52 protein-coding genes (2 of these 52 only partly in view) are annotated in these 57501 nt (G+C 60.8%); 28 read left to right on the forward strand and 24 right to left on the reverse strand.

Going from position 1 to position 57501, the window contains the following annotated elements:
• The 5 genes from shc to ISN74_RS17680 form a co-directional block, all read left to right on the forward strand.
• A protein-coding gene (gene shc / locus ISN74_RS17660; protein WP_188800464.1) for a squalene--hopene cyclase crosses the window boundary here: on the forward strand, positions 1–1067 show its 3' portion. 922 nt of this gene lie to the left of the window's left edge; 1067 of the gene's 1989 nt are visible here — the last part of the coding sequence; its start codon lies off the left edge, out of view; it ends in the stop codon at positions 1065–1067.
• Between the two features lie 8 nt (positions 1068–1075).
• A complete protein-coding gene (locus ISN74_RS17665) occupies positions 1076–1801 on the forward strand; it encodes a phosphorylase family protein (protein ID WP_188800465.1) in 726 nt (241 codons plus the stop codon).
• Between the two features lie 56 nt (positions 1802–1857).
• Complete coding sequence (locus ISN74_RS17670) at positions 1858–2229, forward strand: copper resistance CopC family protein (RefSeq protein WP_188800466.1); 372 nt, start codon at positions 1858–1860, stop codon at positions 2227–2229.
• Between the two features lie 116 nt (positions 2230–2345).
• Complete coding sequence (locus tag ISN74_RS17675; protein WP_188800467.1) at positions 2346–4001, forward strand: copper resistance D family protein; 1656 nt, start codon at positions 2346–2348, stop codon at positions 3999–4001.
• 150 nt (positions 4002–4151) lie between these two features.
• Positions 4152–5054 carry a polyprenyl synthetase family protein gene (locus ISN74_RS17680; protein WP_188800468.1) on the forward strand — a complete coding sequence of 301 codons (903 nt, stop codon included), beginning with the start codon at positions 4152–4154 and terminating at the stop codon, positions 5052–5054.
• A gap of 147 nt (positions 5055–5201) precedes the next feature.
• Here ISN74_RS17680 and ISN74_RS17685 read toward each other — a convergent pair whose 3' ends face one another.
• Genes ISN74_RS17685 through ISN74_RS17695 form a run of 3 tightly spaced genes read right to left on the reverse strand, consistent with a single transcriptional unit; the run spans position 5202 to position 6975 of the window.
• Entirely contained in the window at positions 5202–5552 is a 351-nt protein-coding gene (locus tag ISN74_RS17685) for a hypothetical protein (protein WP_188800469.1), read from the reverse strand.
• A gap of 35 nt (positions 5553–5587) precedes the next feature.
• Positions 5588–6262, reverse strand: a complete 675-nt coding sequence (bioD, locus tag ISN74_RS17690; protein ID WP_188800470.1) for a dethiobiotin synthase — start codon at positions 6260–6262, stop codon at positions 5588–5590.
• On the reverse strand, positions 6262–6975 hold the full coding sequence (locus ISN74_RS17695) for a TMEM175 family protein (RefSeq protein WP_188800471.1): 714 nt from the start codon (positions 6973–6975) through the stop codon (positions 6262–6264). Before ISN74_RS17695 ends, bioD begins: the two co-directional genes overlap by 1 nt.
• A 79-nt stretch (positions 6976–7054) precedes the next feature.
• On the opposite strand from ISN74_RS17695, the gene ISN74_RS17700 reads away from it, so the two are divergent.
• Entirely contained in the window at positions 7055–7552 is a 498-nt protein-coding gene (locus ISN74_RS17700; RefSeq protein ID WP_188800472.1) for a GAF domain-containing protein, read from the forward strand.
• A gap of 14 nt (positions 7553–7566) precedes the next feature.
• On the opposite strand, the gene yihA is transcribed toward ISN74_RS17700, so the two are convergent.
• Complete coding sequence (gene yihA / locus ISN74_RS17705; RefSeq protein WP_188800473.1) at positions 7567–8223, reverse strand: ribosome biogenesis GTP-binding protein YihA/YsxC; 657 nt, start codon at positions 8221–8223, stop codon at positions 7567–7569.
• Positions 8224–8340: 117 nt separating this feature from the next.
• On the opposite strand from yihA, the gene ISN74_RS17710 reads away from it, so the two are divergent.
• From ISN74_RS17710 to ISN74_RS17730, 5 genes are all read left to right on the forward strand, one after another.
• Positions 8341–9165, forward strand: coding sequence for a c-type cytochrome (locus ISN74_RS17710; RefSeq protein WP_188800474.1), 825 nt, complete (start codon positions 8341–8343; stop codon positions 9163–9165).
• A 117-nt stretch (positions 9166–9282) separates the two neighbouring features.
• Positions 9283–10182, forward strand: coding sequence for a thiol:disulfide interchange protein DsbA/DsbL (locus ISN74_RS17715; RefSeq protein WP_188800475.1), 900 nt, complete (start codon positions 9283–9285; stop codon positions 10180–10182).
• A gap of 85 nt (positions 10183–10267) precedes the next feature.
• On the forward strand, positions 10268–10930 hold the full coding sequence (locus tag ISN74_RS17720) for a thiol:disulfide interchange protein DsbA/DsbL (RefSeq protein WP_188800476.1): 663 nt from the start codon (positions 10268–10270) through the stop codon (positions 10928–10930).
• Positions 10931–10996: 66 nt separating this feature from the next.
• A complete protein-coding gene (locus ISN74_RS17725) occupies positions 10997–11776 on the forward strand; it encodes an endonuclease/exonuclease/phosphatase family protein (RefSeq protein ID WP_188800477.1) in 780 nt (259 codons plus the stop codon).
• Entirely contained in the window at positions 11773–12198 is a 426-nt protein-coding gene (locus ISN74_RS17730) for a hypothetical protein (protein WP_188800478.1), read from the forward strand. Before ISN74_RS17725 ends, ISN74_RS17730 begins: the two co-directional genes overlap by 4 nt.
• Here ISN74_RS17730 and ISN74_RS17735 read toward each other — a convergent pair.
• Entirely contained in the window at positions 12109–13707 is a 1599-nt protein-coding gene (locus ISN74_RS17735) for a glycoside hydrolase family 17 protein (RefSeq protein ID WP_188800479.1), read from the reverse strand. The two genes, ISN74_RS17730 and ISN74_RS17735, sit on opposite strands and share 90 nt — an antisense overlap.
• 166 nt (positions 13708–13873) lie before the next feature.
• On the opposite strand from ISN74_RS17735, the gene ISN74_RS17740 reads away from it, so the two are divergent.
• From ISN74_RS17740 to ISN74_RS17760, 5 genes are all read left to right on the forward strand, one after another.
• Positions 13874–15973, forward strand: coding sequence for a transglycosylase SLT domain-containing protein (locus ISN74_RS17740; protein WP_188800480.1), 2100 nt, complete (start codon positions 13874–13876; stop codon positions 15971–15973).
• Between the two features lie 17 nt (positions 15974–15990).
• Positions 15991–16935 carry a complex I NDUFA9 subunit family protein gene (locus ISN74_RS17745; RefSeq protein ID WP_188800481.1) on the forward strand — a complete coding sequence of 315 codons (945 nt, stop codon included), beginning with the start codon at positions 15991–15993 and terminating at the stop codon, positions 16933–16935.
• A gap of 46 nt (positions 16936–16981) precedes the next feature.
• Positions 16982–18211 (forward strand): multifunctional CCA addition/repair protein, encoded by a 1230-nt coding sequence (locus ISN74_RS17750; protein WP_188800752.1) that lies wholly within the window; start codon positions 16982–16984, stop codon positions 18209–18211.
• A 55-nt stretch (positions 18212–18266) separates the two neighbouring features.
• A complete protein-coding gene (locus tag ISN74_RS17755) occupies positions 18267–20450 on the forward strand; it encodes an LTA synthase family protein (protein WP_188800482.1) in 2184 nt (727 codons plus the stop codon).
• Between the two features lie 229 nt (positions 20451–20679).
• Positions 20680–22941, forward strand: a complete 2262-nt coding sequence (locus ISN74_RS17760; RefSeq protein ID WP_203546643.1) for a YfhO family protein — start codon at positions 20680–20682, stop codon at positions 22939–22941.
• An 8-nt stretch (positions 22942–22949) separates the two neighbouring features.
• Here the strand turns inward: ISN74_RS17760 and ISN74_RS17765 are convergent, their stop codons facing one another.
• The 5 genes from ISN74_RS17765 to ISN74_RS17785 are packed head-to-tail and all read right to left on the reverse strand — an operon-like array spanning position 22950 to position 26299.
• The gene (locus ISN74_RS17765) at positions 22950–24152 is read right to left on the reverse strand and encodes a class I SAM-dependent methyltransferase (RefSeq protein ID WP_188800484.1); all 1203 of its coding nucleotides are present in this window, start codon (positions 24150–24152) and stop codon (positions 22950–22952) included.
• Positions 24153–24156: 4 nt separating this feature from the next.
• Positions 24157–24912: a twin-arginine translocase subunit TatC gene (tatC, locus tag ISN74_RS17770; protein ID WP_188800485.1), complete on the reverse strand. Its 756-nt coding sequence runs from the start codon at positions 24910–24912 to the stop codon at positions 24157–24159.
• A complete protein-coding gene (tatB, locus tag ISN74_RS17775) occupies positions 24899–25273 on the reverse strand; it encodes a Sec-independent protein translocase protein TatB (protein ID WP_188800486.1) in 375 nt (124 codons plus the stop codon). Before tatB ends, tatC begins: the two co-directional genes overlap by 14 nt.
• A gap of 18 nt (positions 25274–25291) precedes the next feature.
• Complete coding sequence (gene tatA / locus ISN74_RS17780) at positions 25292–25546, reverse strand: Sec-independent protein translocase subunit TatA (RefSeq protein ID WP_188800487.1); 255 nt, start codon at positions 25544–25546, stop codon at positions 25292–25294.
• A 60-nt stretch (positions 25547–25606) separates the two neighbouring features.
• The gene (locus tag ISN74_RS17785) at positions 25607–26299 is read right to left on the reverse strand and encodes a lipid-binding SYLF domain-containing protein (protein WP_188800488.1); all 693 of its coding nucleotides are present in this window, start codon (positions 26297–26299) and stop codon (positions 25607–25609) included.
• A 115-nt stretch (positions 26300–26414) separates the two neighbouring features.
• Between ISN74_RS17785 and hemH the strand changes: the two genes are divergently transcribed.
• Positions 26415–27455, forward strand: a complete 1041-nt coding sequence (gene hemH, locus ISN74_RS17790; RefSeq protein WP_188800753.1) for a ferrochelatase — start codon at positions 26415–26417, stop codon at positions 27453–27455.
• A 34-nt stretch (positions 27456–27489) separates the two neighbouring features.
• Positions 27490–28338: an alpha/beta fold hydrolase gene (locus tag ISN74_RS17795; protein WP_188800489.1), complete on the forward strand. Its 849-nt coding sequence runs from the start codon at positions 27490–27492 to the stop codon at positions 28336–28338.
• 210 nt (positions 28339–28548) lie between these two features.
• Here the strand turns inward: ISN74_RS17795 and ISN74_RS17800 are convergent, their stop codons facing one another.
• Genes ISN74_RS17800 through ISN74_RS17820 form a run of 5 tightly spaced genes read right to left on the reverse strand, consistent with a single transcriptional unit; the run spans position 28549 to position 32853 of the window.
• The gene (locus ISN74_RS17800) at positions 28549–29724 is read right to left on the reverse strand and encodes an ABC transporter permease (RefSeq protein ID WP_188800490.1); all 1176 of its coding nucleotides are present in this window, start codon (positions 29722–29724) and stop codon (positions 28549–28551) included.
• The gene (locus ISN74_RS17805; protein WP_188800491.1) at positions 29721–30455 is read right to left on the reverse strand and encodes an ABC transporter ATP-binding protein; all 735 of its coding nucleotides are present in this window, start codon (positions 30453–30455) and stop codon (positions 29721–29723) included. Before ISN74_RS17805 ends, ISN74_RS17800 begins: the two co-directional genes overlap by 4 nt.
• On the reverse strand, positions 30452–32005 hold the full coding sequence (locus tag ISN74_RS17810; RefSeq protein WP_188800492.1) for an alpha/beta fold hydrolase: 1554 nt from the start codon (positions 32003–32005) through the stop codon (positions 30452–30454). Before ISN74_RS17810 ends, ISN74_RS17805 begins: the two co-directional genes overlap by 4 nt.
• Positions 32006–32007: 2 nt before the next feature.
• On the reverse strand, positions 32008–32205 hold the full coding sequence (locus ISN74_RS17815; protein WP_188800493.1) for a helix-turn-helix transcriptional regulator: 198 nt from the start codon (positions 32203–32205) through the stop codon (positions 32008–32010).
• A 45-nt stretch (positions 32206–32250) separates the two neighbouring features.
• The gene (locus tag ISN74_RS17820) at positions 32251–32853 is read right to left on the reverse strand and encodes a hypothetical protein (protein WP_188800494.1); all 603 of its coding nucleotides are present in this window, start codon (positions 32851–32853) and stop codon (positions 32251–32253) included.
• Between the two features lie 525 nt (positions 32854–33378).
• Here ISN74_RS17820 and ISN74_RS17825 point away from each other — a divergent pair.
• From ISN74_RS17825 to ISN74_RS17845, 5 genes are all read left to right on the forward strand, one after another.
• Positions 33379–33918 carry a fimbrial protein gene (locus tag ISN74_RS17825; protein ID WP_188800495.1) on the forward strand — a complete coding sequence of 180 codons (540 nt, stop codon included), beginning with the start codon at positions 33379–33381 and terminating at the stop codon, positions 33916–33918.
• Between the two features lie 90 nt (positions 33919–34008).
• Positions 34009–34752 carry a fimbrial biogenesis chaperone gene (locus ISN74_RS17830; protein WP_188800496.1) on the forward strand — a complete coding sequence of 248 codons (744 nt, stop codon included), beginning with the start codon at positions 34009–34011 and terminating at the stop codon, positions 34750–34752.
• On the forward strand, positions 34749–37538 hold the full coding sequence (locus tag ISN74_RS17835; protein WP_188800497.1) for a fimbria/pilus outer membrane usher protein: 2790 nt from the start codon (positions 34749–34751) through the stop codon (positions 37536–37538). The genes ISN74_RS17830 and ISN74_RS17835 overlap by 4 nt, the downstream gene beginning before the upstream one ends.
• Positions 37539–37629: 91 nt before the next feature.
• Positions 37630–38637: a fimbrial protein gene (locus ISN74_RS17840; RefSeq protein WP_188800498.1), complete on the forward strand. Its 1008-nt coding sequence runs from the start codon at positions 37630–37632 to the stop codon at positions 38635–38637.
• Between the two features lie 103 nt (positions 38638–38740).
• Positions 38741–39019 (forward strand): hypothetical protein, encoded by a 279-nt coding sequence (locus ISN74_RS17845; protein WP_188800499.1) that lies wholly within the window; start codon positions 38741–38743, stop codon positions 39017–39019.
• Between the two features lie 101 nt (positions 39020–39120).
• Here the strand turns inward: ISN74_RS17845 and ISN74_RS17850 are convergent, their stop codons facing one another.
• Positions 39121–39474: a hypothetical protein gene (locus ISN74_RS17850; RefSeq protein ID WP_188800500.1), complete on the reverse strand. Its 354-nt coding sequence runs from the start codon at positions 39472–39474 to the stop codon at positions 39121–39123.
• A gap of 588 nt (positions 39475–40062) precedes the next feature.
• Positions 40063–40809 (reverse strand): FAD-binding oxidoreductase, encoded by a 747-nt coding sequence (locus ISN74_RS17855; protein WP_188800501.1) that lies wholly within the window; start codon positions 40807–40809, stop codon positions 40063–40065.
• Positions 40810–40975: 166 nt separating this feature from the next.
• Here ISN74_RS17855 and ISN74_RS17860 point away from each other — a divergent pair, with 166 nt between their 5' ends.
• The 3 genes from ISN74_RS17860 to rluF are packed head-to-tail and all read left to right on the forward strand — an operon-like array spanning position 40976 to position 43476.
• The gene (locus ISN74_RS17860; RefSeq protein ID WP_188800502.1) at positions 40976–41968 is read left to right on the forward strand and encodes an ABC transporter ATP-binding protein; all 993 of its coding nucleotides are present in this window, start codon (positions 40976–40978) and stop codon (positions 41966–41968) included.
• Positions 41965–42744: an ABC transporter permease gene (locus ISN74_RS17865; protein WP_188800503.1), complete on the forward strand. Its 780-nt coding sequence runs from the start codon at positions 41965–41967 to the stop codon at positions 42742–42744. The genes ISN74_RS17860 and ISN74_RS17865 overlap by 4 nt, the downstream gene beginning before the upstream one ends.
• Positions 42745–42756: 12 nt before the next feature.
• Positions 42757–43476, forward strand: a complete 720-nt coding sequence (gene rluF / locus ISN74_RS17870) for a 23S rRNA pseudouridine(2604) synthase RluF (protein WP_188800504.1) — start codon at positions 42757–42759, stop codon at positions 43474–43476.
• Positions 43477–43577: 101 nt separating this feature from the next.
• Here rluF and ISN74_RS17875 read toward each other — a convergent pair whose 3' ends face one another.
• Positions 43578–45119: an MDR family MFS transporter gene (locus ISN74_RS17875; RefSeq protein WP_188800505.1), complete on the reverse strand. Its 1542-nt coding sequence runs from the start codon at positions 45117–45119 to the stop codon at positions 43578–43580.
• Between the two features lie 82 nt (positions 45120–45201).
• Between ISN74_RS17875 and ISN74_RS17880 the strand changes: the two genes are divergently transcribed.
• Positions 45202–45900, forward strand: a complete 699-nt coding sequence (locus ISN74_RS17880) for a TetR/AcrR family transcriptional regulator (protein ID WP_188800506.1) — start codon at positions 45202–45204, stop codon at positions 45898–45900.
• A 75-nt stretch (positions 45901–45975) separates the two neighbouring features.
• Here the strand turns inward: ISN74_RS17880 and ISN74_RS21250 are convergent, their stop codons facing one another.
• From ISN74_RS21250 to ISN74_RS17895, 3 genes are all read right to left on the reverse strand, one after another.
• Entirely contained in the window at positions 45976–48489 is a 2514-nt protein-coding gene (locus ISN74_RS21250) for a PKD domain-containing protein (protein ID WP_188800507.1), read from the reverse strand.
• 723 nt (positions 48490–49212) lie between these two features.
• A complete protein-coding gene (locus ISN74_RS17890; RefSeq protein WP_188800508.1) occupies positions 49213–49911 on the reverse strand; it encodes an ArsR/SmtB family transcription factor in 699 nt (232 codons plus the stop codon).
• Between the two features lie 319 nt (positions 49912–50230).
• A complete protein-coding gene (locus ISN74_RS17895) occupies positions 50231–51166 on the reverse strand; it encodes a LysR family transcriptional regulator (RefSeq protein ID WP_229679352.1) in 936 nt (311 codons plus the stop codon).
• Positions 51167–51263: 97 nt separating this feature from the next.
• Between ISN74_RS17895 and ISN74_RS17900 the strand changes: the two genes are divergently transcribed.
• Complete coding sequence (locus tag ISN74_RS17900) at positions 51264–52247, forward strand: NAD-dependent epimerase/dehydratase family protein (RefSeq protein WP_188800510.1); 984 nt, start codon at positions 51264–51266, stop codon at positions 52245–52247.
• Between the two features lie 21 nt (positions 52248–52268).
• On the opposite strand, the gene hrpB is transcribed toward ISN74_RS17900, so the two are convergent.
• From hrpB to ISN74_RS17915, 3 genes are all read right to left on the reverse strand, one after another.
• Positions 52269–54773: an ATP-dependent helicase HrpB gene (hrpB, locus tag ISN74_RS17905; protein ID WP_188800511.1), complete on the reverse strand. Its 2505-nt coding sequence runs from the start codon at positions 54771–54773 to the stop codon at positions 52269–52271.
• 109 nt (positions 54774–54882) lie between these two features.
• Entirely contained in the window at positions 54883–57339 is a 2457-nt protein-coding gene (gene gspD / locus ISN74_RS17910) for a type II secretion system secretin GspD (protein WP_229679354.1), read from the reverse strand.
• A 3-nt stretch (positions 57340–57342) separates the two neighbouring features.
• Positions 57343–57501, reverse strand: partial view of a general secretion pathway protein GspN gene (locus ISN74_RS17915; protein WP_188800512.1) — the final stretch only. It continues 558 nt past the right edge of the window; only the last 159 of its 717 coding nucleotides appear in the window; the start codon falls outside the window, past its right edge — the gene reads right to left on this strand; the stop codon is at positions 57343–57345.

A 57501-nucleotide genomic window follows, 5' to 3' on the forward strand; every position in this document is an offset into this window, starting at 1 on the left:
CGATCCAGAAACTGGTGGTACATCGCGCTGACGGCTCGGCGTATTGCCAGCCCTGTGTGTCGCCGATCTGGGATACCGTCTGGAGCGCATTGACCTTGATGCACACCAGCGAGGATGCCGGCACGCAGGACGCCATCGCCAAAGCCTCCGACTGGCTGACTTCCAAGCAAGAACTTGAAGTGAAGGGTGACTGGATCGCTCAGGCGCCGGATCTGGCCCCAGGTGGCTGGGCCTTCCAGTACAACAATGCCTATTATCCCGATATCGATGACACAGCCGTGGTCGCGGCCCTGTTGCATATCCAGGATCGCCGCCGCGGTGAATCCGGGCGCCATCGCGTCAACATTAATCGTGCTGTCGACTGGATGATCGGCCTGCAGTCGAAGAACGGCGGTTTCGCCGCGTTCGACGCCAACAACACGCATTACCACCTCAACGCAATACCGTTTGCCGATCATGGCGCACTGCTCGATCCGCCCACCGAGGACGTGTCCGGCCGCGTGGTCGCCTGCCTTGGCGTGCTCGCACGGCCACAGGATCAGGAAAGCCTGCGCCGCGCTGTCGATTATCTGCGTTCGACCCAGCTGGAAGATGGTAGCTGGTGGGGCCGCTGGGGCAGCAACTACATCTATGGCACGTGGAGCGTACTCGCTGGCCTTGCGCTGGCCGGGGAAGATCCGCGCCAGCCGTATATCCGCAAGGCGATCGAATGGCTGCGCTCGCGCCAGCACGCCGACGGCGGCTGGGGCGAAACCAACAACAGCTATATCGATGCAGCACTGCGTGGTACCAACCATGGCATAAGCACGCCGCAGACCACGGCGTGGGCGCTTCTCGCGCAGCTTGCCTTTGGCGACGTGCATTCGGATTCAGTCAAGCGCGGCATCGCCTTCCTGGTCGCGGATCAGCAAGCGAGCGGCGCGCTCGAAGGGCTGTGGTATCACCCGTCGCACAACGCCCCCGGTTTCCCGCGCGTGTACTACCTCAAGTACCACGGCTATACCGCGTACTTCCCGTTGTGGGCGCTCAGCCGTTATCGACAACTGCTGCAGTCGGCCGCCGCTTGAGCAAGCCCATGGCTATCCGCTCAGTCGGCGTCGTCGTGGCGCTGGCGTCGGAAGCCAAGGCGCTGACACCGCGGAGCACGCAACCCGATAGCATCACGCCACTCGCGGATGGCTCCGCGCTGTGCCTCAGCGGCATGGGACCGGCTGCCGCGCGCCGCGCCGCGCACGCCCTGGCCGATGCCGGCGCTACTGCCCTGGCCGTATTTGGTGTCGCAGGCGCACTGGACGAATGCCTACGCAGCGGCTCGCTCTGTTGCCCCGAGCGCATCCTCGATGAAACCGACCATACCTACGCCGTGGACAGCGCATGGCATGCACGCCTGCATCAGCAGTTGGCGCTGACGCAGCGGCCGCTCTATACGAACGGCTCCTTGCTCAGCGTGCAGACGCCATTGCTGACCACGACCGACAAGACGGCCGCCTATGATCGTTTTGCTGCGTTGGCTGTCGACATGGAAAGTGCCGCGGTGGCCGAAGCCGCTTATGAGCGCAAGTTGCCCTTCGTGGTCCTGCGCGCCATCGTCGACGAAGCCGGCGATACCATCCCGGCCGCTTTGAACAACAGCATCGACGCCTGGGGACGCCCCCGCACGCTCCGACTGATCGCCGCGCTCTGTCGCGATCCCTCGGTACTGGCCGACCTGCCCCGACTATACTCACGCATGCAACGCGCTACCCAGGCTCTTCGAGCAGCCGCCGAAGCGACCGGTCCTGCGCTAGCGTGGCCACCTTAAATCACCTCTTTTTATCTCGCCGTGATCACGGCAATGCCCTACTGGAGAACAAGCTGATGTCCCTGCGTCGTCATTTTGGAACGTTCCTGGTTGCCGCGGCTTGTACCGTGGCCAGCATGTCCGCCTCGGCTCATGCGATCCTCGTCGACAGCACGCCCAAGCCCAATGGCACGCTGGCCGCCGGCCATGCCGACATGGCGTTCAAATACAACAGCAAGATCGACCAGCATCGCTCGCGCATCACCCTGGTCAAGGCTGATAACAGCGAAACCGTGCTGACCATCGCCACCAACAGCAGCAAGCCGAATGAACTGGATACCAGTGCTGACCTTGCACCGGGCACGTACACCATCCGCTGGCAGGCGTTGGCGCTCGATGGCCACATCACCCGTGGTGATGTGCCGTTTACGGTGGTGGCCAAGCCGTAACATCCATAGCACTGCAAGATTGCCGCTATCGCCCATCTTGCAGTGCCGTCATGCTGGCCTTCGCCGGCATGACACGCTAACGAACATCCAGTCTTTCTCTGCCTGAGCGATTCCCTGTGGAACTTCTCGTCGACATCTTCGGCTACCTCAGCATCATCCTGCACGGTTTAACCATCGTCGCGCAGTCGATGACGCTAGGCGGCATCTTGTTTCTGGTGTTCCTGGCACGCCCGTTTGCGCACATGCTCGAACAAGGCGCCGATCTGGAACGGCGCATCACGCGCCTGACCATCTATAGCGCGATCGGACTGGTCATCGCTGAGCTGGCAGGTGTCGGACTGCAGGTCGCCGTGGTGATGTCCACGGTCGATCTCGGCTTCTTCGATGTCATGCAGGCACCGTTCGCGATGGCCGGCACGGTGAAGATCCTCTGCGCGATCCTGCTGATTCCTTGCCTGAGCGCACGCATCGCATCCCGTCCACTTTCTGCTGTGCTGTTGCTATTGCTCGGCGCGGCCGAACTGACGGCTGCCACGTTTACCACGCACGCTTACGCACGATTGAGCGACAACGTATTACTGCTGCTCGTGGAAGGCCTGCATCAATTCGGTGCGGCCATCTGGGTTGGTGCCATTCCGTGCTTTGTACTGGCGTTGGGCCGCCTACATGACGCCAACGGCTGGCGCCTGGTGGGCGCGCGCTTCTCGCGCATGTCGATGATCGGCGTGACCAGCATCGTGATTTCCGGCGCGGTGATGAGCCTGTATTACATCGGCAGCATGCAGGGTTTCTACGGCACGGCCTATGGCGTGATGGTCGGCGCGAAGATCGCGATGTTCCTCGCACTGCTGGCGCTGGGCGCAGGCAACCTGATGGTGACCGAGCGGCTGCGCAAGAACCAGGATACGTCGGTGATCCGCCTGCGCCGGTTCGCCGAAGTGGAAATCGGCATCGGCTTTACCATTTTCTTCGCCGCCGCATCGCTGACCTCGGTGCCGCCAGCGGTCGACCTGACCACCGATCGCGTGACGTTGCACGAGATTGCCGTACGCAATGCCCCAGCGTGGCCACGCCTCACCTCGCCCGATCACGACCAGCTCGCGATTTCGGAAATGCAGTCGCAGTTGGACAAGGAAGCCCAGCAGCGCGGCCAGGTTGCAGCGCAGGCCAACGTGCCGGGCTCAGGCATTCTGCCGCCGCGCAATGCCGATGACATTGCCTGGTCGGAGTACAACCATCACTGGGCCGGCATCTTTGTGCTGCTGATCGGTTTCCTTGCCTTGCTCAATCGCGCTGGCGTCGGATGGCTCAAACACTGGCCACTACTGTTCCTGCTGATGGCCGGGTTCCTGCTCGTGCGGTCCGATCCCGAAGTATGGCCCATGGGCAGCGAAGGATTCTGGATCGCCTGGCGTGACGTGGAAGTCGCGCAACATCGCTTCTTCGTGGCGCTGATCATCCTGTTCGGCGTCTTTGAATGGGCGGTGCGTACCGGACATCTGCGCAGTCCGAAAGCGGCACTGGTCTTTCCGCTGCTGGTCTCGGTGGGCGGCGCCATGTTGCTGACCCACAGCCATCAGATTTCCAACGTGAAGGATCAGATGCTGATCGAACTGACGCACACGCCGCTTGCTCTGGCAGGCGTAGCAGCGGGCTGGGCGCGCTGGCTGGAATTGCGCCTGCCCGGGCGCGGTGGCCGCATCGCGGGCTGGGTCTGGCCGATGTGCTTCATGCTGGTTGGCGTGATCCTGCTCTGGTATCGCGAAGCCTGAGCAACCCGCAAGACATGAAGGGGCGAGCCAAAACACCCGCTTTGCTCGCCCCTTCGCCTTTTCGGAGACAGGAAATCGCGGACGCACACGGGCGGCGCTCACGCCGCGATGTTAAAATCGCCCGATTCCTGCACTCTGTCCGGATCCTGCATGAGCTCGACCTCCCCCAAGGCTTCCGCCTTCGATAGCCGCGTCCCCGCCTACCTGCAACGGCTGGAGCGCACGACGGATGCCGTACTTCCGCCAGCCTCCACCGATCCTGCGCGGCTGCATGAAGCGATTCGCTACGCCTGCGAAGGCGGTAAGCATCTGCGCGCCCTGATGGTGTATGCCGCAGGCGAAACGCTGGGGGTCACACCGGAACAGCTCGATGCAGCGGCATGTTCCGTCGAGCTGATCCACGCCTATTCATTGGTGCATGACGATCTGCCGGGCATGGACAACGACGACCTGCGTCGCGGCCGTCCCACGGTGCACAAGGCCTACGACGAAGCCACCGCAATCCTGGTTGGCGATACCTTGCAGACCTCCGCTTTCGAAGTGCTGGCTACAAGCGATGCACTCGACGACGCGCAGAAGGTACAGATGATTCGCGCCCTCGCCCATGCTTCCGGTTCACTCGGCATGGTCGGCGGTCAGGCGGTGGACATGGCGTCCGAAAATCTCACCCTGACCCTGCCGCAACTGGAATCACTGCACGCGCGCAAGACCGGCGCGTTGATTCTTGTGACATGTCAGCTGGCGGCCATTGCTGCAAACGCAACGGAAGCGACGCGCAAGGGACTCGAACACTATGGCCGTTGCATCGGCCTCGCATTCCAGATCCAGGATGACGTGCTGGATCAGATTGCCGATACCGCCACGCTCGGCAAGACCGCCGGCAAGGATCTGGCACAGCACAAGTCCACGTTCCCGTCCTTGCTTGGTTTGGAACAAGCACAACAGCGCGCGCATGCTTTGTTTGACGAAGCGCGCAACGCTGCGCGCGGCATTGCTGGCCATGCCGAACCGCTGCTGTGGCTGGCTGATCATATTCAGCAGCGCGATCACTAAGCACATAGCGAATACCGTTAAAGGCGAAAGGCCCCCATGCACGCAGGGGGCCTTTTGTTTATCCGCACACGTAACAGCCTGCACTCACCGTCGTCATTCCCACGAAAGCGGGAATGACGGCGTGGGCCCGTGCTGAGAAGTGTCCGCTCAAGCCGGTCGCACATCGTGCAATTGCCAATTTGCGCCAATCAACCAGTTCAATCGCTGACGCAGGATGCTCATCGGCAAATCCGTGGCGACTTCAACGTCGGTATGCAGGTCTGCCAACTTGGCGCTGACGCTAGCCAACTGATCGGTCACACCAAGCCGCTCATCGACCTCATCCGGATCAGGCTGCATGGCGCGCCAGCGCTGGAACAACAGCGGGCTACGCAACGCCTCCTGCAGCGCCGCGGCGAAATCGTTCGGGCCGGCGCCCGCATAGCTTAGTGTCTCATTCGGACCATGCGCGTTTGCAAGGTCGTTGATCTGCATGTAATACCGGCTGCGATTGGTCATAAAGACTCCCTTTGTGGCTGACCTGTTCCTGTTGCTCAAAACGCCATGGCTGCGATGTCGATCAAACCTGCCGCTGACTCGGGCGCCACGTCATGCGGCAGGATACCGAGGCACGGTGCAGGCAGCAGCGTGCGCAGCGTCTGGATATTCTCCTCTACGGCTGCCATCTGCGGGTCGATGCGATTCCCAATCCAGCCGATCAGCTTGCAGCCATCTGCCACTACCGCCTCTGCCGTAAGCAAAGCATGGCTGAGGCAACCAAGACGAAGCCCCACCACCAGCACCACCGGCAAATGCCAGGACTTGGCAATGTCCGAAGCGAACAAGCTTGGCGCTAGCGGCACACGCCAACCACCCACGCCTTCGACCACAACCGTGTCATAGCGCGCGCGCAAGACGTCGAACGCTGCACGCAGCCGCGGCAGCGTGATCGTTACGCCTTCGTGCGCAGCAGCCAGGTGTGGCGACAGTGGTTCGCGCAAGGCGAGCGGATTGACGGTTTCGTAAGAAGGCACCGGCGAACCGGTTGCCTCCAACAGCGCGATGGCGTCTTCGTTGCGCAAGCCATCTGCCGTTTCCATGCAACCGCTGGCGACCGGCTTCATGCCGCAAACGCTGCGCCCTGTTGCGCGCAGCGCGTGAATCAAGGCGCAGGCCGAATGCGTTTTTCCGATACCGGTATCGGTTCCAGCAATAAACAAAGCAGACATCAGGTTACCTGCAGCAAGGCGCGTCTCGACCAGCGACCAGCCACGCTGTACACGAGTGTCAGCAAAACATAAACCATCCCGGGCAGCGAATTCCAAAGGGCGCTGTTGATATTCGGCATCATCAGGGTGATCAGCAACGAAAGGATGGCCACCGCCATCGAGCCGCATTGTATGTAGTACGTCTCTTGCGCTTCGATGCGCAGCCTTGCGGATATTGACGACGCATGTCTCAAGCTATGGCGATATAGCATAGCCAGCGAACCGGCCATGCATGCATAGGCTAATGCGTAGCAGATAAAGAGAGCCTTCAGTTCGTGCACGCTGCCAATTTCCGGTTCGTTCGGCAAGGTCGTGTGCGTGTAGGCGTCATGGAAGGAACTGAACATCGCTTGGAACAGCATGTTCAGCGGATAGACGAAAATCAGTGCAAAGAACACCAGCATCAAACTGAGCACGATAGCGGTGCCATCATGCAAGCGGAAGCGATCGCGCCAGCGCACATGCCGATGCCAGAACATCATCAGGGTGGCAAAGCTGCAGGCAAATCCCGGAATCCGGTCCAGCGCCAGTATCAGGTCATGCAAGCTGTGCGGCACTTCCGCGCCGGCAATCGCCAGCACGCTTACGGCAAAGGCAAACGCTGCATCGATAAAACCGTCCAGCCGGTGAGCCTCAACTCGCCCGGCGTGCGTGGAATCGTCCCGCTCGCTCATGATTTGCAAACTCCCCTTGTGCCAAGGCACTGGACGTCCCATTTTAGGACACTCGCTTTCAGAAATCGGATTGTCCGCCATGTTCGAGATCAAGACCGGCTCCGCCAGCAGCAAGCGCGAGCTTTACGCCGACCTGATCCTGCAAGCCGAAGGCATGCTGGCCGGGGAACCGGACCTGATCGCCAACGCGGCAAACTTTTCCGCACTGGTGTTCCATAGCCTGCCCGATCTGAACTGGGCAGGGTTCTATCTGTATGACGGCACCGAACTGGTCGTGGGCCCGTTCCAGGGCAAGCCGGCCTGCATCCGCATCGCGCTCGGCAAGGGTGTATGCGGCACTGCAGCGCAAACCCGTGAAACCCAGGTCGTGCGCGACGTGCACAGCTTCGATGGCCACATCGCCTGCGACGCGGCATCTCAATCGGAGATCGTCGTGCCGCTGGTCAAGGCCGATAGCAGCCTGCTGGGCGTATGGGATGTCGACAGCCCGTCGGTCGCCCGTTTCGATGACGAGGACCGTGCCGGCATGGAAGCGCTGTGCGACGTGTTTATGCGGGCTGCGAACCTGCGCACCTGAGTCCCACCGCAGCGCTACCGCTCGGCCAGACTTTTCGTCCTCACATTGCCTTCCAGCAGTTGCATCACGGCGCTGCGTGCTTCTTCCACACCTGTCCCGGCGGCGGAAGAAAAGACCTGCACCGTCGCCGGCGTCCCCACCGGCAGCTCCTTGCGCAGTGCCGCAAGCGCCTGGCTGGCCTGGTTCCGCGACAATTTGTCCGCTTTCGTCAGCAACACGTGGCAGGCAAGCTCGGTCCTGAGGCAGAAGTCGAGCATCATCCGGTCGAATTCTTTCAAGGGATGGCGGATATCTACAATCAGCACCACGCCGCGAAGACTGCGACGCTCATGCAGATAGCGGTCGATCTCGCGTCGCCAGTGCTCGCGCAGGGCTTCGGGCACTTTCGCATAGCCGTAGCCAGGGAGATCGATCAGTCGCGCTTCCAGCGCCGGCAGCGCTTCGCCATGCACGATCGGCGGCAGCGAGAACGCCACCATCTGCTGCGTGCGTCCTGGCGTCTTGGACGTACGCGCCAGGCCTCGATGGCCAGTCAGCGCGTTCAATGCGCTGGACTTGCCCGCGTTGGAGCGTCCTGCGAACGCGACTTCCGCTCCCTCGTCAGCAGGCAACTGATTGATGCGGTGGGCGGCGAGCACAAATTGTGCGCCTTGCAGTGGGTTCGAACTCATGTGTCGTTGTTTGACCGGCTAAGATGGCGTGGGGATAATCTCAAGGTTCTGCCAGTCACGGTACGCTGAGGGTGCGCACCGTACATCGAAATAGCAGTATTTCCTGGAGGCAAGTGTATGAGTTTTCGGCTCGCCGGTACTCGGCCCGCTGTCGTGAATGCAGTCGCCCTGGTTCTTGCTCTCTCCACCGGCGTGGTTCTTGCGCAGAACACCAAAGCCCAGACAGCGCCCAAAGCGCCTGCTGCGGCCGCCGCCTCCAGCACTGCCAAACCCGCTGCCGCCAGCAGCGCTCCGACCGCTGCTACGCCTGCAGCCGCGCCCGGGGCTACCAGCGATAACGACATGGCTTCGGCCAAACCGGGTGATGCCACCGCCGGTCAGGCCAAGGCTGCCGCCTGCGGTGCCTGCCACGGCGCGGATGGCAACTCCACCGATCCACAGTATCCAAAACTGGCTGGCCAGCACGAGATGTACATCGCGCACCAGTTGCACAACTTCAAGTCAGGCTCCCGCCAGAATCCGATCATGACGGGCATGGCCGCGCCACTGTCCGACCAGGACATGCATGACATCGGCGCCTACTTCGCCAGCAAGCGTTCGCTGCCGGGCGTGGCCGATCAGGCGCTGGTCGATCAGGGCCAGAAGCTGTATCGCGAAGGTGATCCCACGCGCGGCATCCCCGCCTGCATGGCCTGTCATAGTATCGACGGTCGCGGCAACCCGGGCGCCATGTATCCGCAGCTGACCAGTCAGCATGCGCAATACATCGAAGCCAAGCTCAAAGATTTCCACGATGGGGTCACCTGGGGCAACGAGGCGCACGCGCAAATCATGCCGACGATCGCCAAGAATCTTGACCCGCAGGACATCACCGCACTGGCCAGCTATATCGAAGGCCTGCATGTGGTCGACAATAGCGCCTCTGTGTCCGCATCGCCGTAACTTCCGGCCGGCCATGTTGTCTTAAGGATGCTCAACGCTACGCAGGCGGCATGACGCCTGCGTAGAATGGGCCAGAGCATCCCTAACCCTCCCGCTTTCCCCATCCCGAGTCCAGCCATGCTGAAGCGACTGACTTTCCTCTGTACCGCCCTGCTCGCGCTCAGTGCGTGCAGCCACAACGGCTCCGACAACAGCGCGGCTCCGTCACCGGCCCCCGCGCAGACCTCGGCCCCCGCTGCCCCGGCCTCTGCCGCGAAGCCCGCCCCGGCCAGCACCGCTCCGGCAGCACCTGCCACCGCCTCCACCGCAGCCGCCAGCGCCAGCACGGCAGCCACGCCGGCGTCGGCCAGCACCACGGCCGCCCAGAAGCCGGCAGCCCCCGCCACCCCGTTCGTGGATGACGGCAAGTGGGTCGAGGGCAAGAATTACTTCACGATCGATCCGGCGCAGCCCACCAGCGATCCGGACAAGATCGTGGTGACCGAAGCGTTCTCGTACGCCTGCCCGGCCTGCAATGCCTTCCACACCACCGCCGACCAATTGGCCCAGAGCCTGCCGGCAAATGCCGTGATGACCTATCTGCCCGTGTCGTTCCGCCCGGACGAAAACTTCCCGCTGTTCCAGCGTGCTTATTTCGCCGCCAAGGCGCTGGGCGTGGCTGAGAAAACCCAGGATGCGATGTTCGACGCGGTGTGGAAATCCGGCGAACTGGCTTCCGATGACCTGACCACCGGCCGTCCGAAGCCGCAGTCCGCCTGGCCCACGATCGATGACGTGGCCAAGTTCTACGCCAAGTACGGCGTGGACCCGAAGGAATTCGTGGCCGTGGCCAACTCCTTCAGCATCAATACGCAGATGAAGCGCGCTGATGACATGGTGAAGGCGTATCAAGTCGACGGCACTCCGACCATCATCGTCAATGGCAAGTACCGCTTCACGCCAGGCGCTGCAGGTGGTTATCCACAGTCGATCGAGCTGGCCAAGTGGCTCGTCGCCAAGGAAGCCGCCGGGAAGTAATCCGATAGATCAGCGCCCGGTTCGCCGGGCGTTTTCGCTTTGACGCACTCATGGCGGCAAGAGCGCCGCCGACAGGCAGAGAACCATGTTCAAGACCGCCCGATTCCGTTTGACCACCCTGCTTTGCGGCCTGGTACTCACCAGCGCCTGCAGCGCCGCCGGCGCCGACACATCCGCCAAACCTCCGTTTACCGACGGCAACGAATACGTGACCTTGCCCGCGCCATACCAGCGCGACAGCAGCAGCGGCAAGATCGAAGTGGTGGAAGTGTTCTCCTACGCTTGCATCCATTGCGCCGAGTTCTCGCCTTACGCCGACCAGTTGCGCAAGGATCTGCCGCCGGGCGTGGAATTCAAGCTGGTGCCGGCACCCTTCAACGACAGCTGGGTACCATTCGCCCGCGCTTACTACGCCGCGAAGAAACTTGGCGTGCTCGAAAAGACTCACGACGTGCTGTTCCAGAAGAAATTCCTTGATCAATATCCGATCAATTCACCGGACGAAATCGCCAACTTCTATGCCGGTGAAGGCGTGAACAAAGATGATTTCATGAAGGCCTTCAACTCCCCCGAAACCGATGCGCAGATCAAGAAGGATCTCGCGTTGATCCAGTCCTGGGGCGTGGACGGCACGCCGACCATCGTGGTCGACGGCAAGTACCGCAGCAACAACATCAAGGATTTCCCGCAGCTGGTCGCCCTCACCAAGTGGCTGGTGCAGCAGGAATTGAGCGCAAAAGGTAAGTAACTCACTGCCAGCATCCCGTGGTGTCGTTCACACGAACGACACCACAAGCAGGTAACTTTCGCCCCCATGACCCGCGCCCCCGCCAAGCACCGGCTGCGCCTGCTGAGCTGCAACATCCTGGCGGGCGCCAGCGTGCAGCGCTATCGGCAATACGTCACGCGCAGCATCAATGCCGTACTGCCCGGACGCAGCAAGCTCGACAACCTCGACCAGCTGGCCGAACTGCTCAGTCAATTCGACGTGATTGGCCTGCAGGAAGCCGACGCGGGCAGCTTGCGCTCGGGCTTCCTCAACCAGACACGCTATCTGGCCGAAACCTCCGGCATGCCGTTCTGGAGCCACCAGCCCAATCGCCCGCTGGCGCAGCTATCGCACACAGCCAATGGCCTGATCTGCCGAATCGAGCCGCAAGTAGTGATCGATTACCCCCTGCCCAGTCGCATTCCCGGCCGTGGCGCCCTGCTGGCGCGCTTCGGTGATGATGCCAATGGCCTGGCAGTGATGATTGCGCATTTGTCGCTGAGCGCGCAGGCACGCGCGAAGCAGCTCGGCTTTATTGCCGAAGTGCTGCAGGATTATCCCCACGCCGTGTTGATGGGTGACCTCAACACCGAAGTGCACAGCCGCGAAATGCAGCACCTGTTCGAGCGCAGCCAACTGCAGCCACCGGTACATCCCGTCTTGACGTTTCCCAGCTGGAAGCCAAAGCGCGCGCTCGACCATATTCTGGTTTCGCCGGGAATCCGTGTTGAAAAAGTATGGACGCTGCCACAGGCTTTCTCCGATCATCTCGCCCTAGCTGCAGAGATCCAGCTACCCGCTCCCTCAGCCAAAGCCCACCGATGACCCCCAAGCGACTGATTTCCATCCTGCTGCCCTGGCTGCTCATCGTGGTGATCGGCCTGCTGACGGCATGGCTGCGCTATGGCTTCATCGAGCCGCCGGTGCTGGCGCATCTGTGCGATGACATCAACAACAAGCCTGCGTCGTGCGGCGTACGCACGTTCATCGTGCTCGGTTTCAACAGCTACGGTTTCGGCATTGCCGCACTCGTGGTGACCGCGTTGGCGCTGATTCTGAAAAAACCGCTCATCGCCTGGCTCGCGGCAGCGCTGGGCATGTTTGCTGTGATCATGTATTGCTATTACGCCGGTGCCTTGGCGTTGCTGATCGGCTGCCTACGCCTGCTTCGTCTTCAGATAACCCGCATGGCACCGCCACGCCACCAACACCGGGATGGCGATCGCCAGGTTCATGCCAAGCCATAGCCAGGCGACCTTGTTCATGCCCACTTCTGCAACGACCGGCGCGATCGCCAGCAGGGGACCGACACAGGCCATGAAACGCTGCTCCACCGAAGGCATGGATCGCTCGTGCGTGAGCAATCCGAACACCGCGTACGCGACGCACGGCAGCAGGAACAATCCCATCGGAAAATCCAGATAGCGTCCATCGAACGCCATCAGGATGTCGTACAGCACCAGCGCAAACAACGAACCGAAACGCCACCAGCGCGCCGGCTCGGAATGATCGTGATGATCAGCCAGGTGTGCCGCAATACGACGCGCCAGCACCGCCGCCACGCATAAGCCACCCACGAGGCAGACGGACGACAGCAGCCACTCCCACGGCGCCGTGCACGCAAACATCATCTGCCGCCACTGCCACGCAGCCGACGTACCGGCAGCAAAACCAGCCAGCAGCAAAGCGAGCCAGCCTTTGATGCCTCGCCATTTGCGATCCCAGCTGCCGACGACAACAAAAGCCAGCGCAGATACCACGCCCGCCAACCAACCTAACCACCAGCGTGGCTCTTCGGTCACCGGTCCGCGCATGGGAAATTTCGGTTGTGCGTTGGAATCGAAGATGCCCCAGTAACCGCCCACGGTGCCTTCCTGCGCACGCTTCCACGGCTGGTCGAACGCTTCGATCACGTTGTACGGCATGTTGACGTTGGCGGCATAACGCAGGAAATCGCGCAGATAAAGCGCTTCATCCACGATGCTGGGCTCGGCTGAACGACGCAGACGCCCCGCGCTCGGCCAACCGGTTTCACCGATCATCAGCTGCTTACCCGGAAATACTTTCTGCATGTGCGCGTAGACATCTTCGACATGCTGCACGGCATCCGGGGCCTGCACCGGATTATCTTCCCAATACGGCAGGATGTGGATGGTGACGAAATCCACGGCGTTCGCCATCTGCGGGTATTTCAGCCAGCGCTCCCATACGTCGGCATAGGTGACCGGAATCGATTTCGGCGTCGCCGCGCGCACCGTCTGGATGTATTCGGTAAGCCGTTTGGGCGAAAGTTCGCCGCGCAACAACACTTCGTTGCCGACCACGATGCCGCGAATCGACGCAGGATTAGCGTTGGCCGTCGCGATTCCCGTCGCGATTTCTTTCTCGTTGAGTTTCTCCACACCGCCAAGCCAGATGCCCATCAACACCTGCATGTGGTAACGCGCGGCAATCGCAGGTACGGCGCTGAGTCCGTTGCTTTGCGAATAGGTGCGCACGCAATCGAAGCGTTGTGACAACGCGCGCAGATCTTCGTTGATGCGTTCCGGCGTCATCACGAAATGCAAGTTGTACGGCGTTTCGCCAGGCTTGCGGAACGGTGCATAGGACACACAGGCGATGCGGTCCGACGGCGCGTCGGGCAACGTGACCGCCCGGCCGATGTTCCACCACCAGGCCGCACCAGCCAGCGTGGCCAGCACCAGCACCAGCCAGGCAAGTCCGTAATGGGCAACGTTTCGGGACGGTGGCAGCATGCGGATTCGATCAGTGCGAGTGGTGGAAACGCGCAAGCTTAGCAGCCTGCCCGTTGCACATACTCTCACTCCTTTTCCACGCGGTGTCTGGAAAACTTACGGACTGTTCAGGGCGCTCCCAAACCATCCCATTACACTTCAGCCCGATTGCTCGCATGGAGTTCCCATGGCCCCGCACGCCATATCGCGCTTTGGCCGTCGTCTGCTGATCGTGTTTGCCAGTTGGATGCTGGTCAGCACGGTGACCGCCCAGACCGGCACCGACACCCTCACCTCGCAGCGCGCTGCGTTCAAACAAGCCTATGCGGCCGCCAGCCAGGGTGGCGACAGCTGGCGTGCGCTGGCAACCGGGCTGGAGAATTACCCGCTTTATCCCTACCTGCAGGCGGCGTCGCTGGAGCACGATATCCAGCTGATCGACCGTCCCGCGGTGGAGGCCTACCTGCGCCAATACCCGGACCTGATCCCGGCCGACGACCTACGCCGCCATTTCCTGCAGGAACTGGCCCGTCGCCAGGACTGGGACAACTTCCTGGCGATGTACCAGCCCGGCCTCGGCGACGCACTGACCTGCGACGCCCTGCAGGCCAAGGTGGAAAGCGGTGCACCACTCGATTTCAACAAGGATCTGGCCAGCCTGTGGACGGAAGCGACCCTGCCGTCCGCCTGCGATCCCGTGCTGCAGGCCGCACATGACCAGGGCCTGCTCACACCTGCACGGTTATGGGCGCGGATCGACATCGCCGCCGATGCCGGCAAGGGCGGCACCATTTCCAATCTCGCCAAATGGCTTCCGCCTGACGACTCCCAAGTCGCGCAACGCCTCGCGCTTGCGCTCAATGATCCGGCCACCGCCGTCAACGCCGCTGCTAACTGGCCGAACACTGCGCGTTCGCAGCAAGCGGCAACACTCGCCTTGGTCCGGCTTGCCCGGCGCCAGTCGATCACCGCCGACACGGCGTGGCAGACGCTGCAAGAGCGCTTTTCGTTTGCGCCGACTCAGCGCGACAGCATCCTCAACGCGCTGGCCGTGTTCCACGCCACCGATTACGACACAGACGCGCTGAATCGGCTGATCAACCTGCCCGCCTCGGCGCAAACGGATGTCAGCCGCGAATGGCGCGTACGCGTCGCTTTGGCCGAACAAAACTGGCAAGCCGTGCTCGCCGCGATCGACGCCATGCCGCCCGATCAGCAGCAGAACGACGAATGGCTTTATTTCCGCGCGCGCGCACTGAGTGAGCTAGGACGTTCCAGCGAAGCGCAGAACGCCTACGCCGTTGCTGCCGAGCAATCCAGCTACTTCGGCTATCTCGCCGCCGATCATCAGGGCACCTCGTACGCGCTGTGCGTACAGCAACCGGTGATCGATCCACAAGGCGAACAGGCCGTGCTGGCGATACCGGGCATGCAGCGCGCGTTTGAGCTGTTCGCTGTCGACATGATCAAGCAGGCCCGGCGCGAGTGGAGCCAGGCGCTGGCCAATGTCGACCCGCCGACCTTACGCCAGGCCGTGAATCTGGCCGACCAGCGCGGCTGGTACGACCGGGCCATCGTCACTTTCAACAACGGGCCGGGCCTGCGCTATTACACGCTGCGCTTCCCGCTCGCCCGCCAGGACGGCCTGGTCGCGCAGGCGGAGCAGGCCGGTATCGATCCTTCCTGGGCCTACGGCATCCTGCGCCAGGAAAGTGCGTGGATGAGTGATGCCCAGTCGGGCGCCGATGCGCGCGGACTCATGCAGTTGCTGCCCAGCACTGCCGCCGAGGTGGCGCGCCGCAACGGCCTGCCCTGGGATGGCGCCGACAGCCTGTACGACCCTACCGTCAACATCGAACTTGGCACGCGCTATCTGGCGCAACTGGCCGGCCGCTTCAACGGCGCACCGTGGCTGACCTCCGCCGCCTACAACGCCGGCGCCGGACGAGCGAGTCAATGGGTGGACGCGCGCGGCGCCTTGCCGCCGGACCTGTTCGTGGCCAGCATTCCGTTCAAGGAAACCCGTGAATACGTCGCACGTGTGATGTATTACAGCGTGATCTATGATTGGCGCCTACACGGCTCGGCCGCACCGATGTCCACCCGCATGACCCCGATCGGACAGCCGTATAGCCGTCTGGAATCGCAGGATCCGCGCAAAGGCATCACGTGTCCGGCACCCGCCAGCGCAGCGCCTGCCTCATCGGCACCGGCGACGGCGACTTCAGCACCCGTCAGCTCGACCGCATCGCCAAACCGCGTACCCGCCACGGACAAGGCTCACTGAATCAAAGGATTTTCGCCATGACAACCCAGCGCATCGTGATACTCGGCGGAACCGGTTTCGTCGGCAGCTATCTGGTGCCCCGGCTGGCCGCGGATGGACATCGCCTGACCCTGCTTTCGCGCAATCGCGAATCGCGCCGTGCCCTGGCTGTCCTGCCCGGTGTGACCATTCGCAGCGCGGATGTCTACGACGATGCCGCGCTGCGCGGGCAACTCGAAGGTGCGGATGCAGTGATCAATCTGATCGGCATCCTCAATCCGCAAGGCCGCCATACCTTCCAGCGTGTGTACGTCGACCTAACCAAACGATTGATCGACGCCTGCAAGGTCACCGGTGTATCGCGCCTGCATCAGATGAGTTCGCTCAAGGCCGGACAGGGACTTTCGCAATACCTGAAGACACGCGGCGACGTGGAGACACTGGTCAAGGCATCGCCGTTGAACTGGACGATCTATCAGCCCAGCGTGATCTTCGGCGATGGCGATGGCCTGGTAACGCGATTTGCCGCCTTGCTGCGCAAGATGCCGGTGCTTCCGCTCGCACGCGCCACATCACGGCTGGCGCCGACCTATGCTGGCGATGTTGCCGAAGCCATCGCACGCTGCGTGGCCGACAGCAAGCTCGCCGCACGCCGCAGCTTCGAACTGTATGGGCCAGAAGTGTTGACGCTGGGCGAGATCGTGCGCGCCATTCGCGATGCGGCAGGCCTGCGTACGGCCATCCTTCCCTTGCCCGACAGCCTGGGCCGCGTGCAAGCGCAAGTAGCCGGTCTGCTGCCTGGCAAACCTTTCTCGCCTGACAACTTCCTCTCGCTTCGCACCGACTCGGTCGGCAAGGTGGATGGCTACGCCGCGCTCGGCATCGTGCCGCAGCCATTTACGCCGTGGCTGCCCCGGCTCATCCATGGTATGCCACGGCAGCACCGCCTGGATGCCGCGCGCCAAGCCTTCCGCCATCGGTAAAGTCGCGCCGCAAGGGCATCAAGGGCCCGGCGTGGCAAAATACATCATGCGCACTTATCTGGTTGGCGGTGCAGTCCGCGATAAATGGCTGGAACGGCCGGTGGTCGATCGCGACCACGTGGTCGTGGGTGCGCGTCCGGAAGAGATGCTGGCGCTGGGCTACAAACCGGTGGGCAAGGACTTTCCGGTATTCCTGCACCCGCATTCCAGGGAGGAATACGCGCTGGCGCGTACCGAGCGCAAGACCGGGCACGGCTATCACGGCTTCGCCTTTCATGCCGATCCGGATGTGACGCTGGAGGAGGATCTGGCCCGGCGCGACCTCACCATCAATGCGATCGCCGAGGATGAGCAGGGTCATCTCGTCGATCCCTATGGTGGCGTGCGCGATCTGGAACAGCGCCTGCTTCGGCATGTCTCTCCCGCCTTTGTTGAAGATCCCGTTCGCCTGCTGCGCGTGGCACGTTTTGCTGCACGCTTCGCACCGCTCGGATTCACCGTGGCCGAAGAAACCATGTCGCTGCTGCAACAGATGGTGCGCGATGGCGAAATCGATCATCTGGTGCCGGAACGCGTCTGGACCGAAACGCGCAAGGCGCTTGGCGAAGCGCAGCCGTCGGCATTTCTGCGCGTGCTGCGCGAATCTGGCGCGCTACGTGTGTTGTTTCCCGAAGTTGACGCCTTGTACGGCATTCCGCAACGCGCGGAATTCCATCCCGAAATCGACACCGGCGTGCATCTGGAAATGACCCTCGACGCAGCTGCGCGACTGGCTCCCGGCAACGATCTGGTCGGCTTCTGCACCTTCACGCACGATCTCGGTAAAGCACTGACCCCCGCCAGCGAACTGCCGCGTCATCACGGGCACGAGCATCGGGGCGTACCACCGCTGCGCGCACTGACCACACGTCTGAAGGTGCCCACCGAATACGCCGACCTGGCCGAGCTGGTTTGCCGCGAACACCTCAACGCACACCGGGCGCTGGAGCTGAAGCCGGCCACGATTCTCAAGCTGCTGACCTCGCTGGATGCCCTGCGTCGGCCCGAACGGCTGCAAACCTTCCTCGCTGCCTGCATGGCCGACAAGCGCGGCCGGCTCGGCCATGAGCAGGACGAGTATCCCCAGGCCGATTGGCTGCGCAGTGCCCGCGAGGCCGCCGCATCCATCACCTCGGCCCCCTTCATCGCGCAGGGGCTGCAAGGTCCTGCGGTGGGCGCCGCGATCGAAAAGGCCCGGGTCCAGGCCATCGCCGAAATGAAACTTTGTAACATTTAGCCGTATCGGCGTATAAAGCACGATTGTCTTACCGCCCGCCCGTCCGGAGCATGCCGTGTCGTTGACCTTTTCCTCCCATTCCTCGCTGCGCGAACGCTTCCGCCCCTTGTGGTGGCTCGGCATTGTCTATGTCGTTCTCGGTGCCCTGACGCGTGTTGCGCTGCTGGTAATGGCCGGCCAAGGTGTCCCGCATGATCCGCTGGATTGGCTGTTCGCTTTCGGCGTGGGGCTGTGCTCTGACCTGATCGCCTTGCTATACGTGGCGTGGCCGCTGCTGCTGTTCCTGTGGATCGTGCCATCGCGCCGGCCACTGATTTCCACAGCCAAGCAGTGGCTGGGCTATGTCGTGATCCTTGCGGCGCTCTATGCGATCACGCTCTTCGCACTGCATCTGGCCATCCACGCGGCCATCGATGACGTGTGGCCGGTGGTGTTGGTATTCCTGTTCTTCCTGCCGCTACCGGCGCTTTGCTACGGCACACGCAGCGGCCAGCGCGGACTCTATGTGCTTTGTCTGCTGCTGTTGTTCGGCCTGCTGTTTGTCGCCGCATCCGAACTGGTGTTCTGGAACGAGTTCGGCGTGCGCTTCAACTTCATCGCGGTCGATTACCTCGTCTACACCACCGAAGTGGTGGACAACATCCGCGAGTCCTACCCGATCGGCCGCTGGCTGCTCATGCTGGCTGCCGTGGCGATAGTCATTTTGCTGCTGTCGCGCCGCGCCCTGCGCACGCGCGACAACGGTACTCGTTTTGCCCAACGCGGCAAGGTCGTTGCGGTGTGGTTTGTGCTGACCGTGCTTTCGCTTTTCGTGGTCAATAGCTCCACCAAAGATCTGACCAACAATACCTACGTCAACGAACTGGCCGGCAATGGTGTCTACCAGTTCTTTGCAGCGTTCCGAAGCAGCCATCTGGATTACGACCGCTTCTATCGCACGCTGCCGCTCGATGAAGCGTTTGCACGCGTGCGCGCACAGTTGAAGACACCGGATGCCAGTTACGTCAGTAACGATCCACAGGATCTCACCCGCGAGATCCGTCACACCGGCCCGGAACAGCATCTCAACGTCGTGCTGATCAGCGTGGAAAGCCTGTCGGCCGACTTCCTCAAGACCTTCGGTTCCAGCCACGGCGATATCACGCCCGACCTCGATGCGCTGGTCGGACAGAGCCTTTTCTTCGACAACCTCTACGCCAACGGCACGCGCACCGTGCGTGGCCTGGAAGCGCTGTCGATGTCGATTCCGCCGACACCCGGCGACTCCATCCTCAAGCAGGCACACAACGAAAACATGTTGTCGCTGGGCCAGATCTTCGACCAGCACGGCTATGTGTCGCAGTTCGTGTACGGTGGCTACGGCTACTTCGACAACATGAACTACTTCTTCAGCCACAACGGCTACCAGATTGTTGACCGTAGCTCGATTCCCAAGGACATGCCGATCCACGGCCAGAACGTCTGGGGTGTCGCTGACGAAGACCTGTACACACTGGCGCTGAGCCAGATGGACGCGATCCATGCACAGGGCAAGCCGTTCTTCCTGCACATCATGACCACGTCCAACCATCGCCCCTTCACCTTCCCGGCAGGACGTGTCAGCGAGCGCAACGGCACGCGTGAAGGCGCCATCGCCTATACCGACTGGTCGATCGCCGATTTCATCAACCGCGCACGCTCGAAGCCTTACTTCGACGACACGGTGTTCGTGATTACCGCCGACCACTGTGCCTCCAGCGCAGGTCGCAGCAGCATTCCGATCGACCGTTACCACATCCCGCTGTGGATCTATGCGCCGAAGCACTTCGCGCCGCAGCGCATCGACACCGAGATGGGGCAGCTCGACATCCCCACCACCCTGCTCGGCCTGCTCAACTTCAGCTATCGCAGCCGCTTCTTCGGCCACGACGTCTTCCATCTGATGCCCGGCCAGGAACACGCCTTCCCGGCTACCTACGAAAAGCTCGGCTATCTGCACGACAAATTACTGAGCATCCTGGCGCCACAGCGCAAGACCGAGCAGGTCATACCGGATTTCGACACCGGCGATGCCACGCGCGTGCCCGTCATCAACCAGAACGATCTGGACGACGCCACCGCCAATTACCAGATCGCCAGCTATATGTTCAAACACGGGCTGCTGACTCGCCAGGCGTCGGATGCAACACCCGTGGTCACAGAGCCAGCTCCTGCCAGTTCAGCGCCCGCACCGGCAAGTAGTGCGGCAACGCCTCAGTAAGCGAAGACGGGTGGCGGCCAGCAGGCCACCACCCGCGACCGTGCATCTGTCACCATCGGTCATTGGGGCTTTAAGGTCCTTCCTGCCCATGTCACCATTTCGCAAATTCTCATGGCCGGACCACCATGACCCGTGTTGCCGCACTTATTCCATGCTGTAACAAATCGGTTGCCGAGTATTCCGCTCGCCATGTCAGCCGCATGGATGGCTTACACCGCGCATTGAATACATGACACACCCGTTGACGCACACAGCACACAGAGACCCGGATCTTCCTTCGTTCCCACGCCTGTTGCTCGTCTTGAGCATGCTATGGGCGCTGCTGAACCTGCCTTTGCTGTTGGGCATCCGGGTACTTCCGTGGGATGCGCTGGATCAGTTCTATCCGACGGTGTACTTCAACGTGCACAGCCTTCGGCTGGGTCTGGCGCCATGGTGGAATCCGCATATCTATTCGGGTTATCCGCAAATCGCCGATCCTCAGGGAATGTTGTTCTCGCCGCTGTTGATGGCATGGATGCTGTTGCGGCAAGCGCCCGGAATGACCTGGTTCACATGGGGAGTGCTGCTGCACCTGCTGATGGGTGGCGCAGCAATGCTGGCGATCTTGCGCCGCGATGGCGCGAATGCATTGGGCGCATTGGTCGGCGCGACGGTGTTCATGGCCGGAGGCGTCGCCGCATCGCGCCTCGAACACGTTCCGATCGTCATTGCTTATGCCTACGCCCCGCTGGCCCTGCTTGCGCTGCGCCAATTTCTCACATCACCCGGAGTCGCTCGCGGAGCTTGGCTTGGCTTGAGCGCGGGCGCCATGGTGACGCAGCTGGTACAGGTGTCCTATCTGCTCGTGCTTGTGATCAGCGCTTACGGGCTGATCGGTTCATTGTGGCACTGGCCAAACTACAACACGAAATACCGTTGGCGATGGTTGGCGGGCATTCTTGTCGCGCTCGCCTGCTCGCTTGCCCTGGGCCTTCCGCAACTCCTGCTCACATCGGCTTACACCAGCCTCTCCAATCGCAGCGAACTTCCGCTTGCCAGTGTCGCCGGCGCCTCGCTGGATAGCCGCGCATTCCTGAGCTTGATCGTGCCTAATGCGTTGCATGCGCTGCGTGGTAAGTACGACGGTCCAGCAAGCCTGATCGAGGCCTATCTTTACATCGGGATCATTCCTCTATTGTTGCTGACGAACATCGGCAGCGCTTTGCGTAATCCGCAGCAAAGGCGTCAGGTGCTCTTTTTTGGCGTCGTAGCCGTCGTTGCATGTTTGTATATGTTCGGCACCAACGCATGGCTCTATCCGTGGCTTTATGCGTGGCTGCCGGGCATCCAGCACTTCCGCCGGCCTGCCGATGCGGCCTATGTGTTCAACCTGTCACTTTCGATCTGGGCTGGCCTTTCCGCCGGTCACTTCCAGCTGGCGTCACGCCGGCGGGTAAGTTTGCTGCTGGGTGCGGCGGCTGTGTTGCTTGCGCTGGCAAGTTCGTACATGCGTGCTGATGGCATCCGCTGGCAAGCAGGCTCCCTTGCAGCCGCGTGCATGGCGATACTGGTGCTCGTGCTGCTGCAGAAAACCACAAGTCCCTGGCACAAGACGCTGTGGCTGTTGGCCCTCATGGTGGTGGATTACCGCTGCTTCAGCTTGAATGGCACGTTTAACGAATCGCGCGACACGATCCGGCAATTTGCCGAAACGCCTGCGGTGAGTTTTCTGTCCACACAGCTGCAGAGTCAGGACCAGATTCCGCCGCCGCGCATTGAAACGCTCAACACGGGTGTTCCATGGGACAACCAGGTCTCCCTGCACGGGATAGACTCCACGCAAGGCTACAACCCTCTTCGCTACGCGCTCTATGAGAGCTGGTACGGTGGCCGCGAGAGTAGTTTGAACCCCAGAACAAACACCGCATTCAACCCGTCACCTGGCAGTGCACTCAGCCAGCTTCTTGGCGTGAAATATCTGGTCATCGGCGACAGGGCAGATGCTCCACCGGTTTCGCCACCACCCGGCTTTACCAAGATTTTTTCTGACCAACACGAAACGATCTGGCAAGCCGATCATGTGTATCCGAGTCTGCTGACGCCGACTCGAGTGAATCTGCTCGCTGCCGGCCAGCTTCCCCAGCCGCAAGACTTTTCCGCAACCGATTTTCGCACCGTGCTTTGGCTGACACCGCGTGATCGCAGCGACGAGGTGGAAGATCGACGACTGGGTACAACGTGTACCGGCCAGGTTGCCGCTAGCGCGCTTGGCGCGACACCCACCACGCTTTCGCTACATACCCGCGCGCTTACCGCGGGCTGGCTGGTCATCAATGAGCTGGATTTTCCGGGATGGGAAGCGACTGTCGATGGACAGCCCGTGGCCATCCATCGCGCCAACGGCATGTTTCGCGCTGTATGCGTACCCGATGGCGATCACGAGCTGCAGTTCCGCTTTCATCCCTGGGGAATGGTTGCCGCTGTCTGGAATCAGCAGCGGGCGCGGTAACATCAATCCTAAAGCCGTCCGGCCTGATCTGCTTCAAGCAAATCCACGGGCAATGGCAGCGCGGGAAGACCTTTGGCCAACAACATCGCCTGGAAGCGCTCGCCCATCTGATCCGGAAGCGTGAGCTTCTTCACTTGCTGGGCAAGGCGCATGCGACCCATATCGTCGACCTGCTCATAAGCGTCTTCGAACACCTGCTGCAAGCCTGCCGCGATAAGGAATTGTGCTTGCGACAGATAGGTGGCCACACCGAAACCGGCGCTGTTGCCCGCTTCGGCAAGTGCGGTGAAGTCGACGGATGCCGTGAGGTCGTTGAGGCCAGGAAGATAAAAAGGATCGCTGTGCGCGCGATGGCGATAGTGCGCCATCAAGGTGCCCTCCTGTCGTTCCGGCAAATAGAATTCGCGGCGCACGTAACCGTAGTCGATGAAAAGCATCAGGCCCGCTTCGAGCGAGCCGGCGATAGCCTGAATCCAGTACGGCAGCTGCGGCAGGATTTCCGAGCGGTAGCCTTCTTCGAATTCACGTCCAAGATTGCGCTCGACGTGGCGCACGGCGCTCGATACCAGGGCATCAGCGGGGCGATCCACACGTAGAAGCCGTCCATCGCCATCGAGCGCCACGTGCTCTTCGTAGACTTCGCCATGGCGAATCACGAAACGCGTGGTGGGCAACGCATCGATCACTTCATTGGCGAAGAGGACGCCATGCCAGTTTTCTTCTGGTGGCCGGTCGATCCATGCAACCCTTGCGGCGACCTGCGGTGGCAGCGCATGGATCAGCCGCTCGCGCTGCCGCTCGCGCAAATCAGCACTCGGTTCGAGAATCAGATAGCGGCGCGGCAAGGCGTCGTTTTCCGCAAACGCCCGCAGCGCGGCTTCCGCGAATGCACCGCTGCCGCCGCCCAGTTCGAGGAAATCCGCCTCGTCGCCTAGCAAGGCCATGGTGGGCTGCACCGCTTGCACGACACAACGCGCGAACAGATCACCCAGTTCCGGCGCCGTGACAAAGTCGCCGGCTTCGCCGAACTTGGTTTTGCCTGCGCTGTAATAGCCCAGTCCCGGTGCGTACAGGCAACGCTCCATGTATTGCGAGAACGGCATCGGGCCACGCGCAGCGATCTGTTCGCGCAAATACTGCAACAGACGTTCGGAATGAGCGAGTTCGTCTGCAGCCGGCTCCGGCAAACGAGAAGTTTTCGAAGGATTCATGGGATCAGGAAGACGCTTCGGCCGCCGTTGGCTTGATCAGCCAGCGCACGGCGAGCACACCTACTTCGTAGAGCAGGCACATCGGAATGGCCAACATGATCATGGAGGTGATATCCGGCGGTGTCACCACCGCTGCGATCGCAAAAGCACCCACCAAGGCGTAACGCCGTCCTTTGCGCAGCTTGTCCAGATCCACGATACCTACCGCGGCGAGAATGACGACCGCTACCGGCACTTCAAAACACAGGCCGAACGCGAAGAACATCAGCATGACGAAATCGAGGTAATGCGTAATGTCGGTCATCATCTCCACGCCCTGCGGCGTCACCGCCGTGAGGAAGCGGAAAGCCGCCGGCAAAACCAGGAAATACGCGAAAGCACAACCCATGTAGAACAACACCAATGCCGCGATGAGCAGCGGCCGTGCCAAGCGCTTTTCGTGTTTGTACAAGCCGGGACTGACAAACGACCACAGCTGATACAGCACCACCGGCATGGCAATGAACAGCGCCGTGTAGAAAGCCAGTTTCAGCGGGGTGATGAACGGGCTGGCGACTTCCGTAGCAATCAGATGCGCGCCTTGCGGCAAGCGCGCCACCAACGGTTCGGCCAGCAAGGCATATAGATGGTTGGCGAATGGCACCAGCGCCGCCAGCACGACCGCGATAGCCAGAATCGCCTTGATCAGACGCGTGCGCAGTTCGAGCAGGTGCGAGAACAGCCCCTGTTCGAGGTCCATATCCGACTCAGGCGTTGCCATGTTCGGATTCCTTTGGCGCATCGACCTGGGTGATTTCCTTCTTCACTTCGGCCACGTTGCTCTGCACTTCGTTGCGCACGTCGGTGACGGTGGAGGAAACCTGCTCGCGTGTTTCGCGTGCTGCCTTATTCATTTCAGTCTGCATGGCTTCGGCTTTCGCTGCAGCTTCTCGCGCAGTGCGCTTGAGCTCCTCAATTTCCAGCTCGCGCTCCACTTCGGCTCGCACACTGTCCCACCCGGAGCGCAAGCGACGAACCAGTGCGCCCGCCGTGCGTGCGGCGTGCGGCAGCTTTTCCGGGCCGAGCACGATCAGGGCGACCAACGCCAGCAACATCAGCTTGCCGAGGCTGATCTCGATCACGGTGCTATTCCTGTTCGATTACTTCGATTCGCTGGAATCGCGCTGATTCTGGTTGGCCTGGGTGCTACCGGCGCCAGGTGCTGGATCGGCCTGCAGCTTCTCCTTTTCCTGCGCCTTGCGCTTTTCCTCGTCCTCGTCACCCTGCATGGCTTTCTTGAAGCCTTTCACAGCGTTGCCGAGATCGGAGCCCACCCGGGTCAATTTGCCGGTGCCAAACACCAACAGAATGATGACCAACAGGATCGCCCAATGCCAAATGCTGTCCAAACCCATGAGAACCTCGTTGCGGAGTGTGCCGTCTGCGGCCGCGGGTGCAGCCGCCGGCCTTCCGTATCAGTGTGAAGTGTACTCCTCCAGGGCGTCGCGGAAGGCGACGACCGGCGCAGGAACGTTGCTTACGCCCCCTTCAAAAATGCGCCGCGGAGTGATACCTGACCCGTAAACTGCCTTATTGGCGTCATAATCAATCTTCATGACCGAGCCATCCAGCGCCACGCCGGCAAACAGGCCGCGCGCACGCGAGTAGGAATAGATTTCCGCCTTCAGTTGCTGGTCCGTTGCCGCGGACGCGGTGCGGCCTACGGGGCCCGCAGCCGCCGAGGCATCCGCGCCGATCGTAAACTTGCCGTTGACGATGGAATCCACACCGCGCTGCGTGCGGAAGACCAGGATCACGTCGGTCTTGGAGACGCCTGCCTGGAAACCAAAACTGCCCCCGCCGAGCACAACGAAGCTGGGATTGGACCACGTGCCGTCCGGATTCTTGACCGAAATCAACCCTTCGCCGCGGCGACCGCCGAAAACGAAACCGACCTTCAACACGTCGGGAATCACCGCGATCGCCTTGGCATCTCGCAACAGGTCGCCGGGAATGGATTTGTCGGGGGCTTGCTCGATCTCATTGAGCACGCGCACTGCGTTTTGCGCGCGCACCATCGGGGAATCGTCATCGGCATGCACGGCGGCGACAGGTAGCAGAAGCGCCAAGGCCAGAATTGAAAAACGACGCAGCGATGCTTTGAACATGGGCAACTCCGGTTGAGTCAGATTTTGGATCGTGATCGGCCGGCTACATGATACCGACGCGGCGTTGGAACGCTTATGGCAGACTCTGCCTGCTGATCCAGATACCCTCGCCACGATGCCACGCAGCCACTATACCGGTCTCGCCGGTCAATCCTACGACCAGCCTGCACAGGCTGGCGTATTGCTCGTGAACCTTGGCACACCGGAAGCCCCCACGGCAGCGGCACTGCGCCCTTATTTAGCCGAATTTCTGGGTGATCCACGTGTAATCGAGTATCCGCGCTGGCTGTGGTGGCTGATCCTGCACGGGGTGATCCTGCGCATCCGGCCGGCTCGCTCCGCGCACGCCTACGCACGCGTCTGGACGCCCGAAGGTTCGCCGCTGCGTGTCGGCTCCGAAAAGCTCGCTGCTGCCTTGCAGGCAAAGCTCAAGCATCACCCTCCCGGGCCGATCCGAGTGGCGCTGGCCATGCGTTACGGCAGCCCGTCGGTGCGCACAAGCATTGAGCAGATGCAGCGCGAAGGTGTGAAGCGTCTGCTGGTGCTGCCGCTTTATCCGCAATATTCGGGCACCTCCACCGGCTCGGTGCTTGACGCGGTGGCCGACACCATGAAACAGCTGCGCTGGCCGCCGGAGCTGCGCATCATCAACGACTACCACGATGACGAGGGCCACCTCGAAGCGCTGGCGCTTTCGATCGAACGTTGGTGGGCCGAACATGGCCGAGGCGAAAAACTGCTGCTGTCTTTCCACGGCATCCCGCAGCGTTACGTGGACGCCGGCGATCCTTATTTCCATCAATGCCAAACCACCGCGCGCGAACTCGGTGCGCGGCTCGGCTTGCACGACACGGAGCTGGTGGTGAGCTTTCAGTCACGGGTCGGACGCGAACCCTGGTTGCAACCCTACACCGATGCCACCGTGCAGCGCCTTGCCGCAGAAGGTGTGAAGCGCCTCGATGTCGCCTGCCCAGGCTTTTCGGTGGATTGTCTGGAAACGCTGGAGGAAATCGCCATGCAGAATCGCGATTTCTTCACCGCCGCGGGCGGCGAAACCCTGCGCTACATTCCGGCACTCAACGATAGCTCGGAGCAAGTCGCCAGCCTTACCGCACTCATCTTGCGCCACGCGCAAGGATGGCCGGAGTTTTCATAGGTTGGCGTAACGGATCGCTGAAGGAAACATTCGCGTGAGTGCCTGGATCGAACAACGCATCACTCTCTCCCATCACCTCACGCTGACCGCGCAGATCTGGGGAAAGCCGGATGCTCCGCCACTGCTGGCCTTGCACGGCTGGCTGGATAATGCCGGCAGCTACGCCTTCCTCGCGCCACTACTGGCCGGGCGTTGGCGCGTCATCGCGCTCGAATTGCCCGGCCACGGGCATTCCAGCCATCTGCCTGCCGGTATCAACTATCACTACGTTGACTACGTCAGCGCGGTGTTGGCCGCTGCCGAAGCATTGCAATTGGAACGCTACACCCTGCTTGGACATTCGCTTGGCGCAGGCATCGCTTCGCTGGTCGCAGCGGCAAAACCGCAATCGATCGAGCAACTGTATTTGATCGAAGGCCTTGGCCCGCTGGGCGATGATGGCTCACATACCCTGCAACGTTTCCGCGACGCCTTTGCCGCGCCCGCCGCCAGCGGCAAGTCGCTGCGCGTGTTCAGCGATATCGATCAAGCCATCAGCGCACGCACGCTCGCCAGTGGTCTGCGCGCCGATCTGGCGCGACCGATCGTCGAGCGCGGTCTGGCTAAAGTCGAAGGTGGTTATCGTTGGCGCAGCGATCCCCGCCTTACCCGACCCAGCGCCGTGCGTCTTGCTGAAAGTCAAATCGAAGCGCTAATTGCTGGCATTCAAACGCCTACAGCACTGCTGCTATCGAATCCAATGACGCCATATCTGCCATCCGCGATGATGCAGCGCCGCGCCAGCTTGCTTCCAAACGTCACTGTCACACATATAGATGGTGGCCATCATCTGCAATTGGAACATCCGCGTGCAGTGGCTGAGTGGCTGCTTGGTGACGACTGACTGAAATGATGCTGAGGCCAACATCGTCTCCCCATCCACAAGATCAAAACTTGCCTCGTCGTCGTTCCGGCGAAGGCCGGAATCCATGTTTCATACGTGCGATGGATTCCGGCCTTCGCCGGAACGACGACGAGGCGAAATGAGGTCTTTTGAAGATGCGAAGTCATCGGCAAAACTCTTAAAAGAATTTCGCGCCTCGCCAAAATCCCATCAAGTCGAAATGGCCAGCCGCTCTGAGCCATACACACGCGCCGTCAGCAGGGTCACCAGCATCGCCGCGAGCAGACCGCAAAGCATGCAGCTGGCGATCTCCTGCGCCGTCAGTTCGCCACCGCGCAGCAACTGAGTAATCCCTACCTGCTGACCAAGCAACGGCACGGCATACATCCATTGCGCCACCTTGACCGGCATCACGCTCAACAGGATCGACGGCAACGCCGGCACCAGCATCAGCATCGAAAGATGCGACTGCGCTTCGCGGTAGCTTTTGGCGAAAGCGGCCACCAGAGTCTGCAAAGACGCCAGCAGGATCACCAGCGGAAACATGATCAGCAGCACCTGGCCAGCAAACGACGGCCCGAGGTTGAGCAACATGCCCAGCTTCTCCGCCGGAATGAGCTTGCCGGCCACGCCGAAGCCCGTCACGCCGATCAACAAGCTGGTCAGCGAGAACACACAGATCGCCGCCAGCTTGCCCAGCAGCACTTTCCAGCGCGGCACAGGGTTGGCAAACAACGGCTCCAGCGACTGTCGCTCGCGCTCGCCAGCGGTGAGATCGATCGCCAGATACATACCGCCCATGAAGACGGTCAGCACGAAGAAATACGGCACGATGGCAAACATCTGCCCGGCGCGCGATTGCGGCGTGGATTGATCGCGCTCGTTGAGCGACACCGGCGCCATCATGGTCGGCGACAGCCCGCGCGCGACCAGCCGCATGGCTCCCTGGCGACGGACGTAGGTTTCGAGCATGTTCTTGACGCGCTCGACCGAACTGCCGGCATCACGCTGCGATGAGTCGTAGATCAGCTCCACCTGCGCGACTTCGCCTTTCTGCCAGGCTTTGCCGAAATCTTCAGGAACGCGCAGCACCACGTCGGCATCCTGGTCGCGCACTGCCTCTTCGGGATGGGCCACGGGCGGCTGTGGCTGCAAGCCTTGCTGCTTGAGCGCATCGATCATGTTCGGTGCGTATTGAGCACCGATCACCGGCACCTTGATCGGCTGATCAGCCTTGTTCAACTCACGCGTGAGCACGGTATTCATGATCATCACGAAGATGAGCGGACCGATCAACGGACCGAACACCAGCGCACTTAACACCGTGCGCCGATCACGCAGATTTTCCTTCACTTCCTTGACGAAGACAGTCAGCGTGGTTTTCATGCCGCCAATCCTTCTTCGCTGCCGATGATCTTCACGAACGCATCTTCCAAATTGGTTTGGCCGGTTAGCTCTCGCAAGGCATCCGGCGTTTCATCGGCGACCACACGGCCATGCGCTATCACCACAATGCGATCGCACAGCATCGCCACTTCCTGCATGATGTGGCTGGAGAAGAGCACGCAGCGCCCTTCGTCTTTCAGGCGACGCATGAACTGGCGCAGGCTTCGCGTCGCCATGACGTCAAGGCCGTTGGTGGGTTCGTCCAGAATCACGTTCTTGGGATCGTGGACGAGTGCGCGCGCAATCGCTGTTTTCACGCGCTGGCCTTGCGAAAAGCCCTCGGTGCGGCGGTCCGCAATATCTATCATTTCAAGCGCCTGGATCAATGCATCACGGCGTGCGCGGATAAGCGTGTCATCCATGCCATGCAAGCGAGCGAAGTAATCGATGTTCTCTCGCGCCGTCAACCGCTTGTAAAGGCCACGCGCATCCGGCAGCACGCCAAGCTGACGGCGCACGGCCAGCGCGTCGCGCGCGGCATCGATACCATCGACCAGCACCTGTCCCCGGTCGGGATTCATCAGCGTGTACAACATGCGCAAGGTGGTGGTCTTGCCTGCGCCGTTGGGTCCGAGCAAGCCGGTAATCTCGCCGTCCCGCGCCTTGAAGCTGACGCCATCGACAGCCTTCACTTCGCCAAAATGCTTGTGCAGATCCTTGACTTCGATCATGGCGAAGCTCCGTTGAAGTCGATGAAGGCAGGCGTCGGACCCAGTTTGTCCAGGCAGCTCGCATCCAGCTGCTTGGGATCAAGTTTGTCGATGAACTGGCCGAGCAATTGCGGCATGCAGCCACGACTGAATAGCGAATGCCCCTGCCCCTTGAAGATCAGCTGACGCCCGTCGCTCAAACCAGCGAGGATCGCTTCGCCGTAACGGGGCGGCGTCACCGGGTCGAGCTGGCCGGACAGAATCAGGGTCGGCTTGTCGCTTTTCAGCGGCGAATGGAAATCCGCCGGCCGTGTGCCGTGCGGCCAGACATCGCACTGCGCCTTGATCGAATCGACAAGGTGATTGCCGAGAATGGCGTTCTGATCCTGTGGCCGCGGCTGCAGCAGATCGCCGTCTTCGCTGCATATCACGCTCATGGACATGCCACTGTTCATGTCGCCACCCAGGTCACTGCTGAGCAGATTGGATTGACCCAGCAATGGTCCGACATCACCGTGTGCGGCAGCATCGATCGACAGCGGAAGCAGCGCCGCCGTTTCCGACTGATACGCAAACATGCGCACGACGCTGGCCAGCGAAAACTCGGTCAACGGACGTTCGACCATCTTGTAGGTTTGCGGATCGCGAAAACTCACTGTATGCGGATTAGCGCGGAGCGCGTCGCGCAGCTGATAAAGCGTCTGCATGGAGTCGCCAAAATGCTGCTTGCACGCGGGCACGGCTAGGCATGCGGCAAAATCTTTCCTGAGTGCATCATCCAGATTGCTGGCCATGTCCTCGCCCAGAATCACCTGATTGGGAACAGGTGAGTCCAGCACCATGCTGCGCACGCTGTCCGGATAATGCCGAACATATTGCTGCGCCATGCGCGTGCCGTATGACACGCCGACCAAATCGAAAGCAGGCGAACCGAGTGCCTTGCGCACATCTTCCAGATCCTGCGCAGCGATCGTGGTGGTGTAGTAGCGCGGATCGGCCTTCAGGCTGACTTCCGCCAGGCAAGCAGCAACTTCTTTGCGTACCTTGTTGAGGTCCAGCGTATAGGAAGCGTCGTCGTCATCGGCGTCGGCCTCCTTGCAGCTGAGCGGATTGGAGTCACCCGTACCGCGCTGATCGAGCAGCACCACGTCGTGGTGCTTGCGTACCTCATCAAACGCCGGAGCGGCGGCTACCCACGACTCAGTTGCCGCCTCGCCCGGGCCGCCCGCCAGCAATACCACCATGTCCGCGTTGGGTATCTGAGCGTCGCTGCGCGCTATGGCCAGCTTCAGCCCAATGCGGCGGCTGTGCGGATCATCGCGGTTTTCCGGCACCTCGAATGTCGTGCACCACGCTTGGGCGGTAGCGCCGCTGCCAGGGCGACCCAGTTCACACGGCTTGAAGACGAGCGAGCCACGCTGCCATGTGCGCCCCGCCGGGGATGACGTTTCGGTAGTCACCGGCGCGCTTCCTTCCGCAGGATCGCGCGCCTTGATCCGACCGTATTGGTACGCCAAAGCGCCCACGGCGGCCAGCGCCACCACTACGCGTAATACGGTTCTGGCCTGCATGCCTATTCTTCTCCCGGTACGAAGATCATTTCGATCGTCATGCCGAACAGGCGCGCGATCTTGAAAGCCAGCGGCAGACTCGGATCGTACTTCCCGGTCTCGATGGCATTGATGGTTTGTCGCGAAACGTCCAGCTTTTGCGCAAGATCGGCTTGCGACCAGCCACGCTCACTACGTAGTTCACGCACAACATTGTTCATGGTTTCGGGTGCATTCCGGACACACATGCATACGGCTTCATGCGCTCATTCACTCCGATAGCGACGCCGGTACCAACGCGACAGGGCAAGCACAAGCCCTGCTCCCATGCATCCGCCTCCCGTGCCATAGACGAAGCCGAGGCGGTAATCATCCAGCTCGCCGTGGGACAGCGCTGCGATGACGAGAATGATCACGCCCACCAGTGCGAAGCGCAGGTAGAACCAGCTGCCCGCGTCTTCGTCGCACCAGCTGCTGACCCCGTATCGGCGCAAAACGTACCAGCGCACCGCGCTGTAACTCAGCATGATGACCGGGAATACCCAGATCAGGATCGTGCCGTCCAACTTCAGCACGCCGGCAATACTCAGAAAGCCCCCGATCATGCCCAGCGTGCTGGTAACGGCGGCTGCCGTACCCAGAGCGATCAAGTGAGTGCGCTGTTCCAGCTCGTCGCTGGTGCGAATGCGCCGCGCAAGCAAGCTGATCAGGTAGATCAACGGCAGCACCGGCGCGAGCGCCAGCAGGATCTTCCAGGGCAGCTGCGTTGCCGTACGCAACAGCGGCCATGCGAACAGTACGGCCATCGCATAGATCGCCATCACCACCAGTACCCGCTGCTCATATTGCTTCTGCGAAAAGCGCCTCATGACTCCTCCCCTGTGTGCGGCCTGACCTAGCTCGCCAGCCATCCTCGCTGCCACCCGGCATGAGCACCCCCGCTATGACCGTGCACATCCCCAGCACCGCTTAGTCCTGACGAGCATGTAAAGCTTGCTTGACAAGCAGGTTAGGCCCGTAGCGCACCCATGTCAAGCGTCCTTTACAAGATGCCAAGACTAACCCACTGAAATGGCATTCCAAGGGTAGTCCAGCGACCTATCGCGTCACATTTGGACCGGCACACCGTCCCCTTTTGTGATCCAAATCACGGAATCTTCTGATAGGCAATCAGGCATTTCTTAAGGTTAAGTGAGCGCAATGTAGGAAATTTGGCCAGTTCAGGGGAAAATGTGATGGGGATCACTCTTTGGCCCGATTGTTGCTCAGCAGTCCATGCAAGGCGTGGGCCTGCCCGTGAGGGGGCGGGGAAACGCCCGGCCCACCAGCGATTTACCTAGATGTCGCACCTGAATGTTGCACCTGACCTACACACGTAACTCAAGGAAACCCTTATGAAAAAGACTCTTCTCACCGCTGCGCTGCTGACCGCCTTTGGCGTTGCGGCCGTCGCGCCGCAGGCTGCCCTTGCAGCCTCCACCGGCACCATCAACTTCTCCGGCAAGGTGTACAAGGACACCTGCGTGATCACCGTCAACAACGGCGCCACGGTCACGCTGCCGACGGTTGCCACGTCGGCCTTCGCCACCTCGTCGGGCGTTGCACTGGCCTCCAGCGCAACCAATTTCAACATTGCCCTGACCGCTTGCGACAACAACCTGGTGAGCGCGTCCACGGCGTTCAATGGCACCAACATTGACACCACCACGGGCAACCTGAAGAACTCGCTCTCGACCAACAACTCGAACGTCGAAATCGAGCTGCTGAACGGCGCCAGCGTCATCAACACCAACACCAACGCCAACGCCCCGACGATCGCTCTTACGAGCGGCGCAGGTAACGTCACGTTGACAGCCGAGTACATCACCACCTCGACGGCCACCACCGCCGGTCTCGTGAGCTCGTCCGTTGGCTTCACGCTGACCTATAACTAAGTGTGGCACCACGGTGCTGCGGTCATGCGTCATGGCCGCAGCACGTTTTTCCGCAAGCCGCGACGCATTGACTTCCGACAGGGTATTTCCATGAAAAGCCTGCTCTGCGCAGCTCGCGCAGCCTTGATAGCGCTTTGCCTGACCGCCACTGCAGCCAACGCCAACGTGCTGATTGCCGGCACGCGCGTGGTGTTTTCCGCGCAGGATGGCGAGGTCACTGTTCGGCTGACCAATGACAACGCGCAGCCTGCGCTGGTCGAGGCATGGATCGATGATGGCGATCCCAACTCCACCCCGAATAACGCCAAAGCGCCCTTCCTGATCACGCCGCCGCTGTTCCGTATCGAGGCACACAAGGATCAGAACCTGCGCATCATTTCCACCCCGGCACCGCTGCCCAGTGACCGCGAGTCGCTGTTCTGGCTCAACGTGCTGGAAATCCCGCCCAAGCCCAGCGGCCCGCAATATGCAGGCAAGAACACCCTGCAGCTGGCCATTCGCTCGCGGCTCAAATTTTTCTACCGTCCGGCCAATCTTGCTGGCGATGCCAATAAGGCCGCCGAACAGATGACCTGGAAGGCCGTCGCAGACGGGCAAGGCTACGCACTGGAAGTGCGTAACCCCACGCCGTACCACGTCACCATCGTCCAGCTGTCGCTGACGGTGAATGGCAAGTCGTATACCGCGGACAACGGCATGGTCGATCCGCTCGGCAACCTGCGCCTGAAGATCAAGGGATTGACCGAGGCTCCTGCAGCGGGCACCGCTGTTGCCTTCAACGTTATCAATGATTTTGGCGCGACTGTTTCCTTCAAGGGCAACGTCGCACCATGACACGTCAGCGCACATTCCATAAGAAGGCTTCAGCGGCCCGACATGGTGTGTGCCGCCAGATTTTACTGTGCGTGGGTATTGCCGCTGCACTGGGCAGCTGGACAAACGCCTTCGCCAGCGCATCTGCCGACGCATCTCCCGTAGCTGCCAGCGGTGCGGACGCCAGTGCCAGCAACGGCTATGCCGACTTCGATCGCAGCATGTTGTCCGGCTCCGGGCAGAACACCACGGATCTGTCGCGCTTCGAGCATGGCAATCCGGTGCTGCCGGGCAGCTACAACACTGACATCTATCTCAACAATGTCTGGATTGGCCGCAGCGACGTGCGTTTTGCCGCAACGACGGCCAATGCGAGCGCCATCCCGTGCGTAGACCAAAAGCTGCTCGATCAGCTGCGGGTGAAACCGGCCAAACTGTCCGATGACATCAAGGCTCGCCTGGCCGACCCCAAGGGCTGCGTAAGCATCGGCGACCTGATTCCCAGCGCCACCATGACATTCGATATGTCGCAGCTGCGGCTCGACGCCAGCGTGCCGCAGGCTTATCTGGGTCAAATGCCGCGTGGCTATGTCAGCCCGCAATACTGGGATGCCGGCGTGCCGGCAGCGCTGCTGAACTACAACTTCAACAGCTACCACCTCGATTCCCAAGGTCAGAGCCAGACCACTTCATACCTGGGATTGAACAGCGGCCTCAATCTTGGCCCTTGGTATTTCCGCGAAGATGCCGCTGTCAATTGGGAATCTGCCACCCCCACGACGCCTTCGCGCCGTCAATGGCAGAACATTCAAGCCTATGTGCAGCGTGACCTGTCCTCGCTGCAGGCCATGTTGACGATCGGCGACAGCTACACCGATGGCGCCGTCTTCGACAGTTACGGTATCCGCGGCGTACAGCTCGGCACCGATGACCGCATGCGTCCGCAATCCCTGCAAGGCTATGCACCCGTCGTGCACGGCGTGGCGCAGACCAATGCCAAGGTCACCGTACGGCAGAATGGCATGGTCATCTACGAAACCACCGTGTCGCCGGGACCGTTCTCGATCAACGACCTGTATCCGATCGGCTACGGTGGCAACTTGCTGGTCACGGTGACTGAAGCGGACGGCCGCGTAAGCAACTTCACCGTACCCTACGCCTCCGTGGCTCAGTTACTGCGTCCCAACATCACTCGCTTTGATATCGCCGTCGGCGAACTGCGTGATGCGTCGATTCACGACAAGCCGGCCGTGCTTCAGGCGACCGTCCAGCACGGCTTCAGCAATCTGCTGACCGGATATGCCGGCATCGTCGGCTCGCAAGGCTATGGCGCCGCACTGGTGGGCGCCGCGGTCAATACGCACTTCGGCGCATTCGCACTGGATGTCACGCAGGCCAACACTCATATTCCTGGCTATGCGGCGCAGTCCGGACAAAGTCTGCGCGTGACCTACAGCAAGATCATCCCGTCGACCCAGACGACCTTCTCGGTGGCGGCTTATAGTTATTCCACTGGCGGCTTTTTGAGCGTCACCCAAGCCGCCGAAGCACGTGAATACGCACGCGAAGGTGTCAACGCGTTCACCATCGTGCCGCAAACGAGCATACCGACGATCGATGGCATCACAGAGGTCAGTGCGCTGTCGCCGGCACAGCAGGCGCTGCTCGCGGGTGGCTCATTCACGACCAACCCGATCTCTGCCACCGGCGTGCAGCGTCAGCGCAATACGTTCACGCTCTCGCTAAGCCAGCCGCTGGGGCACAACGGCGGATCGATCTATGCCAACGTGTCGGCCAGCGACTATTGGAACCAGCACGGCAACGATACGCAGTTCCAGGTGGGCTACAACGGTCATATCCACCAGCTCGGCTACAGCATCTCCGCAACACGTACCGTCGACCCGCTGGGCCGTTACGACAACGAGTACCTGGTGAGCTTCACCTTGCCGCTGGGCCACAGTGAACACTCGCCGGTCTTCACCCTGAACGTCGGTCACGACCAGAGCACCGGCGCGCAGGATCAGGCCATGGTGAACGGCACGCTGGGCGCAGACAATCAGTTCAACTACGGCGCAACAGCTACGCACAACGGCGATGGCGGCGGCAATGCCGGCAGCGTCAATGTGGGTTATCGCAGCCCCTATGCCGTGGTCAGCGCCAGCTATGGCGATGGCAGCGGCTACTCACAGGCATCGGTAGGTGCGAGCGGTTCGGTGATCGCGCATCCGGGTGGCGTCACCTTCGGCCAGCCGATCGGCGACACGGTGGGCATCATCTATGTTCCGGGTGCCGCAGGGGCTCGCCTGAACAATTCAGCCGGTGCACGCATCGATAGCTTCGGCTATGCCGTGGTGCCATACCTGCTGCCTTACCAGCTCAATACCATACAAATTGATCCCAAGGGTTTGCCGCTCGACGTGCAGCTCGATGCCACCAGTGCGCAGGTCGCACCCTATGCTGGCGCCGTGGTGATGCTGAAGTTCAAGACCAAGAATGGCCGCGTGCTGATCGTTCGTGCGCGCCTCGAAAACGGCCAAACCCTGCCCTTCGGCGCCGAAGTGTTCGACGATAAAGGCGCGTCGCTGGGTGTGGTCGGCCAGTCTGGACAGATCCTGCTGCGCGGCGTCGAATCGGCTGGCCGGCTGACGGCACGCTGGCAGGACGACAGCGGCGCTGCCCACGCTTGCTCGTTCCCCTACCAGGCACCGGTATTGCCCCGTGGCAAACACGCCAGTGCCGACGAAATCAGTGTGACTTGCTCGCAAGCGTCGCCAGACATGGCCATGACAAGCATGCAGGGAAAATGAAGCCCCAGGAGCACAGATTCATGCACCCGATATCACTTGCCCGCATGATGCCCATGAATGTCGATGCTTCCGCCGCATCCCGGAGGCTGTCATGAGGCACGCTATCGATTTCTTCCACCGCATGATCCGCCCCGGCAGGGGATGGGGTCGCTGTGGGCTGTTGCTTTTGTTGCTGGCATTGGGCTTCGCGCCCACCGGCAACGTGTTTGCGCAATGCATTGAGGACTTTCAGTCGCCAGGCGCACAGGGAACGGTCACCTTCAATCCGCCTTCCACCATCGCGGTACCCGCCAACGTCGCGACCAACACCGTGCTCTGGACGTCGGGTTCGATAAATCCGAACCCCAGTGTCATCTACGACTGCTACAACACGATCAACAATGGCATCACTAACAATGTAGGGAAGGCACCAGGCGCAGGCGTTCAATACTTCCCGACGGGCGTGGTGGGAGTCTCCTATGCGCTCATCCACGGCGGCGCGCCGATGTACCAATACGCCACCATGTCCACGTCGTACAACGGTGGATCAACCGTCACGTTCAGCCTTCCGACGATCATGGAAATCGTTGCCACCGGGACTATTACCAACGGCAGCACACTCGCAGCGGGCACACTCGGTTATTGGCAATGGCAGGGTAGCGGCAATCCGCAAATCGAAGCCTTTGTCCTGGGCAATCCAGTCACGTTCGTCACCTCGAGTTGCTCGGTCAACACCAATCCGATCAACGTGACGCTGCCGACCATCAGTACCACCGCTCTGGGCAGCGTGGGCGCCACGGCGGGTACCACCCCGTTTGCCATCGGATTGACTTGCACCGGCGCAGCAGGCATGAGCGTGTCAGTCACGATGAACTACAACGGCAGCGCTTCCGGCATCCAGGGCGTCCTGTTGCCAACCAGCGGCAGCACCAGTGGCATTGGCATACAGGTGCTCGACCAAGCCAACACCCCGATAACGTTTGGTACGGCGGAAGCTGAAGGCACGACACCCGTCGGTCAAATGACTATTCCTTACTCCGCGCGCTACTACCAGACAGCAGCAACGATCACACCCGGCACATTGGCGGCATCCGCCACCTTTACGCTGACATATCAGTGAACCTGGAAAATGGAAGCACGGGAGTGATCAGGGAAGCGGACGCCCAAATCTGCCTACAACGTAAAAAGCACGGGACCAATACACCGGCCAGGAGCACCACATCATGAAAAAAAGTATCGCTTTTACACTAGCCATAGTGCTGGCCAGCGCGGCTCAGGCAACGCCACCCTCGAAGACCGCCTCAACAACCAGCAAAGCACTCTCCAACGCAACCACCACTCAGGCAGGAAGCACCACTGCTACACCAGCCCAAACCAACGGTGGCAACGCCGCCTCAACCAATGGAAGCAACAGCAAATGGGTGTGCCCTCCGGGCATCAAGCCGGAAAACGGCAACACCAGCAAATGCTTTCCGCGCCCCACAAAAAACGAACAACGATAATCTTGGGCGTTTGCCAAATGCGAAGCACACGCTGCAACCATGGCAGACGTTCACTTGAAAGGCTCAAGTTTTCCGCGCAAGTTGCCGATTAATCAGCTATGTCATTCGTAGGTCTGCGTCACCAACACAGGATCGGCCGACGCCTGGGCGGCGCGAACATAGCCTGCGAAATACCGGAGCACCTGATCGGACTCCGCACCAGATAGATGGACAACATTTACCTGGAAGGGGCGGGACGCACTCGCCGTCGCGTCCGTCGTTGCTGCTGGATCGGAACAGTTTTGCTGAAGCGAGGAATGTATTTGGCCCGTGCTGGCAGCCAAATTCAGAACGCCTTGCATGGAAGCAACACTGCAAGTCGGCTCCACAACGGCACCGGCAAACCGGATCGTTCCGCTGTCAACGGTTCCGCCACCACCGGCCATCGCCGCGGACATACCCAGGGTCGATGCCAAGAAACATCCAGTCCAAACTAGCCACTGCCTACTACGCATAGCGCTGCCCTCCACCGGAGCCCGCGCACCATGCGAGCACCTATGAAGGCACATCGGCGGCGCATCCCCGGGGCTTGAGAGCGTCTGCCGAACCTTTTCATTGAAATGAGAACTACATCACATAGTTCGTGCGATGCAGCCGTCAAAAAGCCTGCGCGTGCGTCAGTGTGCGGTCGTCGTTACCTTTACGTGAATTCCCAGTGAAACAACAAGTTAGATGGCTTATCAGGACAGCGCCACACATGTTGGTTCTCTGGCGCGACACGCGTTGATCGATAGGCAGACCGCACCCGTCCGCGGGCAGTCGGACGCTTATGCAAAAAGCATATCGATCCCCTCAAGCGCCGTGATCGTGACGCTTGTGCAAGGCATCCCGCCCTGGGCAGTGATTTATCGGCAACATTCCGGCGTGCTTTAGCCTTTATTCGCAATGCTTCTATCCGTCATGCGGCAAATCTTGACCGAGAAGTCGCTGCGAACGCTCATGCGCCCGCAGCTTGCAAACAACCGAATACGTGAAAGATGCGGCGCCGCACCGCCATATCGGCATCAACGCGAAGAAATGTATTTCTCGCGCCGGATCTGCGGGATCGGCAGGCCGAATTCCTTCAGCGTGTTGAAGGCGGCATCGACCATGTTGGGATTGCCGCACAGATAGGCGATATCCCGCGCCGCCGACGGCGCGAGTTCCGCCAGCACGCTTTGCACATGTCCCGAGCGATCACTGGGGCGCGGCGTTGCACGCGGCTGTCGACTCAGGCAGCCATGGAAGGTGAAACCGGGATTGGCCTTGGCGAAGGCTTCGAACTCCTCGCCATAAAGCAGTTCGATTTCGTTGCGCGCGCCATACAGCAGCACGACTTCGCGATCACCCTTGGCCAGCAGCTTTTCGAACTGCGGCAGCATCGCGCGATACGGCGTGACGCCAGTGCCCGTGGCCAGCAGCAGGTAACGCGGATGCGTGTCGCCATCCTGCAAGCAGAAACGCCCGTAGGGGCCGCTCGCTTCGATCGTGCCGCCCACTTCCAGCTCGCTCAGCAGCTTGGTGGCCGCACCACCATCCACATAGCTCACTGCAATCTCGATACGTGGCACCGGCGAACTGCCGTCCCCCACCGTGGCTACGGAGTAGCTGCGCTTGGTGGCCGTGCCGTCGTCATACTGAAAATGGATCTGCAGGAATTGGCCGGGAATGAAAGCCAGCGGTTGTCCGTCGACTCGCTCGAAAGCCAGGTGCCGTACGGTGGGTGCCAGCATGCGGCTGTCGGCGAGGCGCAGGGTGAAGTGTTCGGCCATGCAGGTTTCCAATGAACTTTTAAGTGCCAGATCAGACACTTGACGTGCCCAAGCGGCGGTGAATGTGACTGCCCCGCTGACGGGTTGTTTCCCACCGCCAACGATGCGTGCGCCCAGCAAGACCGGCCGCCGGGACAAGGCCCGCTATAATAAGAGGCTGAACAAAATGGTGCAGCCCATGTCTTCCACCCCCGCACTTGTCGTCGACAATCTGCGTAAAACCTACGGTAACGGCGTCCAGGCCCTCAAAGGCATCAGCCTCACGGTGCAACCGGGCGACTTTTTCGCCCTTCTCGGACCCAACGGCGCCGGCAAATCCACCCTGATCGGCATTCTCTCCTCGCTGGTGAATTCCACCGGCGGCGATGCGCAGATCTTTGGCGTATCGGTCAACAAACGCCGCAACGAGGCGATGAAGCTGATCGGACTGGTGCCCCAGGAACTCAACTTCAACCAGTTCGAGAAGCCATTCGACATCTGCGTGAACGAAGCCGGCTTCTACGGCATCCCCCGACGGATCGCCGCCGAGCGCGCGGAGAAATACCTGAAGGAACTGCGTCTCTGGGATAAAGCCCAGGATCAGGCGCGCATGCTGTCAGGCGGCATGAAGCGCCGCCTGATGATCGCGCGCGCGATGATGAACGAGCCGCGCCTGCTGATTCTCGATGAGCCCACCGCGGGCGTGGATATCGAGATCCGCCGCTCCATGTGGCAATTCATCAGCGGCATCAATGCGGCAGGCACCACGGTGATTCTCACCACGCATTACCTGGAAGAAGCCGAGCAGCTGTGCCGCAACATCGCCATCATCGACCACGGCACCATCGTGGAGAACACCTCGATGAAGCAGTTGCTGTCGAAGCTGGACGTGGAAACCTTCGTGTTCGATGTCGACAACCTGCCGGAGCATCTGCCGTCGCTGCCGGGCATCACCTTCCGGCGTGTCGACGATCACACGCTGGAAGCGGAAATGCCACGCACCCAAGCGATGAATGCGCTGTTCGAGGCGTTCTCCACGAACGGCATCGTCGTCACCTCGATGCGCAACAAAACCAACCGACTGGAAGAACTCTTCGTGCGACTGGTCGAACATGGTCGACAAGAGCAGGGACAGCAGGATCAGGACAAGCAAGCGTCCGGCAAGGAGAAAGTGGCATGAGTAACTTCGCCGGCAATTTGATCGCCCTGCGCACCATCGTGCGCCGTGAGATCGTGCGCATCATGCGCATCTGGACGCAGACACTGATTCCGCCCGCGATCACGATGACGCTGTACTTCGTGATCTTTGGCAAGCTGATCGGCAGCCGCATCGGCAACATCCAGGGTGAATTCACCTACATGCAATACATCGTGCCGGGCCTGGTGATGATGAGCATCATCACCAACAGCTACGGCAATATTTCCAGCTCGTTCTTCGGCGCGAAATTCCAGCGCTCGGTGGAGGAAATGCTGGTATCACCGATGTCGAACTGGGTCATTCTGCTTGGTTACGTCACGGGCGCCGTGGCGCGTGGTCTGGTGGTGGGGCTGCTGGTGCTGCTGATCGCATTGTTCTTCACCAACCTGCATGTGGCACACCCGCTGGTCACGATTTTGTCAGTGCTTTTCGGCGCGACGATTTTCTCGCTGGCCGGGTTCGTCAATGCGGTGTACGCCAAGAAGTTTGACGATATCGCGCTCGTACCGACCTTCGTACTGACACCGCTCACCTATCTCGGCGGCGTGTTCTACTCGGTCAACATGCTCAGCGAACCGTGGCAGGCCATCTCGCGCATCAACCCGATCCTGTACATGGTCAATGCCTTCCGTTTCGGCGTGCTGGGCATCAGCGATGTGCAAATTGGCGTGGCGTTTGGCGTGATGATGATCTTTGTGATCGGCTTGTCGTGGCTGGCGCTCAACCTGCTGCGCCGTGGCGTCGGCTTGCGTTCGTAAATTCGCCGGTTCATGCGCGTCAACAAATACATCAGCGAGGCAGGACTGTGCTCGCGCCGCGAAGCCGATGAGTGGCTACTGGCAGGCCGCGTCACCATCAACGGCGAAATCGTCACCACCGGCGCCAAAGCGCTGGAGGGCGACGAGGTGCGCGTCGATGGCGAGATCGTCAAGCCGCGCCTCCTCGCCAGTACACCGACGGCCAAGCGCGCGGTCTATATTGCGTTGAACAAGCCGGTGGGCATCACCTGCACCACCGATCAGAGCGTAAGCGGCAATATCGTCGATTTTGTCGATCATCACGAACGCATTTTTCCGATCGGACGCCTGGACAAGGACTCCGAAGGACTGATCCTGCTCACCAGCAACGGCGATATCGTCAATGAGATCCTGCGTGCGGAAAACCACCACGAAAAGGAATACCTGGTCGCCGTAAACAAACCGGTGACCGACGAATTCCTTGCCGGCATGGCACGTGGCGTGCGCATCCATGGACAGATGACCAAGCCCTGCCGTACCCGCAAGATCGCGAAGTTTGGCTTCGCCATCGTGCTGACCCAGGGCCTGAACCGGCAAATTCGCCTGATGGCGGCGGAATTCGGCTATCGCGTCACCCAGTTGCGTCGCGTGCGCATCATCAACGTCAAGCTAGGCCATCTGAAGATCGGTCAATGGCGCAACCTTACCGAGGCGGAGTTGAAGGGGTTGCTGCCTCACCGCACGCAGTGGTGACCGAGTCTACTTAGTTGGGGAGGCAGGCCGGGGAGGTGTAGCCCCAACATCTGTGAGTTTGAGCCATACCGCGCCAACCCAACCGAAACCCCACCCTGAGATCAGTGTTTCTTGCGCAACGGAACATCCCTGAGCAACCAGGCGAGCAAGAAAGCCAGCACGATCACGCAGGCCGCCGTGGTGTACACCATGTGCAACGAACCACCAAACGCCTGCAAATAGATCGAGCGTATCGCGTCAGGCAGGTGATGCACCCCATCGGGACCCATCGAGTGCGGCAACACGGCATCCTTGGGAAGGGTTGCCGATAGCCGCGAATGCAGTCCATTGGTAAACATCGCGCCGAACGTTGCCACGCCAATGGAACCGCCGATGGAACGGAACAAAGTGGTTCCGGATGTAGCCACGCCCATATATTTGAAGTGCACGCTGTTCTGCACCGCCAGCACCAGCACTTGCATCACCATGCCCAGTCCCACACCGAGCAGGCCGATATACACGTACAGATATTCCACCGGTGTCTCGTTGTTGAGTGTGCCCAGTAGCGCCATCGCGATGGAGGCCACCAGCGTGCCCATGATGGGAAACACGCGATAACGGCCGATGCGACTGATCGTGCGTCCGCTGATGATCGAGCTGATCGTAAGACCGACCATCATCGGCAGCAGCTGCATACCTGCTTGCGACGGCGTGGAGTTTTTCACCACCTGCAGATACAACGGGAGAAAGGTCATCGCACCGAACAGCGAGGTGCCGATAATGAAACCAATCAGCGAGCAAAGCAGGAACGTACGCTCCTTGAACAACACCAGCGGAATGATCGGCTCGGAGGCATGCCTCTCCTCGTACACAAAGCCGACCAGCGCCACCAGACCGAATACCAGCGTGAACCACAACTGCGCCGACGACCACGGCAGCGTCACGCCACCCTGCGTCGTGAACAACACAATGCAGGTCAGCGCGGTCGCCAGGAACGCGGCGCCCATGTAGTCGATTTCGTGCTTGATATGCGCCACGTGTGGCTTGAATACCGCACTGATCACCGACAACGCCAGAATGCCTAGCGGCAGGTTGATGTAGAAGATCCAGCGCCAGCTCAGATGCTGCACCAGGAAACCGCCGATCAGCGGACCGATCACTGTCGCCAGGCCGAAGATGGCACCGAACATGCCTTGGAAGCGACCGCGCTCCGCCGGTGGAATCACATCACCGATCGCTGCCATCGTCACCACCAGCAAACCACCGCCACCGAGGCCCTGCAGCGCACGCATCAGGATCAGCTCGGTCATGTTCTGCGCCAGTCCGCACAAGGCTGATCCGGCCAGAAACAGCGCGATGGCCGCCTGCAGCACGATCTTCCGGCCAAACAAGTCACCGAACTTGCCGTACAACGGCACCACGATGGTCGATGTCAGCAAGTAGGCCGTCACCACCCAAGACAGATTTTCCAGGCCACCTAGCTCGCCCACGATGGTCGGCAGGGCGGTAGAGACGATGGTCTGGTCCAGCGCGGCCAGCAGCATCACCAGCAGCAAGGCAGAAAACAGCAGTCGCACGGGCGGGTGCTCGCGCGCGGATATCGGCTCTTGCTGCTCGGCCGCCGGTGGGGATTTTTCGACAGACAACGATGCGTCGGCGCTCATAGGGCCACTTTGTTGAAATTAATTAATGACTTCATTAATATATAGCGTACTGCCCAGTTCAGTCAATCGGTGATGAATCACGATGGCGTCTCGTAGCAAAAACGCGCCGGCCCAGCGCACATCCCAAGCCGGCGATCCCCCTGCCAGCCGGCGCCCTGGCCGTCCTTCCGGTTCAGTGAACGGCCTGGAGCAACGCAACCGCCTGCTCGATACGGCACTGGTGCTGTTTGCCCGACAAGGCATCGTGGACACCTCCTTGTCGGCCATCGCCCGCGAGGCAGGCGTCACCGCAGCCATGCTCCACTACTACTTCAAGACCCGCGATCAGTTGCTGGACGTATTGATCGAGGAACGTATCCAGCCGCGTCGCATCGCTATCGGCAAGACCTTCGATATCAACACCGGCGACCCCGTCACGGTCATCACCCAATTGACAGAGCGGTTGATGAAGACCGCGACGGAACATCCATGGTTTCCCGCACTATGGATGCGCGAAGTACTCAGCGACAACGGCATATTGCGGCAGCGCATCCAGCAGCGCTATGGCACGCTGTATCAGCAATCCATCGTCGATTGCATCGCGCATTGGCAAGCGGAAGGCAAGTTGAATCGCGATTTCGAACCTTCCCTGCTTTTCATGTCGATTCTTGGTCTGACCATCATGCCGCTGATCGCTATCAAGGCATGGCAGAGTGATCCTCTTCGTTCCAAACTGGGTCCTGCCGACATCGCGCGGCATGCCGTTGCGATCATTTCGCATGGCGTGAGCCCCAAGTCTTGATCTGACAAGACAAGGCCCGGTTAACCGGGCCTTGTCGCAAACAGAAAACGCACTTCCGTGCGCGTTGTCACGCACTTAGAAATCCAGGCCCCAGCTGTTCAAGGTGCCCGTGGTACGTGAACTGGAGTTGTAGATCTCCAGATACCAAGTGCCGTTGGCACCCACCGAAGAGGCATTCACCGTCCAGGTGTTGCTGCCGTTGGCGTTTTGCACCGGCAGCTCCGCGTAGTCACCGTTTGGCGCCACGATGTAAGCCGACAGCCTGCTCGCCGAGCCGCCGTAGCTGATGTTGGCACTCACCTGCAGATTGGAAGGCGCCTTGCTCGCCTGACCAGACACGGCGATGCTGCTGACGGCCCAGTTGTCACCGGTAATGGCTACCGGCGTGTTGTTGGAGAACACACCCGAACCACCGCTACTGCTGCTAACCGTCACCGACTGGCTGGTGCTGTTGCTGGCACCGGTGTTGTCGGTTACCTGCAACGTGACGGTGTAGGTACCGGCGGAGGTATAGGTGTGGCTCGGGCTGGCCGCGGTTGAGCTGCTGCCATCACCGAAATTCCAGGCATACGAGCTGATCGTGCCGCCCGTATCGGTGGACGTGTTGGTGAAGGCGACCGTCAGTCCACTCACGCTGTCGGTAAAGCTGGCGACCGGGCTGCCGCTGGCACCCGACGACACCGTGACCGTCCCGGTCTTGGTGTTGGTCGCGCCGGTACTGTCGGTCACTTCCAGCGACACCGTGTAAGTGCCTGCTGCCGTGTACGTGTGACTCGGGCTGGCCGAGGTCGACGTGCTGCCATCGCCGAAATTCCACGCGTACGACGTGATGGTGCCGCCCGTATCGGTGGACGTATTGGTGAAGTTCACCGTGAGGCCGCTCACCGTATCGGTGAAGTTGGCCACCGGATCACCGCCCGACGAACTGCCACCGGCCAGACTGCTGAACTGGCCGACGACCACGCTGCCCCAGCCGGTGGTGTAATCCCAGCCGGTGCCGGCGGTTTCACCATCGTTGTTGCCCGATGTGACGTCGTGGAAGGCATTGGCGTAGTTGGTCGACGAGGACTGTGCGACCTTGTAGATCACCGGCGCCGCGAAGCCCAGGCTGGTGCCATTGGCTTGCAGTACATGCGCCCAGAAGCCCACCGCCAACGGTGCAGCGAGGCTGGTGCCGCCGATCTGCTGGCCGGACTCACCATCCACCGTGACCAATGCGCCACTGTCAGGGCTGGCATCGAAGGCGATATCAGGCACGCCGCGATAAGTCTGGTTGGTGATGCCCGCCACGCCCTGCTGCCAGCTCGGGATCGGCTCGAAGGTGCTGGGGCTACCGCCCGTGGCGCCTTCGTTCTCGTTCAGGTTGTTCCACACGGTTTCACTGGCCCACGTGGTGGTGCCCGTGGTGTACAGCTCCGTACCGCCCACCGCTGTGACGTACTCCGAACTCGCCGGCCAGCTGGGCGTGGTGCCACCAGTACCGCACTCATCAGCACCGGAATCGCCAGCGGAGACGAAGAAAGTCTGGCCTTGCGCGACCGCCTGCTTGAACGTGGTGTCATTCGATGCAGCGGAACCGTCGGACTGCGCATCGGTTTCGCACTCACCCAGCGATACGTCGATCGCCTTGAGCAGGTTGTCCGATACGACTTTCGCGTAGTCGGTCTGCAGATCCGAATCATCCAGCGATGCAGCATTGTAGAAGTAATACTGCGTAACGCCAGTGAACGCGATGATGTCCTGGCTATCCAGATCCCATTCGCCATCACCGGTATTGCTGCCGCTGGCGGTGTCATCGTCGTTCTTGATGTTGATTGTGACGCTCGGATCCACCGACTTCAGATCGCTCAGCACGTTCGCCAACGTACCGGAAGACACCGAACCCACCGGCACGGAGGTAACGTTACCGAGACTGCTGGCACCATAGATCACCGGGAAATCGGACGGCTGATGTCCTACTGCGGTACCTGTTGCATCAGGGTGCGTGGCCAACGCATGCTCGGCGATCGGGTCGTGATAACGCGCAAACACATGCGAGGTGTGCACGTTTTGTACACCGAGCACGGCGTGTACGACGTCCTGCAAGCTGGCTGGAATCTGCACAGCACTGCTGTTCGCGTACGCATCCCGTCCGTCATGCGTCTTCACATGCACGAAGCTGGTGTTGAAAGCCGCCTGCGCCGTATCAGCGTGGCCATCCGCTTCCACCAGCGCGTTGTTGGCGCCGATCTTGACGTTGGTGAATCCAGCCTTGGTCAGGAAGTCAGCTACCGATTGCGCCTGCTCCGCCGTCGGCGCGTAGGACGCATTGAACTGAGCGGATGTCAGCGGCTTGAAGCCGGGCTTGGCAATGTACTGGTCCAGTTGCTGCTCGTTGCGCAGCTTCAATGTCACCACGACATGAAGGGGCTGCGAAAAAGCGAGCGGCCCAACCACCTTGTCGCCATTGCGCAAGGTTACGGCCGGATGCAACGACACCAGCGCAGAGCTGGCCACCGCAGCCACTGCACCACTCGCCACCGGTTGCGCGGCGACACCGATGGAACTACCCAGTGCAACAAGACCCATGGCTACAACGAGGGTTTTCATACGGAGATTGCTTGGCATTATCTAATTCCCCAGGAATTGAGGACGAACGACCCCGATGAGGTCGCACGTACCCCATGACAGTTAAGTCGCGCGTGGACGCGACGCCGTTGTATCAATAGAGATTGCCCGGCGATTCCTCGAGCCTCGGCATACTGCTGCTCCCCCTGCGCTCCCATTGCATGCAGTGCCGACCTAACACTCGAACGACGCGTATTCCCCTATTGAATAGCGTCGCCGTGGAATCATTCGTCGCGTGCTCCCTATGACGAATGCGATCGAAACTATCCGCCGAATAAACCTGCGTCAAGGCGCAAGGATAGAACCAATTCGCAGAAACTCATGACGGCGAACGTGAGCAAAAAGCCCTGCTTTATTCACAAAAATTAATGGCGCGAAGCGACGTATAAACTTGCACACTGTTATCGATAGCAGTTTTACCGGCGCATGACAGGCGATGTCGTGCTCAACGTGAAGCGCGGCGCTTGCTCACTTATCTCGTCAACGTTTCATGAAAGTGAAGCGCGTTTCACGCAAGATGTTTCGATAAATAACGCGGCGTGGTGATCATGCGCATGCATTGACATCGTTATCGCAAGCTTCGTGCAAGTGAAGAGCGATCGAGCAACTGCGTCATGCCTTCACATTTGCACGATTGAAAATGTGCGTGCATTCACATGCACGCTGCTGCAAAAGCATGAACGAATGCTAACGCACGCGATGCAGTCAATCGTCCAGTCGCACGCCGAGCTCTGCAAATCGGCGTAATCCATCCTGCGTCGGCAGCAGTGCGCGATTGCGTTGAACGCGCCGCAACCAACCCGCATCCAGCATGGCGCTGGTGATCGCCACACCAAGCGGACCACCCAAATGCAAACGGCGCTCAGTCCAATCCAGGCAGCTGCGTCCATGCAAACGCAACAACTGCTGCGTCGGCGCCGCCTGCCAGCCTGCCTGCACTAAAGCGTCTGCGGCTGCTGGACTGAGGCTCATACCATCACCACCTGCATGCAGCCAGCCACGTTCCAGCCAAGCCTCACACAGCGCGACGCCCAGTTGCCCTGCCAAATGGCGATAGCAGGTCCGCGCACGGCATAACGCAGGATCGCGCGCAGCAGCGATCGGTGCCGTGCGCGCAGCATGTGGCAAAGCCATGCCTTCCAGCCAGGCCGCCACATCATCGTTGGCCAGTCGGAAATAGCGATGCCGCCCTTGTTCATGCAGACTCAGCAGGCCACCGTCGAGCAAACGCTTCAGATGCGCGCTCGCTGTGGCTGCGCTGACGCCAGCAATCTGTGCCAGCTCACCCGCGGGACGCGTGGTGCCATCCATGAGCGCGAGCAAGATGGCCGCGCGTGCCGGCTCAGCCAACAAGGCGCCCAGTTCGGCAAGTTGATAACGGGTGAGCGGACTGGCTTCAGTCATGCTCGCAGTCTAACCGGCACGTCCCTGAAACGCTTCGCTGGCGGACGAAACATCACCGGTATTCGCCGCTGTTCTACCGTTCTGGCATTACGCTCTGAACGGCCGGAACGTTGGAAAGACGCCCAACGCCCCGGGTTTAAATTGGCATTTAATCTTTATATTCACGTGGATGACGCGAGCGCCACACCTACTTCGTCACGCTCACTATTACCGTAGCGTCATTCCGGCGAAGGCCGGAATCCACGCTACGCACTGGCGATGGATTCCGGCCTTCGCCGGAATGACGGCGCGGTGTTTCCAAACATGACGAAGGCTCACCCTATCGACGCGAGCCTTGGTTTTTCGCGTGCTTCGCCGGACGCCCGATCGACTGCGCCGCATACTCACTCAACGCCACGCAAAAATGATCATAAAGCGCGCGTGTGCGTACACTGCGACGCAAGTCTTCGTGCATCACTACCCACGTATCCATCTGTAATGTAAAGCGACCCGGCAGCAGATGGATCAAGTTGGAATCACGACGGGCGATACCTATCTGGCAGATGCCGATGCCATAGCCGGCGCGTATGGCTGCCACCGATGCAAGGTCATTGTCCGTGCGCAAGGCGAAATGCTCGCGCGTGTAGGGCAGATCCGCTGGACGCATGCTGCGAATGTAGGGCGTCTCCGTATCGAAGCCGATCAGCGAATGCCCCGCCAGATCGGCCACCGTCTCTGGCCTGCCATTGGCTTCGATATACCGCTTATGCGCAAAGAAACCCAGCGCGATCTTGCCGATATGCCTCGCCACCAGGGCACCTTGCGTGGGACGCATCATGCGGACCGCGATATCGGCATCACGCCGCAATAGATCTTCGGGTTCGTTGGACAGCGACAGCTCGATCACGATGCCCGGATGCTGTTGCCGAAATGCGGCGAGTATCGGCGGCAGCACCTCGGCACCCATCATCTCGCTTGCCGTCACGCGCACCACACCTGCAATCGCATCCTTCCGGGTGGTCGCGGCGCGGCGCAGCGCGGCGGATGCCGACGCCATCGCTTGCGCATGCGGGACCAGCTCGTGCGCCAAGTCGGTAGGCGCCAATCCCTGCTGCGACCGCGCGAATAACGAGACACCAAGGATGTCCTCCAGCTCGCGGATATGCCGCCCCAGGCTCGGCTGCGTCATTCCCAAGCTGCGCGCCGCACCGGAGAGGCTCCCTTCGCGCATCACTGCGAGGAAAGAGCGGTAGAGCTGCCAATCAGGCTCGGTCATGTCCATACATATTTGTATAGCAGATCTACGGTATTAGGCAATTTTCTTTGATGCCCCGCAGGGCCAGACTAAATCCATCCCCGCAGAGGACACCGTCATGAATACCTCAAAGACAGCTCTGGTTATCGGCGCCAACGGCGGCATCGGCAAGGAAACTTGCCTGGCCCTGCAACGTCACGGCTGGCAGGTTCGCGCACTGGTGCGCCACCCGGCGGCTGAAGGCAACCAGGACGGCATCACCTGGATCAAGGGTGACGCCATGCAGCAGGCCGATGTGCTGGCGGCAAGCGAAGGCGTTGATGTGATCGTGCACGCCGTCAACCCTCCCGGGTATCGCGACTGGGAAACCCTGGTGCTGCCGATGGTGGACAACACCATCGCCGCCGCAAAAGCCAACCACGCACGCATCGTGCTACCCGGCACCATCTATAACTACGGCCCGGACGCCTTTCCTTTATTGCAGGAAGACGCCCCGCAGCACCCGCAGACGCGCAAAGGCGAAATCCGTGTGGAGATGGAGCGCCGGCTGGCCGCAGCAACCAACGCTGGCGCGCGCGTACTGATCATTCGTTGTGGCGATTTCATCGGTCCGCATGCTGGCAACACCTGGTTTTCGCAGGGGCTGATGAAGGCGGGCAGTCCCCTAAAAACACTTCAGTACCCCGGCGACTACGCTACGGGTCACGCCTGGGCTTATTTGCCGGATGTCGCAGAAACCATCGCGCGCCTGCTTGAACGTGAGCACGAACTGGCTGCGTTCGAGCGGTTCCATTTCGGCGGCTATTGGCTGGATGGTCACGACATGCTCGATGCACTGCGCCGTGTCACGAATAACCCACGCCTCGCCGCCGGCCATTTTGCGTGGTGGCTGACCGCCGCGCTCGCGCCTTTCATGGAAACGCTGCGCGAAGTGCGCAAGATGCGTTATCTGTGGCAGTCGCCGGTGCAGCTTGATGATCGCAAGCTGGTCGCGTTTCTTGGCGACAAACCGTATACGCCGCTCGAACAAGCGTTGAGCACCACGCTAATTGCCACTGCCTGCATGCCTTCGCAAGCGGATGCTCTGAAGCAGGCGGCCTGAAGCCTCATCACATGGCGTGCATCAGGTGCCGCGCGGCTTCGCACGATGGGTGGGTGTCGCCGTCCACGGATCATCCGGCCAGGGATGCTTGGGATAGCGTCCTTTCAGTTCCTTCTTCACTTCCGGATAGGTGCGTTCCCAGAAGCCTTTCAGATCCTGGGTGACCTGGATGGGTCGCCCGGCCGGCGATAGCAGGTGCAGGGTCACAGGAATGCGGTCACCGGCGACACGAGGCGTGTCCGCCAAACCGAACAGTTCCTGCAGCTTGACCGCAAGCACAGGCGCGTCGCCGGGAATGTATTCCAACCGGCGTACCTGCCCACTGGGAACCGTCAGGCTATCCGGTGCCTGCGCATCGAGCTGTCTGCGCTGCTCGTAATTGAACAGCGCCGATAGCGCCTGCGAAAGATCATCTTCCGACAGTGCATCCAGTTTGCGCTTGCCTTGGAGGTACGGCGCCAGCCAATCCTGCAGGCGGTCGAGCAGCCACGCATCGGACACATCGGGCAGTTCCAGCTCCGGCATCCATTCGCGCAAGGACTGCATGCGCATGCGCAGGCGACGCGCGGTTTCGCTCCAAGGCAACGCATCCAGGCCACGCGCGCGAATCGCGGACAGTAGCGCTGGTACGGCATCTTCCGCCTGCACCGGCACACTGCGCCGCTCCAGCACAATCGCACCGAAACGGCGTTCTTCGAACGCCTCGACGGCAGCACGCTCGTCGTTCCAGCGCACATGGCGACCACGTTGAAACTGCTCGGGGAAATCCTGTTCCAGCACACGCGGATCGAGTGGCGCGGCGGCAAGGATCAGGCTATCGCGCGCTTCATGCCGCAGATCCAGCGCGACCAGCCATGGCTCGCCCAGCAACGCCGTCTGTTCGTGCAGACGCGCGCCGCGCCCATTGGCCAGGGTGTAGCGCAACGGATTGTTTTCATCCTGACGTGCAATGCGGTCAGGAAAAGCATGCAGAAGTAAATCGCCCACCGCATGACTATGCGGCACCCCACTCGCCGCGCTACGCACATCCAGACGGCAGCGCCAGCCTTTGCTGGCTTGCTCGATCGCAGCCAAGGCTCCGGCGTCGGCACCGCTGTTAGAACCTGTTGCACTGCGCCGATCACGCCATGCGTGCAGCGCGTGGACACGCACGCGGAAATCGTCACTGCGCGCACTTTCGCCACGCAGCGGCGAGCGTGCTTCCATCAAGGCGAGCAGATCAGCGATCAGCGCGTATAGCGTTTCCGGTGCGCGCAAAGCCGCTGCGCCGAGACGCGGCGTTGCGCCGAGCTCCAGCATGCGGCGACCCAGCGCAGTGATGCGTTGTTGCGCATCCAGTGCACCGAGGCGCGCCAACAATTCACGCGCCTGTGCCAAAGCGCCGACGGGTGGCGTGTCCAGCCACGGCAGTTCCGCACTGCCCCACGCCGCCAGTTCGAGAGCGAGGCCCGACAATTCCGCCTGCGTGATTTCCGCCGTACGCGAAGAATCCAACCGGCGGCTTTGCGGCCATAGGCGATACGCCGTGCCTTCAGCCACACGGCCAGCTCGGCCGGCGCGCTGATCGGCTGACGCCTGCGAAATCGCGACTGTTTCCAGACGGGTGAAACCGGTGTTGGGATCAAAACGCGGCTCGCGTGCGAGGCCGGTATCGACGACGGCGCGAATGCCCGGCAAAGTGATGCTGGATTCGGCCACGTTGGTTGCCAGCACAATGCGCCGCATGCCAGCTTCGGCCGGCGCGAGTGCGAGTTGCTGCTCGGCGAGCGACAGCTCGCCATGCAAGGCGACCACATCGATATCGTCCCGTTGCAGTGTCTGCGTCAGCACGCTCTGCGCACGGATGATTTCCCGGCGTCCCGGTAGAAAAGCCAACACATCGCCGTCGTTGTCGTCCAGCGCCTGTCGTATGACACGCGCCAGATGATGTTCGACACTCTCCTGTGCACGCGCTGGCGGATAATCGATACGCACCGGAAAACTGCGTCCGGGGCTGCTGATACGCGGCGCATCCAACCACTGCGCGATGCGTTCACCATCCAGCGTCGCGGACATCACCACGATGCGCAGATCGGGCCGCAAGGTAGCCTGGATATCCAGCGCCAGCGCTGCACCAAGATCGCCCGCCAGATGGCGTTCGTGGAATTCGTCGAACAGGATCGCACCGATGTCCGTGAGTTCGGGATCATCCTGGACGAGACGCGTGAGTATGCCTTCGGTGACAACTTCGATACGCGTTGCCGCGCTGACCTTCGACTCGAAGCGAATCCGGTAACCAACCGTCTGCCCCACCTGCTCGCCCAGTTGCTGCGCCATGAACTGCGCCGCTGCACGCGCCGCGATACGGCGCGGTTCGAGCATCACGATTTTCCGGCCTTCCAGCCAAGATTCATCGCGTAGCGTCAGGGGCACCTGGGTGGTCTTGCCGGCGCCCGGCGGCGCCTCCAACACCAGCCGCGGCTGCTCGGCAAGCGAGCGGCGGATATCGGGAAGTAGCGGGGTGATGGGAAACGTGGGTGCATTCATACGCACCCATCATAAATGGGGACTCGATCCATGCCCATTTTCCGCCACCACGCAGTTTGCAGACACAGCGCATGCATGCCTCACAGAGAGGCATGCATGCGTGGAATCATTACTGTTTCAGCGGATAAGTGATGCTACTTGGCAGCGGCGTTCCAGGCGGCAACGGATGCGTACGCAAGGGCGCCAACGACTCGAAACCGTTCTGATACTCGTCGGTGATCGTTTTGGCATCTTCGCTATTGGTAATCACGCGTGGCGTGATCAACACGATCAATTCGGTGCGGCTCTTGCTCTTACCCGTTGAGCCGAACAGCTTGCCCAGAATGGGAATGTCGCTCAGCCAGGGCACGCCCTGACCACTGTCCGTGTTCTGTTGCTGGATCAAGCCGCCAAGCAGGACCGTCTGACCGTTCTGCACGCCAAGCTGAGTCGCGATCTGGCGCTGCTGAATCGTGAAGTTGCCCTGGGCGTTGGCGGAACCAAGGGTTTGGCTGACTTGCTGATCGATATTGAGATAGACCAGTCCACCCGGATTCACACGCGGCTGCACGTCCAGAATGATGCCGGTGGGAATGTATTGCACCTCACCTACCGTGGTGGCTGTAGTACCTGTGGTCAGTCCGTTGTAGTAAGTCTGGTTGACCGGAATCTGATTACCCACCTCGATATGCGCAACCTGGTTGTTGAGCACGACCAACGAAGGGGCCGAGAGCGTCTTGGTGTTGGTGCTGGCTTCCAAGGCGTTGATGGCTACCTGGAACTTTCCATTCGAACTCAGGAAGGAATAGTAGAACGGCTGCCCACTGTAACTATTGGTGGAGGTACTGCTACTGCCATTGACGCTGGTGAAACCACCACCCAGACCAATCATGCGGTGCGCTTCCGCATTGCCGGGTGTGTAGCCTCCGCTGGAATTTTGCGAGCCACCCGCCAAGCCTTGCAGATACCACTGCACGCCGTATTGGAGATCGCCTTGCAGATCGACTTCGAATACCCGCGTTTCGATCTGCACCTGCAACGGCGGCACATCGAGCTGCTTGATGGCGCCGAGGATCTCCTCCCACTGTGCCGGACGCGCACGCACCAGCAACTGATTGTTGGCATCCACCGAGCTGATGCGGATGCTGCCGTCCTTCGAGCTGTAACCCTGATCCTGGTTGTTGTTATTGCTCAAGCCACCGTTCATGCCGACACCGCTTGCGCCAGTGCCACCACCGATGCCACCCGTCGACGAAGACGAACTACCGAAACCGCTACCCGTCGTCGATGACGAACCAAGCGAACTGCTACCGCTGCTGCCCAGACCGCCGCTGCCGAGCCCACCGCCGGACAGTCCACCGGTAGTGGAACTGCCGAAACTACCGGCCGTGCTACCCATGCCACTGGACGAACCACTCGAATTGTTGCCAACGCCCAAGGTGGTGCTGCCACCCGCACCGGGCGCCACGGAGCCGCCGCGATCGCTGCTGCCTCCGTTGGCATTGTCGGTGTAGATCTGCGCAAGGTAATGCGCCAGATCCGACGCATTGACATTGCGCACGTCGTAAACATAAAGCTGCGGCTCATTGCCGCCGCCCAGATCGATCTTGGCGATCCAGTTACCGACTTCACTGAGGTAGTTCGGTTGCGTGCTGATCACCACCAGCGCGTTAGTGCGCTTGATCGGGATGAAGCGCAGCATGCCCGCCAACGGCGTATCGCCTTTGGCGCCGAACATGCTGTCGAGCTGCGGCATCAAGTCATCGACGGTCGCGTGCTGAAGATTGAACACGCCAACGGACATGCCACGCAGCCAGTCCACGTCGAACGTGCGCACGGTTCGCTCGTAATTGGCAAGGTCGTCCGGCGTGCCCGCCACCACGATGACGTTGCGCGCATTGTCTGCCAGCAGGATCGAATCAGGCCGTGCGAACGGCTTCAGCAGCTTCTGCATCTGATCGGCTGCGATGTAATGCAAGGGAAACAGGCGTGCCTGCAAACCACCGGCCGGCGCCGCAGCGCCCAGACTCGGCGCAACATTGCCTTGCACGGCATCCTTGTCCGGCATCACCACATAACGGCCGTTGGTCTTGATCAACGCGTTATGTGTCCATGAAAGCAACGTCTCCAGGATCGGCATGGCCTGGCTGGCGTCCACCGGTTCGGAAGTGGAGAACGAAATGTTGCCCTGCACGCCGGGAACAATGGTGTAGTTCTCATGCAACAGGTCGCCCAGGATCGCCTTGACGACCGCTTGTACCGGCTGGTTTTCGAAATTGAACGTGACCGCACCGCTTCCTGCCGCAGTTGGCCGCGGGTTGGATAGCTCAGTGGGTTGCACGAACTTTCCCGTGCCCGTCGAGATACTGGCGACAGTCGGAGCCGGTGTCCCATTCTCCACGTTCGCGTTCAGAACCTGCTGCGGTGGTGCAGGTTTTTCCGTGCCTGCAACCGCCTCGCGCTCCAGCGAAAGATCCGGCTTGGTCAGCGGCTTGTTATTGGCACAACCGCTCAGGAAGACTGCCAGCGCGATGGCGCTGACCCGCAATTCCTTGCGTCGGTAAAATGGCATGCGCGCGTGTGACATGAATCAATGTTCTCCCTGAGCGTTTCCGGCTTGCTGGGAACGCTGTTTAAGAATGGCTGCCCTGAGTTTTTGCAATCGTTGTGCCTGCGCGCTATTCGGCGGCATTGGCCCGCCGGGCGGTGGCGGCGGCATGGCGTGGTTCTGGACTTGCATGCCTGGCGG

This window comes from Dyella caseinilytica (genome assembly GCF_016865235.1).
Taxonomy (GTDB): domain Bacteria; phylum Pseudomonadota; class Gammaproteobacteria; order Xanthomonadales; family Rhodanobacteraceae; genus Dyella_B; species Dyella_B caseinilytica.

What these genes read in the sequence shown, in the direction of transcription:
- ISN74_RS17810 (WP_188800492.1), bottom strand. Translation starts at nt 32,005, where the DNA reads ATGCAGGCCAGAACCGTATTACGCGTAGTGGTGGCGCTGGCCGCCGTG.
- ISN74_RS17750 (WP_188800752.1), top strand. Translation starts at nt 16,982, where the DNA reads ATGCGCACTTATCTGGTTGGCGGTGCAGTCCGCGATAAATGGCTGGAA.
- ISN74_RS17855 (WP_188800501.1), bottom strand. Translation starts at nt 40,809, where the DNA reads ATGGCCGAACACTTCACCCTGCGCCTCGCCGACAGCCGCATGCTGGCA.
- ISN74_RS17830 (WP_188800496.1), top strand. Translation starts at nt 34,009, where the DNA reads ATGAAAAGCCTGCTCTGCGCAGCTCGCGCAGCCTTGATAGCGCTTTGC.
- ISN74_RS17865 (WP_188800503.1), top strand. Translation starts at nt 41,965, where the DNA reads ATGAGTAACTTCGCCGGCAATTTGATCGCCCTGCGCACCATCGTGCGC.
- ISN74_RS17740 (WP_188800480.1), top strand. Translation starts at nt 13,874, where the DNA reads ATGGCCCCGCACGCCATATCGCGCTTTGGCCGTCGTCTGCTGATCGTG.
- ISN74_RS17745 (WP_188800481.1), top strand. Translation starts at nt 15,991, where the DNA reads ATGACAACCCAGCGCATCGTGATACTCGGCGGAACCGGTTTCGTCGGC.
- ISN74_RS17800 (WP_188800490.1), bottom strand. Translation starts at nt 29,724, where the DNA reads ATGAAAACCACGCTGACTGTCTTCGTCAAGGAAGTGAAGGAAAATCTG.
- hemH (WP_188800753.1), top strand. Translation starts at nt 26,415, where the DNA reads ATGCCACGCAGCCACTATACCGGTCTCGCCGGTCAATCCTACGACCAG.
- gspD (WP_229679354.1), bottom strand. Translation starts at nt 57,339, where the DNA reads ATGTCACACGCGCGCATGCCATTTTACCGACGCAAGGAATTGCGGGTC.
- ISN74_RS17715 (WP_188800475.1), top strand. Translation starts at nt 9,283, where the DNA reads ATGCTGAAGCGACTGACTTTCCTCTGTACCGCCCTGCTCGCGCTCAGT.
- ISN74_RS17890 (WP_188800508.1), bottom strand. Translation starts at nt 49,911, where the DNA reads ATGACTGAAGCCAGTCCGCTCACCCGTTATCAACTTGCCGAACTGGGC.
- yihA (WP_188800473.1), bottom strand. Translation starts at nt 8,223, where the DNA reads ATGAGTTCGAACCCACTGCAAGGCGCACAATTTGTGCTCGCCGCCCAC.
- ISN74_RS17835 (WP_188800497.1), top strand. Translation starts at nt 34,749, where the DNA reads ATGACACGTCAGCGCACATTCCATAAGAAGGCTTCAGCGGCCCGACAT.
- ISN74_RS17820 (WP_188800494.1), bottom strand. Translation starts at nt 32,853, where the DNA reads ATGAGGCGCTTTTCGCAGAAGCAATATGAGCAGCGGGTACTGGTGGTG.
- ISN74_RS17760 (WP_203546643.1), top strand. Translation starts at nt 20,680, where the DNA reads ATGACACACCCGTTGACGCACACAGCACACAGAGACCCGGATCTTCCT.
- hrpB (WP_188800511.1), bottom strand. Translation starts at nt 54,773, where the DNA reads ATGAATGCACCCACGTTTCCCATCACCCCGCTACTTCCCGATATCCGC.
- ISN74_RS17735 (WP_188800479.1), bottom strand. Translation starts at nt 13,707, where the DNA reads ATGCTGCCACCGTCCCGAAACGTTGCCCATTACGGACTTGCCTGGCTG.
- ISN74_RS17700 (WP_188800472.1), top strand. Translation starts at nt 7,055, where the DNA reads ATGTTCGAGATCAAGACCGGCTCCGCCAGCAGCAAGCGCGAGCTTTAC.
- ISN74_RS17730 (WP_188800478.1), top strand. Translation starts at nt 11,773, where the DNA reads ATGACCCCCAAGCGACTGATTTCCATCCTGCTGCCCTGGCTGCTCATC.
- ISN74_RS17825 (WP_188800495.1), top strand. Translation starts at nt 33,379, where the DNA reads ATGAAAAAGACTCTTCTCACCGCTGCGCTGCTGACCGCCTTTGGCGTT.
- ISN74_RS17680 (WP_188800468.1), top strand. Translation starts at nt 4,152, where the DNA reads ATGAGCTCGACCTCCCCCAAGGCTTCCGCCTTCGATAGCCGCGTCCCC.
- ISN74_RS17695 (WP_188800471.1), bottom strand. Translation starts at nt 6,975, where the DNA reads ATGAGCGAGCGGGACGATTCCACGCACGCCGGGCGAGTTGAGGCTCAC.
- ISN74_RS17845 (WP_188800499.1), top strand. Translation starts at nt 38,741, where the DNA reads ATGAAAAAAAGTATCGCTTTTACACTAGCCATAGTGCTGGCCAGCGCG.
- ISN74_RS17880 (WP_188800506.1), top strand. Translation starts at nt 45,202, where the DNA reads ATGGCGTCTCGTAGCAAAAACGCGCCGGCCCAGCGCACATCCCAAGCC.
- ISN74_RS17860 (WP_188800502.1), top strand. Translation starts at nt 40,976, where the DNA reads ATGGTGCAGCCCATGTCTTCCACCCCCGCACTTGTCGTCGACAATCTG.
- tatA (WP_188800487.1), bottom strand. Translation starts at nt 25,546, where the DNA reads ATGGGTTTGGACAGCATTTGGCATTGGGCGATCCTGTTGGTCATCATT.
- ISN74_RS17685 (WP_188800469.1), bottom strand. Translation starts at nt 5,552, where the DNA reads ATGACCAATCGCAGCCGGTATTACATGCAGATCAACGACCTTGCAAAC.
- ISN74_RS17710 (WP_188800474.1), top strand. Translation starts at nt 8,341, where the DNA reads ATGAGTTTTCGGCTCGCCGGTACTCGGCCCGCTGTCGTGAATGCAGTC.
- ISN74_RS17725 (WP_188800477.1), top strand. Translation starts at nt 10,997, where the DNA reads ATGACCCGCGCCCCCGCCAAGCACCGGCTGCGCCTGCTGAGCTGCAAC.
- ISN74_RS17785 (WP_188800488.1), bottom strand. Translation starts at nt 26,299, where the DNA reads ATGTTCAAAGCATCGCTGCGTCGTTTTTCAATTCTGGCCTTGGCGCTT.
- ISN74_RS21250 (WP_188800507.1), bottom strand. Translation starts at nt 48,489, where the DNA reads ATGAAAACCCTCGTTGTAGCCATGGGTCTTGTTGCACTGGGTAGTTCC.
- ISN74_RS17805 (WP_188800491.1), bottom strand. Translation starts at nt 30,455, where the DNA reads ATGATCGAAGTCAAGGATCTGCACAAGCATTTTGGCGAAGTGAAGGCT.
- ISN74_RS17900 (WP_188800510.1), top strand. Translation starts at nt 51,264, where the DNA reads ATGAATACCTCAAAGACAGCTCTGGTTATCGGCGCCAACGGCGGCATC.
- tatC (WP_188800485.1), bottom strand. Translation starts at nt 24,912, where the DNA reads ATGGCAACGCCTGAGTCGGATATGGACCTCGAACAGGGGCTGTTCTCG.
- rluF (WP_188800504.1), top strand. Translation starts at nt 42,757, where the DNA reads ATGCGCGTCAACAAATACATCAGCGAGGCAGGACTGTGCTCGCGCCGC.
- ISN74_RS17665 (WP_188800465.1), top strand. Translation starts at nt 1,076, where the DNA reads ATGGCTATCCGCTCAGTCGGCGTCGTCGTGGCGCTGGCGTCGGAAGCC.
- ISN74_RS17765 (WP_188800484.1), bottom strand. Translation starts at nt 24,152, where the DNA reads ATGAATCCTTCGAAAACTTCTCGTTTGCCGGAGCCGGCTGCAGACGAA.
- ISN74_RS17815 (WP_188800493.1), bottom strand. Translation starts at nt 32,205, where the DNA reads ATGAACAATGTTGTGCGTGAACTACGTAGTGAGCGTGGCTGGTCGCAA.
- bioD (WP_188800470.1), bottom strand. Translation starts at nt 6,262, where the DNA reads ATGTCTGCTTTGTTTATTGCTGGAACCGATACCGGTATCGGAAAAACG.
- ISN74_RS17875 (WP_188800505.1), bottom strand. Translation starts at nt 45,119, where the DNA reads ATGAGCGCCGACGCATCGTTGTCTGTCGAAAAATCCCCACCGGCGGCC.
- ISN74_RS17670 (WP_188800466.1), top strand. Translation starts at nt 1,858, where the DNA reads ATGTCCCTGCGTCGTCATTTTGGAACGTTCCTGGTTGCCGCGGCTTGT.
- ISN74_RS17720 (WP_188800476.1), top strand. Translation starts at nt 10,268, where the DNA reads ATGTTCAAGACCGCCCGATTCCGTTTGACCACCCTGCTTTGCGGCCTG.
- ISN74_RS17840 (WP_188800498.1), top strand. Translation starts at nt 37,630, where the DNA reads ATGAGGCACGCTATCGATTTCTTCCACCGCATGATCCGCCCCGGCAGG.
- ISN74_RS17895 (WP_229679352.1), bottom strand. Translation starts at nt 51,166, where the DNA reads ATGACCGAGCCTGATTGGCAGCTCTACCGCTCTTTCCTCGCAGTGATG.